The following is a 54,141-nucleotide window of genomic DNA, read 5'->3' as shown; positions in this document are numbered from 1 at the left end:
AGCCCGTGGCGGGCGGCGAGCTCCGCGAGGGGCTCCCGCAGGGCGGCGAACGCCGCCTCCGGGTCCTCGGCCCGCCGGGTGTGCACGGCCAGCGCGCGGCCCTTCTCCTCGATCCAGGTCCCGCGCCACGCGCCGATGGCGTCGAGGAAGCCCGGCAGCTCGGCCCGTACGGCGGCCACTCCGGGGTGTTCGGCGGGGGCGTGCACGATGCCGGTGACGGCGTCCCAGCGCTCGGCCCCGTAGTGGCCCAGGACGACGAGGTGTTCCAGACCGGGTACTCCGGCGAAGCCGCCGTAGCGGACGGCGACCCCGGCCGGGCGGCCGGTGACCACGGCGACGGCCTCGACCCGCGGGGCGAGCGCGGCGAGCGCCGGTACGGCGTCCGGGTGCGCGCGGGCCTGGTCCGGGTCGGGGACGATCTCGGCGAGGGTGCCGTCGAAGTCGAGGGCGACGACGGCGTTGCGCGGTGTGCGGAGGAGGGCTTCGAGTCCCTCGCGTCCGGCTGCGGTGGCGGGCACGGGCATCGGCAGGTCGTGCGGATGGCTCCCCATGCAGACGACCCTACCGGCGACGCCCGGACGCGCCCACCCCTTCGCGGACAGTCGCCTACCGCCGGGCCCGCTGGGCCTCGCGGATCCGCCGGAGCCGGTTGACGGTGCCCGGTGCGTGTTCGAGCGCCCGTGGATCGTCCATCAAGGCGTTGAGCAGCTGGTAGTAGCGGACGGGGGTCAGTCCGAGCCCCTCCCGTATCGCCCGCTCCTTGGCGCCGGGCCCGGGCCAGGTGCGGCCTTCGTACGCGAGCACGGCGGCCTCCGTGGCCGTCAGCCGCCCGTCGTCCGTCATACGGCCAGATTAACGCCGCCCGCCGACAGCGGCCCCGCGCGGCCCCGCGCGGGGGCACCGGTGGCGGGCGGCGCCGGCTCAGTGGTCGCCGTCCGCCTTGCGCGCGCTCGTCGCGATGTCCTCCAGGACCTTCTCGGGCTGTCCGCCCGGCTGGACGACCTGTCCGATCTTCTGCTTGATGTCCTCGCTGACCCCGGCCCAGGACTTCTTGCCGACCGGGTAGAGGCGGGACGTCGGCAGGGCGGCCAGGAAGGTCTTCAGCTGGGCCGCCGAGCCGCCCGTGCTCGCATCCATGGCCCGGTAGCCGCTGGTGGTGACGGGCAGCAGGTCGTACATGGACGTGAAGGCGGTCACGTTCTTCGCCGAGTACAGGTGGTCCAGGAACTTCCCCGCCTCCTTCTTGTGGCCGTTCCTGAAGGCCATCACCCAGTCCGCGACGCCCATCGCGGAATGGTCGGCGCCGTCGGTGGTCGGCATCGGCACCATGCCGAACTTCACGCCCTTGCCCGCGGCCTGCTTGAGCAGGGTGGGGTGGCCGTTGAGCATGCCCACCTCGCCGCGGGTGAAGGCGTCGAAGGCGGCCTGGCGGTCCAGCTTGCCCGGCTCGACCGGGCCGGTCAGGCCCTGCCCGACCATCTTGTCGCGCAGGAACTCGAAGGACTTCACGTTCTCCGGGGAGTCGATCGCGTACGCCTCCTCGTTGTCGGTGTAGCCGCCGCCGCCCGCGAGCATCCACATCATCGACTCGGCCTGCGCCTCCTCGCGGCCCAGCGGCAGCGCGAAGGGGGTGGGCACGCCCGCGCCCTTGAGCTTCTTGGCGGCCGCCTCCAGGTCCGCCCAGCTCTTGGGCTGCCAGGGGGTCGAGCCGTCCTTGGGTATCACTCCGGCGTCGCCGAGCAGCTTGGTGTTGTAGAAGAGCAGCCGGGTGCTGGCCACGAAGGGCATTCCGTACTGGACCCGCTTGACCTTGCCCGCGTCGGCGAGCGGTGCGAGGAAGTCGGCCTCGGTGTTGACGGAGAGCAGCTCGTCGGCGGTGTAGAGCTTGCCCGCCTCGGCGTAGTCGGCGTAGGCGCCGATCTGCGCGATGTCGGGGGCCTTGCCCGCCTTGACCATCGCGGCGACCTTGGCGTCGACCTCCGACCAGGAGTAGACGCTGACCTCGACGTGCACGCCGGGGTTGTCCTTCTCGAAGGAGGAGGCGAGGCCCTTCCAGTAGGTCGCGGAGGAGTTCTGCGGATTGTCGCCGTAATCGGCCGCCACGACCCGCAGGGTCACCTCGTTGTCCCCGCTGAGACCCGACACGGTTCCACAGCCCGTCAGCGTCGCCGTCAGGCACAGTGCGGCCCCGGTAGCGGCCAGGCTCAGGTAACGGCCCTTCACGGTTCTCGATCCACCCCTTTTTGTACGTACGATTCGACGTAAGGTCTACACCACTTTGACGGCTCCTCCACATCCGGAACGGCGTGGCGCCCGGACTGTGTCCGGACCGTATCCGGACCAAGGTCCCGAATTTGTATGGCGGCTCAACAATCCCCTCAATGGACTAGACCTTTCCCTCCCGAGCACGCGAGACTGTCTCCTGTGAAACCCGTGAAACACGTCATCGCCCTCGATGTGGGCGGCACCGGGATGAAGGCCGCCCTCATCGCCCGGGACGGCAACCTGCTGCACGAGGCGCGCCGCGCCACCGGCCGCGAGCGGGGCCCCGAAGCCGTCGTCGAGACGATCCTGGACTTCGCCGACGAGCTGCTGCGCCTGGGCCTCGAACGCTTCGGCACGACCGCCTCCGCCGCCGGAGTGGCCGTCCCCGGCATCGTCGACGCCGAACGGGGCATCGCCGTCTACGCGGCCAACCTCGGCTGGCGCGACGTCCCGCTGCGCGCGCTCCTCGGAGCCCACCTGGGCGGCGTCCCCGTCGCCCTCGGGCACGACGTCCGCACCGGCGGGCTCGCCGAGGGCCGCATCGGCGCGGGCCGGGGTACCGAACGCTTCCTGTTCGTCCCGCTCGGCACCGGCATCGCCGGTGCCATCGGCATCGCCGGCCGCATCGAGGCCGGCGCGCACGGCTACGCGGGCGAGATCGGTCACATCGTGGTCCGTCCCGGAGGTCCCGCCTGCGGCTGCGGCCAGCACGGCTGCCTGGAGACCCTGGCGTCCGCCTCCGCCGTCTCCCGCGCCTGGGCCGCCGCCTCCGGCGACCCGGCGGCCGACGCGGCCGACTGCGCCAAGGCCGTCGAATCCGGCGACGCGCGCGCCCGCGAGGTCTGGCTCACCGCGATCGGCGCCCTCGCCGACGGACTGGTCACCGCGATCACCCTGCTGGACCCGAGCACGCTGATCATCGGTGGCGGGCTGGCCGAGGCGGGGGAAACCTTGTTCACACCACTTCGGGCGGCCGTCGAGGAGCGCGTGACGTTCCAGCGGCTGCCCGAGATCGTTCCGGCTGCCCTCGGGGACACCGCCGGATGCCTGGGCGCAGGGCTGCTCGCCTGGGACCTACTCGCCACGGAGGTACCTGCCTGATGTCCGGAAGCGCACACAGCACCGTTCTCTCCGGCGCCAGGGTGGTGCTGCCCACCGGGACCGTCGCGGGAGGCCGGGTCATCGTCGAGCGCGACCGCATCGCGGGCAGCGCCCCCGAGGGCGCCGGGATCGTCGACCTGTCCGGGCACTGGATCGTCCCCGGCTTCGTGGACATGCACAACCACGGCGGCGGCGGGGCCTCCTTCACCTCCGGCACCCCCGAGGAGGTCCTGCGGGGCGTACGCACCCACCGCGAGCACGGCACCACCACCCTCGTCGCCTCCACCGTCACCGGCGACCTCGACGAACTGGCCCGGCGCGCCGCCCTGCTCGCCGAGCTCACCCAGCAGGGCGAGATCGCCGGCGTCCACTTCGAGGGCCCCTTCATCAACCCCTGCCGCAAGGGCGCGCACAAGGCGGACCTGCTCCGCGACCCCGACCCGGCCGAGGTCCGCAAGCTGGTCGACGCCGCGCACGGCACCGCCCGGATGTTCACCCTCGCCACCGAACTGCCGGGCGGACTGGACTCCGTACGGCTGCTGGCCGAGCACGGGGTCATCGCCGCGATCGGCCACACGGACTCCACGTACGACCAGACCCGCCAGGCCATCGACGCCGGCGCGACCGTCGCCACCCACCTCTACAACGCGATGCCCGGCCTGGAGCACCGCGCCCCCGGGCCGATCGCCGCCCTGCTGGAGGACGAACGGGTCACCGTCGAGCTGATCAACGACGGCACCCACCTGCACCCGGCGATGCTGGAGCTGGCCTTCCACCACGCCGGCGCCCACCGCGTGGCGCTGATCACCGACGCCATGGACGCGGCCGGCTTCGGCGACGGCACCTACCACCTCGGCCCGCTGGAGGTCGAGGTCAAGGACGGCGTCGCCCGCCTCGTGGAGGGCGGCTCCATCGCGGGCTCCACCCTGACCCTGGACACCGCCTTCAAGCGGTCGGTGACGGTCGACCGGCTGCCCGTCGAATCCGTGGTCCAGGCGATCTCGGCCAACCCGGCGAAGCTCCTCGGCCTCTACGGCGAGGTCGGCTCGCTGGAACCGGGCAAGTACGCCGACCTGGTCGTCCTCGACGCCGCGTTCGACCTCAAGGGCGTCATGCGGCGCGGCGAATGGATCGTCAACCCGCTGTCCTGAGCGGCCTTCCGGCGGTACGGAGCACGGCGGCGGGCCCTCGGGACTGGGCCCGCCGCCCGGTATTTGGCATGATCCCGGCATTCACCGAGACCGGGGCTGGCCATGATCCTCACCGTGACGCTCAACACCGCACTCGACGTCACCCACCGGGTGCCGCGACTGCTCCCGCACGCCTCCCACCGGGTCACCGGTGTCGCCGAACGCCCGGGCGGCAAGGGCCTGAACGTGGCCCGGGTGCTCGGCGCGCTCGGCCACCCGGTGACGGCGACGGGCTTCGCGGGCGGACCGGCCGGCACGCTCGTACGCGAACTGCTCGCCGGCTGCCCCGGGGTCACCGACGCCCTCGTCCCCTGCTCGGGCACCACCCGGCGCACCCTGGCCGTCGTCGACGAAACCACCGGCGACACCACGCAGTTCAACGAACCCGGCCCGCAGATCACCGCCGGGGAATGGTCCGCCTTCCTGGACCGCTACACCGAACTCGCCGCCCGAGCACGCGCGGTGGCCCTGTGCGGCAGCCTCCCCCCGGGCGTCCCGGTCGGCGCCTACGCGACCCTCGTACGGACGGCCCGCACCGCCGGCGTCCCGGTCCTCCTGGACACCAGCGGCGAGGCCCTGCGCCGCGGGGTCGCCGCCCGGCCGGAGATCATCAAGCCGAACTCCGCCGAACTGGCGGAGCTGACCGGCTCCCGCGAGCCGCTCCCCGCCACCCGCGACGCCCGCCGCCGGGGCGCCCACGCAGTGGTCACCTCCCTGGGCCCCGGAGGGCTCCTCGCCGCCACCCCCGACGGCACCTGGCAGGCGGCCCCGCCCCGCCCGCTGTCCGGCAACCCCACCGGCGCGGGCGACTCCGCGGTGGCGGGCCTGCTCTCCGCCCTCACGGAGGGCCTGGACTGGCCGGCCCGGCTCACCCGCGCGGTGGCCCTCTCGGCGGCCACCGTCCACGCCCCGGTGGCGGGAGAGTTCGACCCCCGCACCTACGAGGAGGTACGGGGGTCGGTGAAGGTCACGCCGCTCCAGTAGCGCGTCGCGAGGGGGCGGGCGCGAGGGGTGCGCCCCCGCGCCGTCGCCGCGCATCAGCCCTTGGTGTGCCCCTGGCCCAGCCTCAGCTGGTCGAAGATCACGTCGCACTGGTTGCCGGCCTCGCACGAGATCTTCATCGCGTTCGAGCCCTTCTTCAGGGTTATGAACGCGAACGTGCGGGTCCACCCCTTGTCCCACGCCCCGGCCTCGGCCTTCGCGAAGTTCGCCAGGTTCAGGGACTGGTTCGGGCTCTGCCCGTTGACCGTGAGGGTCGTCTTCGCGTCCTTGCCGGGCACCGCGTAGTTCACGAACAGCGTGTAGTCACCGGCTTCGGGGACCTCGACCGTCCAGGTCAGCGCGGCACCCGGCGTGTTGAAGTTGCCGACGTACTGGCCGCCCGAACTCTTCGACCCCTGCACCGCGCTCTGCAGCACCGCACCACCGGTGAGCGCCATCCCCGCGCCGGCGGCCTCGCCCTTCGGCAGCGGGCTCTGGGAGGGCTCCGGTGAACCGCTGGGTTCGGTGCCGCCGGTGTTCTGCTGGGGCGCCGACGGCTTCGGGGACTGGGACGACGCCTGGTTGCCGCCCTTCTTGTCGTCGCCCTTCTTGCCGAAGACCAGCGCCGCGCTGATGCCGATCGCCACCGCGGCGACCACCGCCACCGCGGCGATCAGCAGGCCCTTGCGGCTGGAGCCGCCGCCCCCGCCGTGGCCGCCACGGCCGCCGGGGAGGGGGGACTGCTGGGTGTGCTGCTGCTGCGCCGGAACGCCGTAGCCGCCCGCCTGGAGCGCCTCGGGAGCCTGGTACTGGGCCTGGTAGGCCGGGGCCTGCTGCTGCGGCGGGACCGCGCCGCGCTGGCCGCCGTACGTCCGCTCACCGACCGTGCGCACCTGGTTGTACGAGGTACGGGGGACGCCGGGCTGCGCGCCGGACGGGCCACCGACCGCGGGGCCGGGGTAGCCGTATCCGCCGCCCTGACCGGGCGGGGTGGCTCCGGCGGCCTGGCCGTCCGCGTAGAGGTAGCCGAACGGGTCGTCGTCCTCGGGCTGGTTCGCCCCACCGTGCGGGCCGTTGTGCGCGGGCGTCGTCATCGCAGGTCACTCCTTTCGACCCACGGGAGCCTACCCCGAACACGTGCGCCCACGAGCGGCCGATCAGGTTACCCGGCCCGCCGGTGTGCCTTGGAACGGGACCTTTTCTCGATGTACATCCGCTGGTCGGCGGAGCGCAGCACCTCGTCCGCCGACATCCCGCAGCTGGCCCAGCCGATCCCGAAACTCGCCCCCACGCGAACCGCCCGGCCGTCCACCCGGATCGGCGGGATGATCGCGTTGCGCAGCCGTACGGCGAGGTCGGCGGCGTCGGCGGCGCCCAGTCCATCGGCGAGGACGACGAACTCGTCACCACCGAGCCGCGCGACGGTGTCACCGTCCCTGACGCACGTCGTCAGCCGCCGGGCGACCTCGATCAGGACCGCGTCGCCCGTGTGGTGACCGAACCGGTCGTTGATCGACTTGAAGCCGTCGAGGTCGCAGAAGAGGACGGCGAGCCCCTTCGTCCCGTCGTCGACGTCCGTGGCGGGCGCCACGATGTGGACGTGGTGGTCGTACGGGCCGTCCGCGTGGGACGTGAAGGCGCCGGAGAAGTCGAACGGGTCCGTCCCCGGCGCCGCCCCGGAGCCCGGAACGGCGCCCGCCCCGGCCGCCCCCGTACCGACGCCGGGGGCCGGGAAGCCGTAGTCGGAGCCGTCGTGCCCGTCGGGGCGAAACCCGTGCTCCCCCGCACCACCCGCCTCGGGGCGCGTCTCGAAGGCCGCGTCGAGCGCCTCCACGGCGGTGGCCCGCACCGACTGGGGCCGCCGGCACAGCCGGGCCCCGAGACGGGAGCGCAGCTCGGCGCTGTTGGGCAGGCCGGTGAGGGAGTCGTGGCTGGCGCGGTGCGCGAGCTGGAGCTCGTGCCGCTTGCGCTCCTCGATGTCCTCGACGTGGGTGAGCAGGAAACGGGGACCGTCGGCGGCGTCCGCGACGACGGAGTTGCGCAGCGAGACCCACACGTAGGTGCCGTCGCGCCGCCCGAGGCGCAGCTCGGCGCGGCCGCCCTCGGCGGAGGTGCGCAGCAGGGTGCCGATGTCCTCGGGGTGCACGAGGTCGGAGAAGGAGTAGCGGCGCAGGACGGAGGCGGGCCGGCCGAGCAGGCGGCACAGGGCGTCGTTGGTGCGCAGCAGCCGGCCGTGCTGGTCGCCCCCCATCTCGGCGATGGCCATGCCGCTGGGCGCGTACTCGAAGGCCTGGCGGAACGACTCTTCGCTGGCGCGCAGCGCCTGCTGCTCGCGTTCCAGCCGGACCAGGGCCCGCTGCATGTTCGCCCGCAGCCGTGCGTTGCTGATCGCAATCGCCGCTTGGAAGGCGTACATCTGGAGTGCTTCGCGCCCCCACGCGCCGGGGCGGCGCCCGTTGCGCGGTCTGTCCACCGAGATGACACCCAGAAGTTCCCCTCCGGTCGCATACATCGGGGCGTACAGCCGGTCCTCGGGATGCCACTCGTCCTCGAAGCGCGGATCGGGGCCGTCGGTGTGCCACTGGGGGACGTCGTCCTCGATCAGGACCCAGCCCTCGGTGTGCGGGATGAAGCGCAGCCCGTCCCAGTCCTCGCCCATCGCCAGACGGCGCTCCCAGGAGGGGCGGGAGCCGACGCGACCGGTGATCAGGGCCTCGGCGGCCGGGTCGCCGGCGAACGCGGCGACGACGAGATCCCCGTCAGGGCGTACGAGATTGACACAGGCGAGCTCGTAGCCGAGGCCGCGCACGATGCCGTCCACGACGGTCTGCAGAGTGTCCGCCAGGCTACGGGCCGTGTTGAGTTCGGCCACCACCTGGTGCAGCTGCCGCAGGGTCGCAAGACGGACGTACGGCTCCGACTCGGTCTCCATTGCTCGCTCTCCCCGAGACCTCGACAGCAACTCCAGGTTTGTCATCGGCGTTTCGTTGCGGTGTCCCGTCCACTGAATCACAGTGAGCTGTGCGGCAGGTACACAGGGTCAACAAATCTTGCCCTCTGTGACTCAAGTCACATGAGATGAATAACCGCGCACTCTGGGCACGTTGGGGAGTGGGAGCGCTCCCGCTCCTTTTCGTGAGCAAACGATACGCCCAGGCCTAGGCCGGGGGGCGGGGACGCGGCTCGGACCACCGCCCGATGTGCGCCGCACGGCGGCGGGACTAGCGTTCGGGTCGTGCCGAAGACGACCCTTGTGACCGCCCCGACCACCCCGACCACCCCGACCGCCCCGACCCGGGTCGGACCCGAACCGTCCGCCACCCCTCATCCTGAGGGGGTGAGCAACGACGAGTTCCGGGCGGCCATGTCCCGGCTGGCGGCGGGCGTGTGCCTGATCACCGCACACGAGCCCCCCTCGACCGCCGACGGGCCGCGCGGCGAGGACGTCGGCATGACCGCCACCGCGTTCATGTCGGTCTCCCTGGACCCGCCGCTGGTGCTGGTGAGCCTGCGCGAGGGGTCCCGGATGGACGACCTGCTGACGGAGCAGCCGCTGTGGGCGGTGTCCGTCCTCGCGGACGGGCAGCTCCAGGTGGCGGGGCGCTTCGCCATGAAGAACCGGATCAGCGACCGGCTGCTGTTCGAGGGCCTGCCCGCGGTACGGGGGGCGCTCAGCGGGGCGCCGCTGCTGTCGGGGGCGCTGGCCACGCTGGAGTGCCGCACGGAGTCCCGCGTCGAGGCGGGCGACCACACCCTGGTCATCGGGCGCGTCCTCAGCGCCGCCCTGCCGAACCCGGACGCACCGCCGCTGACGTACTTCCGGGGGCGCTACCGGCACTTGGCGCCGTAGCCCCTGCCCTGGCCGGGCGGTTTTCGGGCGGGCCGGGGTCGGGGCGGGGCGGGGTGCCCTTCAGCCCCGGCCGGCCAGAATCCAGCCCCGCCGGCGATTGAGGCGCGGGAGTCCGGGGCGGGGCCCGGTTACCAGTCCCGGCCCGTGCGGCCGCGCTTCGTCTCGCCGCGGGCCTTCTTCTCCCGCAGACGCCGCTCGTTGATCCCCCGGGGGATCTTCGTGGCGCGGCGCGCCTTCGGCGGTGGGGCCGTGGCCTCCGCCAGGAGCGAGGCCAGCCGGACCAGGGCCATCTCCCGGTTGCGGAACTGCGATCGGTGCTCGGAGGCCCGTACCGTCACCACCCCGTCCACCAGCCGGGACGCGAGCCGCTCCAGCGCCCGTTCCTTCCACACGTCCGGCAGCGCCTTGGTCGCCGCCACGTCGAAGAGCAGCTCCACCCGCGAGTCCGAGGTGTTGACGTGCTGGCCGCCCGGCCCGGAGGAACGCGAGAAGCGCCAGGCGAGCTCCGCCTCGGGGAGCACGACCGAACCGCGGATGACATAGGGACCAGGCATGCCCCTATGATCGGCCCCCGCCGCGGCCTCCGTCACCCCGATTTCGGGGCGCCCCGGGCGGTTCGGAACCTACCGGACCCCTCCCTGCGTTATGAAGGACAGCAGTAACGTGACCACGACCACTGAGCGCGGTCATGTGACGAGGAAGGGACACCAGTCAAAATGGCAGTAAGCCTGTCCAAGGGCGGCAACGTTTCGCTCACGAAGGAGGCCCCCGGCCTCAGCGCCGTCACGGTCGGCCTCGGCTGGGACGTCCGTACGACGACCGGTGTCGACTTCGACCTGGACGCCTCGGCCATCGCGGTCAACGCGACCGGCAAGGTCGTCTCCGACGGTCACTTCGTGTTCTTCAACAACAAGTCCACCCCGGACCAGACCATCGTGCACACCGGTGACAACCGCACCGGTGAGGGCTCGGGCGACGACGAGGCCATCAACGTCAACCTCGCCGGCCTGCCCGCCGACGTGGACAAGATCGTCTTCCCGGTCTCGATCTACGACGCCGAGTCCCGCAGCCAGAACTTCGGCCAGGTCCGCAACGCCTACATCCGCGTCGTGAACCAGGCCGGCGGCGCCGAGATCGCCCGCTACGACCTCTCCGAGGACGCCGCCACCGAGACCGCCATGGTCTTCGGCGAGCTCTACCGCAACGGTGCCGAGTGGAAGTTCCGCGCGGTCGGCCAGGGCTACGCCTCCGGCCTCACCGGCATCGCCCAGGACTTCGGCGTCAACGTCTGATCCGCGTCCGGCCCGGTGAAACCCCCTTCCCCGAGCCCGGGGCAGGGGGTTTCGCTACCGTTCGACGGGTGATCCTGCAACCGCTCGTGCCCGTGGACGGCGCCCTGCCCGGCCCGGTCCTCACCGAGATCGCCGCGCTCTACGCGACGAACCGCGCGTTCTTCGAACTGAGCGGCGACTTCCCCGACCCGGCCCGCATCACCGTCGAGCAGGTCGCCGCCGCACTCGCCGACGAACTCGCCACCGACAGCGCCGAGGTGTTCCTGGCCCGCTCCGCGGGCCGGATCGTCGGCCTCGTCGTCACCCTCGCCCACCACCCCGACCCGGCCTCCGGGGACCCGGACCCGTGGATCGGCCTGCTCCTCATCGACTCCACCGCGCACCGCGAGGGCCACGGCCGCACGGTGGCCGGCCTGGTCGAGGACCGCTTCCGCACCGCCGGGCGCGCGGGCGTACGGCTCGCCGTACTGGAGGACAACGCGGCCGGCCTCGCCTTCTGGCAGGCCCAGGGCTACACCGTCCTGCGCCGCGCCAAGGACCGTGAACGGGGTCGCCCGTGCCGGGTGATGCGCAAGGAACTCTGAGGGCCTCAGGGCGCGGTGGGACGGTCCTCGCCGTGGAGCCAGACGTCCCACACGGCCTTCAGGTCGTGGCCCGTGCGCCGCTGCGCGTACGCCGTGAAGTCGGCCGTGCTCGCGTTCCCGTGCCGGTGGTCGGCGGCCCAGCCGCGCAGCAGGTCGAAGAACGCCGGGTCACCGACCTCCTGGCGGATCCGGTGGAGCACCATCGCACCCCGGTAGTACACCGGATCGTCGGAGATGTGCTCCGGTCCGGGCGGGGAGGCCGGCGGGAAGGCCGCCCAGTCGCCGTCCGCGTGCGGATCGACCGAGGTGTCGCCGGCCAGGAAGGCGTCGAAGCGCCGCTGCGCGCTCACCCCGCCGTGTTCCTCCGACCACAGCCACTCCGCGTACGTCGCGAAGCCCTCGTTGAGCCACATGTCCTTCCAGGACTTCGGTGACACCGAGTTCCCGAACCACTGGTGCGCCAGCTCGTGCAGGACCGTTTCCTCGTCGGGAGCGCCCGAGTAGACCGGCTTCGTCTGCGTCTCCAGCGCGTACGTGAGGGTCTGCGCCGGCATCACGATCGAGCCGACGCTTCCGAAGGGGTAGGGACCGAACTTCGCGGTCCCCCAGTCCACGATCTGCGGCAGCCGGGCCAGCGCGGCCTCGCTGCCCGCCGCCTCGCCGGGCGCGACCGCGTCGTAGACCGGGACGCCCGAGGGGGTCCGGCCCGTCGTCACCTTGAACCGTCCGATGGCGACGGTCGCGAGGTAGCTCGCCATCGGCTCGGGGCTGTGCCACGCGAACTCGGTCTGCCCGTCCGCCACTTCCCTGCGGGAGCGCAGCTCGCCGTTGGACACGGCCTCGTAGCCGTGCGGGACGGTGACGGTGATGTCGTACGTGGCCTTGTCACCGGGGTGGTGGTTGCCGGGGAACCAGCCCATCGACCCCACGGGCTCGCCGACCGCCACGGCGCCGTCCCCGCCCGCGATCCAGCCCTCCTTGGAGCCGTCCGGGTCGACGACGGGCTTGGGGCGGCCGCCGTAGTCGATCTCCGTACGGAAGACCTCGCCCTTCTTCAGGTCCTTGGCCGGGCGCACCGTCAGCTCGTTGCCGGTCCGGTTGTAACGGGCGCCGGTGCCCTGGACGTCCACGCTCTCGACCTTGAGGCCGCTCAGGTCCAGGTTGAAGGAGCTGAGGCCCTGTTCGGCACGGGCGGTGATGACGGCGGTGGCGTGCAGCAGACCGTCGGCGGGGTCGTAGGTGAGGTCGAGGGCGTAGTGCTCGACCTGGTAGCCGCCGTTGCCGGCGCGGGGGAAGTACGGGTCGCGCAGCCCGGACGCGCCGGGCCGCCCCTGCACGGTGGCGCCCGTACATCCCGTGGCCAGGGCGGCGAGGGAGAGGAGGGCGGCGAGTGCGGGGGCGGCGAGGCGGGTGAGGCCGGTGCGGCCGGGGAGCGCGGGGTGTTCCACGGGTTCGATCCTAAGCGGGTGCCCCGGACGGGGGGCGGGGCCGCGGTCGGGTGCCGACGGAGCCACCCGGCCGCTGATCCCTACTTCTCGCCGAGGGCGTCGGCGCCGGCCTTGGCGAACTTCTCGTCCAGGTCGCCGCTCGGGGCGCCGGCCACGCCGATGCCGGCGACCGGGGCGCCCTTGGCCTGCACCGGGGTGCCACCGGCGAGGAAGAGGGTGCCCGGGATGTCCTTCAGGTTCGGGGTCTGCGCGAGGCGGCCCGCGAGCACCGAGGTCGGGGCGTTCCAGGACACGGCGGTGAAGGCCTTGCGCTCCGCCGACTCGTACGACTGCGGGCCCGCGCCGTCGCCGCGCAGGGTGACGAGGGTGTTGCCGTTGCGGTCCACCACCGCGACCGTCACCTTCTGGTTCTCCTTCTCCGCCGCGTGGAGCGCGGCCTGGGCGGCGCGGGTGGCGGCGTCGACGGTGAGGTGGGTGGAGGTGGTGAAGTTCCGGTCGTCGTCCTTCTTGGCCGCGGCCTGGGCGGGGGCGGGGGTGGCGCTCGCGCTGACGGCGCCGAAGGTCCCGGCGCCGAGGGCGACGGCGAGGGCGGTACCGGTGAGGACGCGGGTGCGGGTGTTCATGGCTGCTGCTCCTGGTGGTCATCGGCTCGACTGGCTGCTCCAAGCCTCCGCCGGAACCACCCCCGCTCCCGTCCCCGTACCGGCTCGCGGCGACGAGCGCACCGGTTGACGCGGGGGTCATCCGATCGGTCGATGCGGTGGCCCCGGCCGGGCGGTTCTCCTGGGGGCGGGGCTCGGCCCGGCCGGTCCCTTGCCCTGGCAGGGCGCGGCGGGACCGGGCACCGCCGGGTGTCTTCCGGCCCCGCCGGCAGATCCGGCCCGCCGGTGATCGGGGCGCGGGGAGCCGGGGGCCGGCCCCCGTCGAGCGGACCCGCACCCGCACGGCTACGTCGCCACCCGTCCGGCCCCGGCCGGCAGGTCCCGCCCCGCCGGCGATCGGGGCACGGGATCCGGGGGCGACCCGCCCTCGCCCGGCCGACGGCCCGGCCGGGGCGACGTCACAATGGATACCGCCCTTCCAGCACCAGGAGCCCCACCGTGCGCAACCCCCCGCGGCCGCACCCCACCGCCTCCGACGACACCCGCGGCCTGGCCACCGTCATGCACGTGGCGTTCTTCCTGCTCCTCGGCGCCTCGGTGGCCCGCTTCCTGCTCCGGCACCCCGGCGAACCCCGTACCCCCTGGGTCATCGCCCTCAGCATCGCGCTGGCCCTGCTCTACGTCCTCGGGCCCGCCGTCGGCGCCACCCGTACGCTGCCCGCCACCGCGCCCCCGACCCCCCTGCGCCGCCGGCTGTGGCTCGGGCTGGTGGTGGCCACCTGGGTCGTGCTCGTCGTACTCGCGCCGAGCTTCGCCTGGTGCGCCGTCCCCCTCTTCTTCACCGCCCTGCGCACCCTGCCCCCGCGCGCCGCCGTGGTCCTCGTGGCCCTGCTCACCGTCTTCGTCGTCGCGGCCCAGCTGAGGCTCTCCACCGCCTTCGACCCGAACCTCCTGGTCGCCCCGCCCGCCGTCGCCGCCCTCGCCACGGCCGTCTTCGTCCACATGGAACGCCAGGCGCAGGAGCAGCGCGCGCTGATCGACGACCTGATCCGGACCCGCCGGGAGCTCGCCGCCACCGAGCGCCGCGAAGGCACCCTGGCCGAGCGGCAGCGCCTGTCGATGGAGATCCACGACACCCTGGCCCAGCACCTGTCCAGCCAGCAGATGCTGCTCCAGGCGGCGGACCGCACCTGGGAGAGCGACCCGGGCACCGCCCGCGCGCACGTCCGTACCGCCACCGACATCACCGCGCGCGGCCTGGCCGAGGCGCGCAGGCTCGTCCACGACCTGGCTCCTCCCGAGCTGGACAACGGCACCGGCCTGGCCGAGGCCCTGCGCGCGCTGGACGCGGGTCCGGGCATCGAGGTCCGCTTCCACCTGGAGGGCGCCCCGGTGCCGCTCCCGGACCGCGCCGAATCGGCCCTCCTGCGCATCGCCCAGGGGGCCCTGGCCAACGTCCGCGAGCACTCGGGCGCCCGTACGGCCGCCCTGACCCTGAGCTTCCTCGGCGACCAGGTCGTCCTGGACATCGCGGACGACGGCGCCGGCTTCGCCGAAGCCCGTCCGGCCTCCTCCGGCCGCGGGCACGGCCTCCCGGCGATGCGCGCCCGGGTGCGCCAGCTGGGCGGAAGCCTGACGATCGAATCCACCCCGGGCGAGGGCACCGTCCTCTCGGCCGTGATCCCCCTGGAGCCCGCCCGATGACGACGATCCTCCTCTGCGACGACCACGTGGTGGTCCGGGCCGGCCTGCTCGCCCTGCTGGGCAGCGAGCCGGACATCGAGGTGCTGGGTGAGGCCGGCAGCGGTGAGGAGGCGGTCGCGCTGGCCGCCAAGCTCCGCCCGGACGTGGTCCTGATGGACCTCCAGCTGGGCGAGGGCATCGACGGCATCGAGGCCACCCGCCGCATCACCGCCCTGCCGGAACCGCCGCACGTGCTGGTCCTGACCACGTACGACACGGACGCGGACATCACGCGGGCCATCGGCGCGGGCGCGACGGGCTACCTCCTCAAGGCGGAACGCCCCGAGGAGCTGTTCGCCGCCATCCACTCGGCGGCGGCGGGCCGCACCACCCTGTCCGCGCCCGTCGCGAGCCGGGTCATGGCCCACATGCGGGGCACCCGCCCGACGCTCACGGACCGCGAACTGGACATCCTGGGCCAGCTGGCCCGCGGCCTCGGCAACCGGGACATCGCCCGCGCCCTGTTCATCAGCGAGGCGACGGTCAAGACCCACCTGGGCCGCATCTACGACAAGCTCGGCGTCGACACCCGCGCGGGCGCGGTCTCGGTGGCCAAGGAGCAGCGTCTCCTCCCCTCCTGACGGGCTCCCCGTCAGCGACCGTGACCGTGACCGTGGCCGTCGGGGTGGCCGCCGCCGGGTTGGCCGTCGTCGTGGTGGCCGTCGTCGTGGTGCCGTCGTCGTGGTGGCCGTCGGGGCCGACGATCGTCCACGGCCGCATCAGGTCGTCGTCCTCGTGTTCGAGGATGTGGCAGTGGTGGACGTACGTGGCCGGCAGCTCGGCGCCACTGCCCGGAATCCCCGCGATCGTCTCCGTCGGCGGGGTGAACTCCCGGATGACGATCCGGGTCACCGTCTCCGGATACGACTTGACCGTGTCCTTGTCGGACCGCGCCTCGTCCGGATCCGGCGGGATGGGCGGGCCGGTCAGATGGTTCGCCAGCACCGGCCGGTCCTCCGGCTTGCGGCCGCCGTCAATCCACTTCTCGTAGTCGTCCTGGTAGGCCGCCGCATCGATCGGCTGCCTGTTCAGCACCTGGAAGTTGACGAGGTGGACGTGCATCGGGTGGGCGTCGTGATTGGGATTGATGTACTCCCAGATCTCGGTCGAGCCCGCCTCGATGAAGTCCTGGGACGGCTCCATGAAGGGCACCGCGTTGAACGTCATGGTGCTGAAGAGTTTGTGCTGGTAGAGGACCCATTCCCGCCTACGGGTGTGGGGTTCAACCTCGATCCTTTCGACCTCCGGCAGCGCGAGTTCCCTGGGCGGCGTCGTCCTGTCCGCACCTCCGGACGGCGGTTTGACGACATGGAATTCCATGACGTCCGTGATGTCCGGGCCGTCGCCGCCGGGGAAGTGCACCGGGGCGTTGTAGTTCATCAGTTTGACCTTCGTGCCCACCGGCATCCGGCTGAAGTCGACGATCAGGTCGTACCTCTCGGCGGGCGAGATCAGGAAGTTCAGCATCTGCAGCGGAGCGCGGAAACCGCCGTCGGTGCCGATCAGCCAGAACGGCAGCGTCGGCTGCGGCAGCACGTCCCTGGGCACGCTGAACATGAGCCGCCAGAAACGCTCGTTCGAGGCGTTGAGCACGCGCAGCCGGTAGCGCCGCTGCTCGACGGCCAGGAAGGGGTACGCCTTCCCGTTGACGACCGGGGTGTCCTCGCCCTGCTGCGCGGTCATGGTGTAGGCGAGCGAGCCGTCCGCCTTGAAGGTCCGGTCCTGGAGGACGATGGGGACCTCGTATTCGCCCCGCGGCAGCCCGAGCCGGTCGTCGGCGGGGTCGCGGACGACATAGAGGCCGGCCAGACCCGCGTAGACGTTGACGCTGGTCATCCCCATGCCGTGATCGTGGTACCAGAGCAGGCACGAACGGTCGTGGTTGGTGTAGGCGCAGATCGCCTCGTTGGGCTTGACGCGGCTCGGGTCCAGGGTGGTGTAGGACTCGGCGTGGAAACCGTCCGGGCTGTACGACTGCAGCGGCATCCCGTCGGACTGCGGTGCCGTGAAACCGCCGTGCTGGTGCACGACGTTCCACACGTTGAGGTTCCGGGGGAAGGGCGCTCGGCTCTCGTAGGGGGGCGGAGCGATCGGGGCGAGCTGGGGGTCCCCGTTGTGGATCTTGTCGATCACGTCCTGGAACAGGTGCGTGGTCGGCAGGTGGTTGCGGTACTTGACGACCGTCGGGCGGTCCCTCGTCACGTCGAGGGTCGGCCCGAGGTAGCCCATGCCGATCGGCTTGCGGGGGTCGTGCGGGTTCGTGGCCCAGTAGCCCCACACGGTCGCCGGCCCGAGATCCCGGTGGAAGCGCCAGGAGCCCTGCCGCATCGTGATCTCGTAGTAGTCGGCGCCCGGATAGGCGGACGGATCCGGGACGGCCGTCAGCGGCCTGGGCAGCGGGTCGACGAACTTCGCCAGCGGAGGGGTGTGCGGCACCGCGGTGTCCGCGGCCGCCGCCCCGTGACCGTCCGACGCGTACGCCTGCGCTCCCAGAACACTCCGCGGAAGCGCGACCGCGCTGCCCAGGGCACCGGCCATGAGGAATTTCCTTCGCCCGAACATTTCTCCCGCTTTCCCTCGCCACGCGCAAGCCCCCAGGGATACAGGGACGGTTCGGCGCGCCGCCACAAAATTCCGCCTTGGTCCGGGAAAGCCACTCATTCGAGCCGGTCCGGGCGATAATTCTACGGGCTCCGAATTCGGGTCGAACGATTACCGCACATCCGAATACACATAAACCCATCACGCCCGGTGCGGCCCTTTATGAATACCGGCGGGCCCGGCGGCCCGGCACCCCGGCGGCTCCGCGCGGCGGGAGCGTCCCCGGCGGGGCCGCCAGGCCCTGTCCCCGGCGGGGCCGCCAGGCCCTGTCCCCGGCGACCGCCCGCACGCGGAATTGACGGGATCCGGACACCCGGGCCCGGTCTTCGGACAACCCGGCCCGGTTTTCTGTCGCAGGCCTGCCGGACCGGCTCCCCCCGATGGCACGCTCACTCGCGCCACCCCCACCCGCGAAGGAGTTCCCGTGCCCCACCCCACGCCCTCCCGCCGCGCCCGCCTCGCAGCCGCCGCCCTCCTCGGCGCCGCCCTCGCCCTCACCGCCGGCACGGCGACGGCGAACACCACGCCCACGGCACCCACCGCCACCGGTACGGGCACCGGCACCGGCACCGGCACCGGCACCGGCCAGTACTCCGGCACCGTCCCCCTCGGCACCACCCCCGCCGGCGCCACCTACCAGCTCCGCGACCCCTCCCGCGGCGACCAGCGCACCCTCGACGCCCTCAACCAGACCTCCGGCCCCGGCGTCCTGTTCACCGACGCCGACAACGTCTGGGGCACCGGCCTGCCCTCCAACCGCCAGACCGCCGCCGTCGACGTCCACTACGCCACCGCCGTGACCTGGGACTTCTACCGCGCCGCCTTCAACAGAAGCGGCGTACGCGGCGACGGGGCCGCCACCACCTCCCGGGTCCACTACGGGACCAACTACGGCGGCGCCTTCTGGGACGCGAGCTGCGCCTGCGTCTCGTACGGCGACGGCACCACCCCCGGCCGCCCGCCGACCTCGCTCGACATCGTCGGCCACGAGCTCGCCCACGGCCTGATCGGCTCCACCGCCAACTTCACCGCCGCCGGAGAGCCCGGCGCCCTCGGCGAGGGCACCGCCGACATCCTCGCCACCGCCGGCGAGTTCTTCGCCGAGAACAAGGCCGACGTCGGCGACTACCTCCTCGGCGAGCGCGTCTACGACGGCCCGCCCCGCCGCATGGACCGCCCCAGCGCCGACGGCGTCTCCCGTGACTACTGGTCCGCGGACATCGGCAGCCTCGACCCGCACGCCGCCTCCGGCCCCGCCCGCCACTTCTACTACCTCCTCGCCGAGGGCAGCGGCCCCAAGGAGATCAACGGGGTCGCCTACGACTCCCCCACCCACGACGGCTCCAAGCTCCTCGGCATCGGCCGCGACCGGGCCACCCGGATCTGGTACCGGGCCCTGACCCTGCACATGCGGTCCTCCACCAACTACGCCGCCGCCCGCACCGCCACCATCCAGTCGGCCATCGAGCTCTACGGCGCCGCCGCCCCCGAGGTCGCCCGCGTCGCCGCCGCCTGGAAGGCCGTCAACGTCGGCTGACCCGGCCCACGGCGCCGGGAGGGGCCCACCCGTGACACCATCGGGGACGTGCTCGACATCGGCTACTCCCTCTCCCGGCGCTTCCCGGACCCCCCGCAGACCGACTACCGCTCGGCGGACGTCCGGACCCTGCGGCACGACCTGTTCTGCGGCGACGTCTACCTCGCGGACACCGTCAAGGACACGGAGGTGTCCACAGCCTGGGGATGGGTGCCGGTCCTCGACTTCGCCTGGGCCCTGTGCGACATCGTCGAGAAGCTCGACGAGGACCCCCGCGGCAGCCGCTCCGCCAACCGCCAGTACGCCGAACTCGACTTCACCGAATCCGCGGACCGGATGCTCTTCGAGCGCCGCTTCGGCTGGGTCGACATCGAGGCCGACTGGATGGACCCGGAGGAGCCCCCGCTGACCTTCAGCCACCGCCTGCTGCGCCGCGAGGCCCGCGACTTCCTCCACGACCTGATCGCGGACCTCATCGACATGCACGACGGCCTGGCCGACAACCCGGTCATCTGGACGCTCCAGTCCCGCTTCCCCCGCGTCCCGGCGTAACCCCGACCGAGCAGGCCGACGGGGACCCCCGGGACGCCCGGCGCCCCCGGACCCCGGCACCCCCGACGCCCGGGACGCCGGCACCCCCGGCGCCCGGGAGGCGGCGCAGTCGCGCCCCGTCTACCCCTCCACCCGGAGCCCCAGCTGCGCCGCCAGGGCCGGGGCCAGGTCGAACAGCTGCGCCGGGCTGATCACCGCCCCGGACAGGGCCTCCACCCCGCGCGCGATCCCCAGCTCCGACGCCGCCCGCAGGTCCACGTCCGCCATCCGCGCCCCCGTGAAGTCCGCTCCCCGCACCACGCAGCCCCGGAACTCCACCCGCTCCAGCACCGCACCCCCGAAGTCCGGCTCCACCAGCACGCACCCGTCGAAGACCACGTCCTTCAACCGCGCCGTCCGCAGGTTGAGGTAGTCGATCTTCCCGCCCCGTACGAGCACCCGCTCCAGCACCGCCCCGTGCAACTGCGCCCCGCCGAGCCGCGCCTCCACCAGCTCCACGTCCCGCAGCGACGCCCCCGCCAGATCCGTCCCGACTCCCCGGACCCCCTCCAGCACCGAGTCCAGGATCCGCGCCTTCGCCAGCCCCGCCCCGTCCAGCGCGCACCGGCGCAGCGCGCAGTCCATGAACCGCGCCCCGACGCCCTCCTGCCCCGCCAGATCGAGGTCCGCGAACTCCAGTCCGTCGTAGTCCCCGTCCGGCTCCAGTCCACCGCCCTCCCACGCCACCAGCTCCGGCAGCCGGACCTCCGCCCGCCTCGCCGCCCTGACCGCTCCGGCCGCCTGCCCGCGCACCCGCTCGTTCCGCACCATCCCCCCATCGTGACCCACGGGACCGACAACGGAACGCCCTTGACCTCAACCACGCTTCAGGTCACAGGCTGGCCGCATGGACACCATGCGCGCCATCCGACTCCACGCCTTCGGCCCCGCCGAGAACCTCTCCTACGAGACCGTCCCCCGCCCCGTCCCCGGCCCCGGCCAGGTCCGCATCGCCGTCGCCTCCGCCGGCGTCCACCTCCTCGACGTCAACCTCCGCAAGGGCATCGAGGGGCCCCCGGCACCCCTGCCCGCACTCCCCACCACCCCCGGTCGCGAAGTCGCCGGCACCGTCGACGCCCTCGGCCCCGGCACCGATCCCGCCTGGCTCGGCCGGACCGTCGTCGCCCACCTCGGCTTCGCCCCGGGCGGCTACGCCGAGTACGCCGTCACCGACGCCGGCCGCCTCCACCCCGTCCCCGAGGGCCTCGACACCGCCCAGGCCGTCACCATGATCGGCACCGGCCGCACCACCCTCGGCATCCTCCAGTTCGCCGACCTCGGCCCCGGCTCAGTCGCCCTGATCACCGCCGCGGCCGGCGGCATCGGCACCCTGCTCGTCCAGTACGCCAAGAACGCCGGCGCCACCGTCGTCGCCCTCGCCGGAGGCCCCGCCAAGACCGCCCTGGCCACCGCCAACGGCGCCGACCTCGCCGTCGACTACACCACCGACGACTGGGCCGACACCGTCCGCGCCCACCACCCCGACGGCGCCACCGTCCTCTTCGACTCCGTCGGCGGCGCCACCGCCCGGACCGCCCTCGGCCTCCTCGCCCCCGGCGCCCGCCACCTCGTCCACGGCCGCTCCTCCGGCCCCCTCACCCTCACCGGAGCCGAACAGGACGACCTCACCGCCCGCGGCATCACCACCCGGGGCGTCCTCGGCCCCGCCATGCTCGAAGCCGTCGGAGCCCCCGACCCGATGCGCGTCCTGGAAACCCGAGCCCTCGAAGAAGCCGCCACCGGCCGGCTGCGCCCCGCCGTCCAGCGCTACCCCCTGGCCGAAGCCGCAGCCGCCCACCACGCCCTCGAAACCCGCGCCACCACCGGCAAGGTCGTCCTGGAGCCCTGACCCGCCTGCACACCGTCCCCCGCCGGATCCCGCCCGATCCCGCCCGGCCCGCCGGGATCCGCGGGGAGCGCTCACCCCTCCCCGCCCAGCTCCGCCAGCTCCCCGCCCGTCAGCCGGTACACCGACCACTCCTCCTGCGGCCGCGCGCCCAGGGCCTCGTAGAAGGCGATCGACGGCGCGTTCCACTTCAGCACCGACCACTCCAGCCGCCCGTACCCCCGCTCCCCGCAGATCCGCGCCAACTCCCGCAACAGCGCCTTCCCGTACCCGCCCCCGCGCGCACCCGGCCGTACGTACAGGTCCTCCAGGTAGATCCCGTGCGCCCCGAGCCACGTCGAGAAACTCAGGAACCACACCGCGAAGCCGACGACCTCACCCTCGGCCGTCTCCGCGACGTGCGCGAACGCCGCCGGGCGCTCCCCGAACAGCGCCTCCTCCAGCTGCGCCTCCGTCGCCCGCGCCTCGTGCGGCACCCGCTCGTACGCGGCGAGTTCGCCGATCATGGCGCGGATGACGGGCACGTCGGCGACTTCGGCCTCTCGAATCAACATGCCCGCAGCCTAGGCACGCCCCGTCGGCGCCCCCCACGACCCGCACCCCCACCGGCCGCCGCCCATCCCGATCGCCACACACGACCCGCTCACCCTGCGCGACCCACTCACCCCGCGCACCCGATGCGCCCCGCACGCCCCAACAGCACCTCCGCCACCGCCACTTCCCGCTCCGGCAGCGCCACCTCCCCGTCCTCCACCTCCCACAGACCGTTCTGCAGCACCCGCCCGAGCGTCCACGCCCGCGCCCGCTCCCGGTCCAGCCCCACCACCTCCGTCAACAGGTCGAACCGCCACCCGACCTCCTCCACCCGGAACCCGTTCACCAACGCCGGCAGCAACTCGAACCCCGGGTCCCCCGCCAGCGGCTTCGGATCGATCGCCAGCCACGGCTCCCGCTCCGCCGCCAGCACGTTGTCGAAGTGCAGGTCCCAGTGCAGCAACCGGTCCCCCGGCTCCGCCGCCACCTCCGCCAACGCCGCCGCGCAGTCCCGCAGCAGCCGCCGCTCCCCCGCGTCGGCCAGCCGCCCGGCCGCCTCCGGCACCCCCGCCAGCAGCCCCTCCGCGACCTCGCCCAGCCCCCGCAGCCCCTGCGGCGCCCGCACCGACGTCAGCCGCGCCAGCAACTGCGCCACCACCGTCACCGCCGCCCGCGGCTCCCGCTCCACCAGCCCCGACAGGTGCCGCCCCGCGTCCAGCCGCTCCAGCAGCAACGTCCCCGTCGGCCCGTCCCACTCCAGCAGCCGTACACAGCCCCGCCCGTCCCACGCGCGCAGCGCGACCGGCTCCCCCGCGCTCTCCTCGTCCGGGACCAGCAGCTTCAACGCCGCCTCCGTACCGTCCGCCCGCACCACCGGCAGCACCAGGGCCGTCATCCCGTGCATCGCGGGCCCCGTCACCCGCAAGCCCCACCGCTCCAGGAACTCCGCCACACGCCCCGGCAGCCCCTCGACGAACTCCCGTCCCGCCGCGCCGCCGTACCGCAGCTGCACCTCGACCAGCCCCGCCGGAATCTCGACCCCGGCCCCGTCCCTACGCGGCAACGCCCGCCTCCTGGAGGGTCCGCGCGAACCCGGCCGCGTCGAACATCGACCCGTCCTTCGCCCCCACCGGCTTCCCGTCCACCAGCACCGCCGGCGTCCCCCGCATCCCCGTCGTCTCGAAGGCCTCCTCCGCCCCGGCGACCCACCCCGTGTGGGTCCCCTCGGCCACGGCCCGGTCGAAGGCCTCCCCGCGCAGCCCCGGCACCCGGTCGGCGATCCGCAGCAGCAGCTCGTCGGTGAACCTCCCCTGCGGCTGGCTCGCGAAGACCGCCGCGTGGTACTCGGCGAACTTCCCCGCGTCCACCGACGCCCGCAACGCGTTCACCGCCTTCACGGAACCGCTCGCCCCGCCCTGGTCGAGGAAGGAGGCCAGCAGGTACTCGATCCTCACCTTGCCCTCGTCCGCCAGCTTCAGCAGCGTCTCCCCGCCCTCCGACTCGAACTTCGCGCAGGCCCCGCACCGCGGGTCCACCAGCACCTGAACGGTGCGCGGCGCCCCGGGCCGCCCCACGACGACCTTCGCCCCGTCCACGGCGGCGGGCAGCCCCGCGAGCCGGTCCGCCATCGGGCTGGTCCGCACGGCCGACAGGTCCGACGCCGCCGTGTCCGAGGCCGCGCCGCCCCCCGCTCCGCAGCCCGCCACCGCGCCGCCCAGCAGCGCCGCCGCCGCGACCGCCGCCAGGACCCGTCCCGCGCGCCCTGTCCTCCGTACACCCAGCTTCACCCGACGACACCCTCTCCATAAAGAACTCATAAACCGTAAAACCGACAAACCCCCCTCGACACCCTACGCAACGCCCCGCACCCCCCACATCGGCCATCCGGCCTGCCAACGCCCTCCGAAACACGACACCCCGCCCCTGGACACCCCTCGAACAGCCCGTGTACCAACTCCCCCATGACGATCAACGGCGGTATCTCCTTCTGGTACGCGACCGACACCACCGCCCCCCAGCCACCCCGCGCCCCCCTCACCGCCGACGCCACGGCAGACGTCGTCATCGTCGGCGGCGGCTACACCGGCCTGTGGACGGCCTACTACCTCAAGCGCGCCGCCCCCGACCTCCGCATCACCCTCCTGGAGCAGAAGTTCTGCGGCTACGGGGCCTCCGGGCGCAACGGCGGCTGGCTCTACAACGGCATCGCCGGACGCGACCGCTACGCCGCCCTCCACGGCCACCGGGCCGCCCTCCGCCTCCAGCACGCCATGAACGACACCGTCACCGAGGTCATCGACACCGCCGCCAAGGAGGGCATCGACGCCGACGTCCACCGCGGCGGAGTCCTCGAAGTCGCCCGCACCCCCGCCCAGCTCACCCGCCTCAAGGCCTTCCACGCCGCCGAACTCGGCTTCGGCGAGAGCGACCGGGTCCTCTACGACGCCACCGACACCCGCGCCCACATCGACATCGCCGACGCCGTCGGCTCCAGCTGGACCCCGCACGGAGCCCGCATCCACCCGCTGAAGCTGGTCCGCGGCCTGGCCGCCGCCTGCGAACGCCTCGGCGTGGTCATCCACGAGTCCACCCCCGTCACGGAACTCGCCCCCCGCCGGGCCGTCACCCCGTACGGCACCGTCCGCGCCCCGTACGTCCTGCGCTGCACCGAGGGGTTCACCGCCGCCCTCAAGGGCCAGAAGCGCACCTGGCTCCCCATGAACTCCTCGATGATCGTCACGGCGCCCCTCCCGCGGTCCGCCTGGGACTCCCTGGGCTGGTCGGACCGGGCCGTCCTCGGAGACATGGCCCACGCCTACATGTACGCCCAGCGCACCGCCGACGACCGCATCGCGATCGGCGGCCGCGGCATCCCGTACCGCTTCGGCTCGCGCACCGACAACGACGGCCGCACCCAGCCGGCCACCATCGCCTCCCTGTCCTCCCTCCTCTTCTCCTTCTTCCCGCAGCTCACCGGTACGGAGATCACCCACGCCTGGTCGGGCGTCCTCGGCGTCCCCCGCGACTGGTGCGCCACCGTCACCCTGGACGCCACCACGGGCCTGGGCTGGGCGGGCGGCTACGTCGGCTCCGGCGTGGCCACCGCCAACCTCGCCGCCCGCACCCTGCGCGACCTGGTCCTCGGCGAGACCACCGACCTGACCGCCCTCCCCTGGGTCCACCACCGCGTCCGCCGCTGGGAGCCCGAACCCTTCCGCTGGCTCGGCGTCCACGCCCTCTACGCCGCCTACCGCGAGGCGGACCGCCACGAATCGACCACCCACCGCCCCACGACAACCCCCCTGGCCCGCCTGGCGGACCGCATCTCGGGGCGCGGCTGAGGCACGCGAAAGGCCCCGGACCAAAGCGGTCCGGGGCCTTCGGAAGCAGAGCCCCCTGTCGGATTCGAACCGACGACCTACGCTTTACAAGAGCGTTGCTCTGGCCAGCTGAGCTAAGGAGGCAGGGCCGCCATCACTCTACACAGCGCCCTCTCCCCCAGGCCATCGTGTTGATCCCGCCGATACCCGCCACCCCGCCCGCGATCCGGCCCGTCAGATTGCTGACAGGAGGCGTCCGGGCGGGTAGCGTCGGGCGGAGTCCAGTCAGCTGGACTAGACCTTCCACTCGGATCGTCCGGCACGTTCCTGCCGGTAGAAGGGATTCACCACCATGGCTTCTGTGACTTTCGACCGCGCGACCCGGCTCTACCCGGGCGGCGACAAGCCCGCCGTCGACCAGCTGGAGCTGGAGATCGAGGACGGCGAGTTCCTCGTCCTCGTCGGCCCCTCCGGCTGCGGCAAGTCCACCTCCCTGCGCATGCTCGCGGGTCTGGAGGACGTCAACGGCGGCGCCATCCGCATCGGCGACCGCGACGTCACGCACCTGCCGCCCAAGGACCGGGACATCGCGATGGTGTTCCAGAACTACGCGCTGTACCCGCACATGACCGTCGCCGACAACATGGGCTTCGCGCTCAAGATCGCCGGCGAGGACAAGGCCACCATCCGCCGCAAGGTGGAGGACGCGGCGAAGATGCTGGATCTCACCCAGTACCTCGACCGCAAGCCCAAGGCGCTCTCCGGCGGTCAGCGCCAGCGCGTCGCGATGGGCCGCGCCATCGTCCGCAAGCCGCAGGTCTTCCTCATGGACGAGCCGCTGTCGAACCTCGACGCCAAGCTCCGCGTGTCCACCCGCACCCAGATCGCCGCGCTCCAGCGCGACCTCGGGATCACCACCGTCTACGTCACCCACGACCAGGTCGAGGCCATGACGATGGGCGACCGCGTGGCGGTCCTCAAGGACGGTCTGCTGCAGCAGGTCGACACCCCTCGCAACATGTACGACCGGCCGGCGAACCTGTTCGTGGCCGGGTTCATCGGCTCCCCCGCCATGAACCTCGTCGAGGTCCCGATCACCGACGGCGGCGTGAAGTTCGGCGCGAGCGTCGTCCCGGTCTCCCGCGCGGCGCTGTCGGCGGCCGCGGACGCCGGCGACCGCACGGTCACCGTGGGCGTGCGCCCCGAGCACTTCGACGTCGGTGACGCGGGCGGTCTGACGATCACCGTCAACGTGGTCGAGGAGCTGGGCGCCGACGGCTACGTCTACGGCAGCGCCCTGCTCGGCACCGACAAGACCCCGCAGGACATCGTGGTCCGCGTGGGCGGCCGCCAGGTCCCGGAGAAGGGCTCGACGATGCACCTGGTGCCGCGCGCCGACGAGATCCACGTGTTCTCCACGTCCACCGGTGCCCGCCTGTCCGACTGACGCGCGCGCACTCACGCACGCACGCGCAGGAGGGGCGTCCCGCCAAGGGGCGCCCCTTCGGCGTCAGTTGTGGACCGCGGTGCGGGCCGGCGGCGCGGAGCCCGGCACCGGCAGCCGCACGGACGGGGGCACGAACCGCGGCAGACCGGGCCATTCGGCCGCACCCGTCAACCCTTGATTCGAAAAGCCGCGTCGAACCATCCCCCGACCGGGTGACTAAATGTCGCCAAATCCTCACCGAGCGCTACTCTCGCCCTCGTGACCCACACTGCCCGCCGAATCGGCCGTTCCCTCGCCCTGGTCCTGCCCGTCGTCCTGGTCCTGTCCGGGACCCTCGCGGTCACGATGGTCCCCTGGGCGGACAACTCCCCTTCCCAGATCCTGACCGCCTCCGCCGAGGACGTCTCCGTCCCCGCGAAGCCGCGCGCCGCGCAGGACGTGCTGCGCGACCGGCTGCTCGGTGAAATCCGGCAGGGCGAGGAGCCGGGTGACGTCCTGACCCACCTCCAGCAGGAGGTGGACAGGCGTCCTTCGCTCGCCGACCACTGCGTGGGCATCGCGCGGGCCCTGGGCCGGGCCGCCGTGGACGCGTACGGGCCCACGAAGGCCCAGTCGTTCGCGCGCCCGGTGTGCGACACCTCGTACGCCTCGGGTGTCGCCTCGATGGGCTGACGCCCGCCGCGCCTGCCTCCGCCGGGGCAGGGGCCGTCCCTACGCTGGCGGCCATGAGCGATGTTCCCCCCGCACCTCCCGTTTCATCCCAACCCATCGACCGCGCGGCCGCGTTCCCGGCCTCGCCCACCCAGGCGGTCATCCTGGCGGGCGGCCAGGGATCGCGGCTGCGGCCGTATACGGACGACCGTCCGAAGCCGATGGTCGAGATCCCCGGGACGGGACTGCCGATCATCGGGCACCAGCTGGCCTGGCTGGCGGCGGAGGGGGTCACCGACGTCGTCGTCTCGTGCGGGCACCTCGCGGACGTGCTCCAGGAGTGGCTGGCCCGCGCCCCGTTGCCGCTGCGCGTGACGACGGTGGTCGAGGAGGAGCCGCTGGGGCGCGGTGGCGGCCTCAAGTACGCGGCCCGGCACCTGCCGTGCGGTGACCGGCCGTGGTACGCGACCAACGGGGACGTGTGGACGCGGTTCCCGCTGCGCGAGATGGCGGCCTTCCACGAGGAGCGGGGGGCGACGGCGACGCTGGCGCTGGCCCGGCCGCGGATCCCGTGGGGGGTGGTGGAGACGAACGAGTTCGGGCAGGTGCTGGACTTCATCGAGGCGCCGCCGTCGCCGTACCTGGTCAATGCCGGCGTGTACGTCTTCGCCCCCGAATTCACGGCGCTGCTGCCCGATTTGGGGGACCATGAGCGGACGACGTTCCCGCATCTGGCGCGCGAGCGGCGGCTGGCGGGCTTTCCGCTGCCGCAGGGGGCCTACTGGCGGGCGATCGACACGGCGAAGGACCTGACCGAGGCGGCACGGGAGTTGGCGGCGCAGAACGCCGCCTGAGCCTCCTGAGCGCCATGACCCGCCCGCACCGTCCGCGCGCCCTCGCAGCCCGGCCCCCGCGTCCTGCCCCGACCGCGCGTCCCCGTACGCGGCCCTCGCACCCGGCCCTCGTACGCGGCTCCCGTACGGCGCTCCGCTGCCCGGCCCCCGACGCGGAAGGGCCCGGCGCGCTCGCGCCGGGCCCTTCGGGGCGGGTGGGGTCAGCCGAGGAGGCCGCCGACGAGGCCGGGCTTCTTGGCCGGGGTGTCCCCGCCGCCGCCCCGGCTCCCGGAGGAGGAGACCGGCGGCTGCTGCGGGCTGGACTGCTTCGGGGTGCTGCTGCGCGGGGTCTGGCCGCTGCCGCCGCTCCTGGTGGCGCTGGGGGCCCCGGAGCCGGTGCCGGTGCCGGCGGTCTCCCGGGTGGTGGAGCCGGTTCCGGTGCGGCCCGGCTTGGCGGAGGGTGTGGGGGCGGACGCGGAGGGGGTGGCGGCCTGCTTCGAGGGCTGCTGCTGCCTGACCGCGGGCCCGGACGGCTGGGCGGGGGCCTGGGGCAGCGGGCTGCCGGGGAGGTAGTTGCTGGGGGCCTGGCCGGGGCCGGGGACGGTGACGACGGTGCTGGAACGGACGGCGCCGCCGAGGACGGAGCCGATGAGGAGGGTGAGCCCGCAGACGACGGTGGCCATCACCGCGCCGCGGCGCAGGACGCGCCGGCGCAGCCGCCAGAGTTCGGCGCGGGGGCCGAGGGTGCGCCAGGCCTCTCCGGAGAGCCGGCCGTCGAGGGAGTAGACGGGCGCGCCGGCGATGATCAGCGGGCTCCAGGCGGCCAGGTAGATGATGTCGGGGGCGTCGTAGGCGGGGACGGTCTTCCAGCTGACCGTCATCAGCAGGGCGGCGGAGAGCAGGGCCCCGATGCAGGCGGCGAACCGCTGCCAGAGGCCGAAGACGGTCAGGACGCCGACGATGACCTGGAAGAAGGCGACGCTGAGGCCGGCTCCCACGGGGTGGGCCAGCGCGAAGTCGCGCAGCGGTTCGGCCAGGGCCCAGGGGTGCAGGGTGTGGAGCCAGCTGACCATGGAGCCGCGTTCGCCGCCGTCGAAGTAGACGGGGTCGCACAGCTTGCCCATGCCGGCGTAGATGGAGATGAAGCCGAGGAAGACGCGCAGCGGGAGCAGCACGACGCCGAGGTTCATCCGGCGGCCGGGGTAGTAGGAGGCCTGGGCGCGGGGGTCGGCGGGACCGCGCCGGGAGTCGGTGTCGGGGTACTGCTGGGGGTACTGCGGGGGGTACTGCGGGGGGTGGTGCGGGTCGTGCGGCCGGTGGGGCAGGTCCCGTACGGCGGACAGCGGGCGGGTCTCGTCCCCGTAGGTCCGCTGGCCGATGACGGTGGGGGTGGCGAGGGTGTCGTCGGCGAGGTCGTGGGCGAGGTCGACCCGGGGGATGGTCTGGGTGGCGCCGCCGTCGTATTCGTCGTGTCCGCGGCCGGCCTCCCGCACGGCCTGGAGGAGCCCGCCCGTGGCCGCGGCGTCGCCGGGGGCGGACTTGCCGCTCCAGACGACCGGGGCGCGGCGGCGGGTGGCTCCGGCGGCGGCGACCACGGCGGCGCCGAGTACGGGCGCGCGGCCGGGGGCATTCGCGGGCTTGGAACGCGCGCTCGGGCTCGGTGCGAGCCGCACGCGGAAGCTGGCGTGGTTGACGATGACCTGTGCGGGGTCGCACGGCACCTTGACCATGCTCAGCGCGGGCTGGTCGTCGAACCCTGACGTTCTGGTGTCCACACTCATCTAACCGAGTGATCAGTGTTTAGGACACTGCCTTGACGGCAGGGATCTGTCCGAGGCCCGTCAAGATCAAGTCACCCCGCCCGGAACGGGCGGGGTGACACGCTCACGGGTGACTCCCCGTGAGGCAAGTGGATCAAGCGGCGGGGCGGGCGGGCCCTGCCCCGGGGCCGCGGGAAGTGCCCGGCCCCGGTCCTGGCGCCGTCAGACGCGGCTGGCCTCGGCGCGGCGGCGGGCGGCCTCGTAGAGGACGACGCCCGCGGCGACACCGGCGTTGAGCGACTCGGCGCCGCCCGGCATCGGGATGCGGACGAGGTAGTCGCAGTTCTCGCCGACGAGACGGCCGAGGCCCTTGCCCTCGGAGCCGACGACGATGACGACGGGACCGGAGAGCGCTTCGAGGTCGGCGACGGAGTGCTCGCCCTCGGCGGCCAGGCCGACGATGGCCAGACCGGCCTTCTTGTAGTCCTGGAGGGCCCGGGTCAGGTTGGTGACGCGGGAGACCGGGGTGCGGGCGGCGGTGCCGGCGGAGGTCTTCCAGGCTCCGGCGGTCATGCCGGCGGCGCGGCGCTCGGGGATGACCACGCCGTGGCCGCCGAAGGCGGAGACGGAGCGGACGATCGCGCCGAGGTTGCGGGGGTCGGTGACGCCGTCGAGGGCCACGATCAGCGGGTCGTCGCCGTTGTCGTAGGCGTCGGCGGTGAGGTCCTCGGGGTGCGCGTACTCGTACGGCGGGACCTGGAGGACCAGGCCCTGGTGGTTGAGCCCGTTGGTCATGCGGTCGAGCTCGGGGCGCGGGGCTTCCATCAGGTTGATGTTGCCGCGCTCGCCGGCGAGCTGGATGGCCTCGCGGACGCGCTCGTCGTTGTCGATGAACTGCTGGACGTAGAGGGTCGTGGCGGGGACGCCGTCGCGCAGCGCCTCGAAGACCGGGTTGCGGCCGACGACCATCTCGCTGGTGCCCTTGGGGCCACCGCGGCGCGGGGCCGGGCGGCGCTTGGCGGCCTGGCGGGCCATGGCGCCCGCGATGCGGTTGGCCTTGTGCTTCTTGCGGTCCTCGGCCTTGGGCGTGGGGCCCTTGCCTTCCAGGCCCTTGCGCCGCTGGCCACCGCTGCCGACCGTGGCGCCCTTCTTGTTGGACGTGCGGCGGTTCCTGCGCTGGCTGTTCCCGGCCATGACCTCTACCTGTTTTCGTTGGTGCTGCGATATGTACGTATGAAGAGTGTGCCGCCCGGAAGGCCGGGCGGCACAGTCGGACTGCTCCGGAGGGCCCTGTCGGTGCTGCGCGCCTAGCGCGGGCCGAGGGTCCAGCGGGGTCCGGTGGGGCTGTCCTCGATGACCAGGCCGGACTGCTGGAGCTGGTCGCGGATGGCGTCGGCGGTGGCCCAGTCCTTGCGGGAGCGGGCGGACTCGCGCTGCTCCAGGACGAGGCGCACGAGGGTGTCGACGGCGCCGTGCAGGTCCTCGCCCCGGTCGGCCGCCTCACCGGCCCAGTGCGGGTCGAGCGGGTCCAGGCCGAGGACGCCCAGCATGGCGCGCACCTCCGAGAGGCGGGCGATGGCCGCGTCCTTGTCGTCGGCGGCGAGGGCGCTGTTGCCCTGGCGGACCGTGGTGTGGACGATGGCGAGCGCCTGCGGGACGCCCAGGTCGTCGTCCATGGCCTCGGCGAAGCCCGGCGGGACCTCGGCGGCGGCCTCGACGGGCCCGCCCGCCTTCTCGATGACGCGCTGGTAGAAGCCCTCGATGCGGGCGAAGGCGGATTCCGCCTCGCGCAGGGCCTCCTCGCTGTACTCGATCATCGAGCGGTAGTGCGGGGTGCCGAGGTAGTAGCGGAGCACGATCGGGCGCCACTGCTTGACCATCTCGGAGACGAGGACCGAGTTGCCGAGGGACTTGGACATCTTCTCGCCGGACATGGTGACCCAGGCGTTGTGCACCCAGTACCGGGCGAACTCGTCGCCGAAGGCCTGGGCCTGGGCGATCTCGTTCTCGTGGTGCGGGAAGATCAGGTCCAGGCCGCCGCCGTGGATGTCGAAGGCCTCGCCGAGGTACTTGTGCGCCATGGCGGAGCATTCGAGGTGCCAGCCGGGACGGCCGCGGCCCCAGGGGGTCTCCCAGGAGGGCTCGCCGGGCTTGGCGGACTTCCACATGGCGAAGTCGCGCGGGTCGCGCTTGCCGGTCTCGCCGGTGGACTCCGGCTGGCGGATGTTGTCGAGCTCCTGGCGGGAGAGCGAGAGGTAGCCGGGGAAGGACTTCACGTCGAAGTAGACGTTGCCCTCGGACTCGTACGCGTGGCCGCGCTCGATGAGCCCGCGCATCATCTCGATCATCTCGGGGACGTGACCGGTGGCGCGGGGCTCGTAGGTCGGCCGCAGGCAGCCCAGGGCGTCGTAACCGTTGTTGAAGGCCAGCTCGTTGTCGTAGCCGATGGACCACCACGGGCGGCCCTGCTCGGCGGACTTCGCGATGATCTTGTCGTCGATGTCGGTGACGTTGCGGATGAAGGTGACGTCGTAGCCGCGGTACGCGAACCAGCGGCGCATCACGTCGAAGTTCAGGTAGGACCTGATGTGCCCGATGTGCGGGGCGGCCTGCACGGTCGCGCCACAGAGGTAGATCGAGACGCAGCCCGGAACGAGCGGGGTGAAGTCGCGGATCTGCCGGGCGCTGGTGTCGTACAGGCGAAGAGTCACGGCATCCAGGGTAGTGGGCCTCTAGCAGTGCCCCGCGACCCTTTCGGCACCCGGGGGCGGGTTTGTTGCCGAAGAGGCGCGGACGCGGGCCCCGCGGGGTCCCGTACGGGCGGTTTACCCGCCTTGCCCGGCGCCTTCCGGCGACGTGCGGCGCCCCGGGCCGCCCCGGGCCGCCGCGCGGCCTCGACCGGGCCACGAGGCCCCGGCCCGGCGGGCCGGGGGTGCCCGGGACGGTCGGACGCGGTAGGGACGGTCAGACGCGGTAGACGAGTGCCGTGGCGATGGCGGCGAGCCCCTCGGCACGGCCCGTGAGGCCGAGGCCGTCGGTGGTGGTGCCGGAGACGGCGACGGGGGCGCCCGCCGCCGCCGCGAGCGCCTTCTGCGCTTCTTCGCGCCGCTTTCCGATCTTCGGGCGTACGCCGATCACCTGGACCGCGATGTTGCCGATCTCGAACCCCTCGGCGCGCACGATCCGGGCGGCTTCCGCCAGCAGGGTCACGCCCGCGGCACCGGACCACTCGGGCCGGTCGGTGCCGAAGTGGGCGCCGAGGTCGCCGACCCCGGCGGCCGAGAAGAGGGCGTCACAGGCGGCGTGGGCCGCTACGTCCCCGTCGGAGTGACCGGCGAGACCGTCCTCGCCCTCCCACAGCAGCCCGGCGCACCACAGCTCGCGCCCGGCCTCGAAGGCGTGGACGTCGGTCCCGATCCCGACGAGCGGGATCAGCGGGGCGGAGCCGGCAGCGGCCCGCGCGGCCCGCTCTTCGGAATCAGTACGCATCGTTGGCCCTCCTGCGGGCGAGTACGGCCTCGGCGAGGACCAGGTCGAGCGGACGGGTGACCTTGAAGGCCTCTTCGTGGCCGGGGACGACCACGACGGTGACCCCGGTGCGTTCCACCATGCCGGCGTCGTCCGTGGCGCCCTCGCCGCTGACGGCGATGGCCTCGTGGGCGCGCAGCAGGGTGGCGAGGTCGAAGCCCTGCGGGGTCTGTACGGCGCGCAGCCGGGCCCGCTCGGGCGTGGCGACGACGGGCTCGGGCCGGCCGGGCGCGGCGGGCTCGACCTCCTTGACGGTGTCGGCCAGCGGCAGGGCGGGGACCACGGCGGGGGCGCCGTCGCGGACGGCCTCGACGACGGAGTCGACGGTGTCCACGGGGACCAGCGGGCGGGCCGCGTCGTGGATCAGTACGGAGGTGATGTCCGCCGGGAGCGCGTCCAGGCCGGCCCGCACGGACTCCTGGCGGGTGTCCCCGCCGGGGACGACCAGGATCTCGGTGCGCTCGGGCAGCGCGTGCTCGTCCAGGAGGTTGCGCACCTCGGCGGTCCCGTCGGACGGCGCGACGACCACGACGAGGGACACCGCGCGGGAGCGGGCCATGGCGCGGACGGCGTGGATCAGCATCGGCGTCCCGCCGAGGGCCCGCAGGGCCTTGGGCGCGCCGGGGCCGAGGCGTACCCCGCGTCCGGCGGCCGGGATCACCGCGGCGGTGCGGTGGGGGCGCGTTTGGTCAGACATCAGTAGTAGCTCCGGGCCAGGTTTGTGACTTCGGCCGACATGGGTATGGCCTGAAGGGTGCCGGGTGCGACGCCCTCGCCCCTTCCGTGACGACCGGTCGAGCCGGCTGGCCGGGCCCGGCACGCCAGAAGCAGGCCTACGGGTCCGTGGATGCGGATGCAGACATGCCGCAGCGCCCGGCAACGACCCCCTCGTCGAGGGGGTCCGTCATCGGGCACCGCGGCACACTGTGGTTCGGTTCGAGCGTCAGGACGCGAGAACCTCGTCGAGGAGGGCCTCGGCCTTGTCCTCGTTGGTGTTTTCGGCGAGCGCGAGCTCGCTCACCAGAATCTGACGCGCCTTCGCGAGCATGCGCTTCTCACCCGCGGAAAGCCCGCGCTCACGCTCACGACGCCACAGGTCACGCACCACTTCGGCGACCTTGATGACATCGCCAGAAGCGAGCTTCTCCAGATTTGCCTTGTAGCGCCGGGACCAGTTCGTCGGCTCTTCTGCGTACGGTGCGCGGAGCACCTCGAAGACCCGGTCCAGCCCGTCCTGGCCGACTACGTCGCGAACGCCGACGAACTCCGCATTGTCCGCAGGCACACGAACCGTCAGGTCGCCCTGGGCGACCTTGAGCACCAAGTAGGTCTTGTCCACGCCTTTGATCTGGCGAGTTTCGATGGCCTCGATCAGCGCGGCCCCGTGATGGGGATAGACCACGGTGTCGCCAACCTTGAACGTCATGTGACAGGTACCCCTTCCGTGGCTATCCAGGGTAACACGAGAACTGACTGTTATGAATGGCGTTTTCGCAGGTCAGGGCACATCTCGGGGCTTGACAACAGCGACACGAACGTGCTGCGAAGGGCTTCCGGAAGGGGGTATTCGCAGGTCGGAGGCGCTGTACGGACCGGCCGAATCGACCACGTTACACCTGGCGAAGGAGCCCACGAGTGTGACGTACGTCCCGTTTTGCCGGGTTCTGAGACCGGAAACGGAAGTACTCCGTTCGACTGGCGGGCATGCGTACGGAGCGGGTTCCGGCCCAATCCCGAATTGATCACGGATCCGCGTTCGGGGGAATCCGGAAATTGATCACCGCGCGGCGTCCGGGGGTTATGGGAATGCAAGATCGCGGGGCGGGGGCGGCACGGGGCGCGCGGAGCGGAGGGTCGGGTGCGGGGGCGGGGCGGCGGCTCGGTAACCTAAGCGCGCTGACACACCCTTAGGGCGGCTTTACCTCGGCCGTCCCGAGAGCCCACCCTCCCGTCCGTACGTCCTAGGAGTTGCCGCAGCCGTGAGCCGCAGCCTTCGACGCGGCGCCCTCGCCGCTACCGCCATCGTGTTCTCGATCGCCTCGCTCGCCGCGTGCGGTGCCGGCAACGACGCGCAGACTCTCCAGATCAAGCCGGACAACGCCGCCGCCACCAAGGGCGACATCAAGGTCCAGAACGTACTGGTGATCAGCCAGGGCGAGAAGGGCAAGAAGGGGCCGGCCTCCGTCTCGGCGACCGTCTTCAACACCGGTGAGAAGCCGCAGGTCCTCAGCGGCATCACCCTGCCGGCCACCAAGTCCAAGGTGGTCCTGAAGGGCGCCGGCGGCGCCGACAAGATCATCGTGCCCCCGAACGGCTCCGTGGTCCTGGGCGGCAAGGGCAACGCCTCCGCCTCCATCGAGGGCGGTGTCGCCTCCGCGGTGGAAGCGGGCAACGTCGAGGAAGTCGTCTTCCAGCTGAGCAGCACCGGTGACGTGCCCGTGGGCGCGCAGGTCGTGCCCGCCGCCGGCATGTACGCCGGCTTCGGCCCGACCGAGGCCCCGGCCGCCGCTCCCGCGGCCCCGGCGGGCTCCCCGTCCGGTTCCCCCTCGGGCTCCCCGTCGGGCTCCCCCTCCGGTTCCCCGTCGGGCGCCGCGGGCGCCTCGGCCTCCGGTACCCCGTCGCCGTCGGGCAGCGCCTCGCACGCCGCCGGCCACTGACGCCGGGAGACACGAAGGGAGGGCCCCGGCCGCTGATGCGGCCGGGGCCCTCCTTCGTTCGTACGCCCGCCGGTCTACGGCTCGAACTTGTAGCCGAGGCCGCGGACGGTCACCAGGTAGCGCGGAGCGCCCGGGTCGGGTTCGATCTTGGCCCGGAGGCGCTTGACGTGGACGTCCAGGGTCTTGGTGTCGCCGACGTAGTCCGCGCCCCAGACCCGGTCGATCAGCTGCATGCGGGTGAGCACGCGGCCGGCGTTGCGCAGGAGCATCTCCAGCAGGTCGAACTCCTTCAGCGGGAGGTCCACCTTGGCGCCGGCGACGGTGACCACGTGCCGGTCCACGTCCATCCGTACCGGACCCGCCTCCAGGGCCGCCGGGGTGACCTCCTCCGGCTCGCCGCGGCGGCGCAGCACCGCGCGGATGCGGGCGACGAGCTCGCGGGAGGAGAAGGGCTTCGTGACGTAGTCGTCCGCTCCTATCTCCAGCCCGACGACCTTGTCGATCTCGCTGTCCTTGGCGGTCACCATGATCACGGGGACGTTGGAGCGGCCACGCAGCTGCCGGCAGACCTCGGTGCCCGGCAGACCGGGCAGCATCAGGTCGAGGAGGACGAGGTCGGCGCCGTTGCGCTCGAACTCGTCGAGCCCGTCGGGACCCGTCGCGGCGATCGCGACCTCGAAGCCTTCCTTGCGGAGCATGTAGGACAGGGCGTCGCTGAAGGATTCCTCATCCTCGACGACGAGCACTCGGGTCACGGAAGGACCTCCGGGGCAGGGATGGGTGTTTCGGGTTCGGGCTGGGGCTGGGGCTGGGGTCGGGCGGGTGCGGGGGCGTCCGCCGGGATCTGCACGGCCGCCTCGGGCAGGCGCAGGGTGAACGTGGAGCCCTGGCCCTCGGAGCTCCACACCGACACCTCCCCGCCGTGCGAGGCCGCCACGTGCTTCACGATCGCGAGGCCCAGTCCGGTTCCTCCCGTGGCGCGGGAGCGGGCCGGGTCCACGCGGTAGAAGCGCTCGAAGACGCGCTCGCGGTCCTTCTCCGGGATGCCGATGCCCTGGTCGGTCACGGCTATCTCGATCAAGTCTCCACCCGGCGCGGTCACCCGGCGCGCAGCGATGCCGACGCGGGTGCGGGCGGGGCTGTAGTTGACGGCGTTCTCGACCAGGTTGCCGAGGGCGGCGGCCAGCTGCCCCCGGTGACCCCATACCCGCAGGTCGGCGGTGCCGCCGGCGGCCATGGTGATCTGCTTGGACGTCGCCGTGTGGCGGCACCGGTCGATGGCCTCGGCCACCAGGGTGTCCACCCGCACGGGCTCGGCGTCCTCCAGTGCCTCGTCGTTCTGCACCCGGGAGAGGTCGATCAGCTCCTGCACGAGGTTGATCAGACGGGTGGACTCGATCTGCATGCGGCCCGCGAAGCGGCTGACCGCCTCGGGGTCGTCGGCGGCGTCCATGACCGCCTCCGAGAGCAGGGAGATCGCCCCGACCGGGGTCTTCAGCTCGTGCGACACGTTCGCGACGAAGTCGCGGCGGACCGCCTCGATGCGGCGGGCCTCGGTGAGGTCCTCGACGAGCAGGAGCACCAGGCGGGAGCCGAGCGGCGCGACGCGGGCGGAGACCGCGAGGGCCTCGCCGCGGCCGGTGCCGCGCCGGGGCAGGTCGAGCTCGATCTGTCGTATCTCCCCGTCCCGGCGGGTGTCGCGGGCCATGTGGAGCATGGGCTCCACGGCCAGCTTGCCGCCGCGGACCAGGCCCAGGGCGTACGCCGCCGAGCTGGCCTTCACCACCGCGTCTCCCTCGTCGAGGACGACGGCGGAGGAACGGAGCACGGAGAGGACGGTGTCCACACCGGGCGGGAGCACCGCGTTGATGTCGGGGCGCATGGAGCTCCGGGTGGGGCGGGCCTGGTCGCGCTCGCTCCAGCGGAACGCCAGCATCGCGATCACACCGGTGCACAGACCGGCGATCGCTGCAGCTGCGGCGACCGCCGCGTTCACGTCCATGGATCCAGGTTAAGCAGGCAGAACGACACTTCCACAGCCGTTCGGGTGGCAGCTCGAACACTCGTCGCCCAGAGTTCACCCTGGCGACGGGGTTGATTCACTTGTGATGCCGGAGTCGGACGCGTTGGCACCCGAACGTGTAGAACGTGGGGCCAGGAGCCACGCAGCAGACGAGCAGGCACTAAGAGCGGCAGGAGAGGGACACCACCATGCGCGACGCGTACCACGAGGAACTGGACTCGATCGGAGAAAGCCTGGTCGAGATGGCCCGGCTCGTCGGTTCCGCGATCGGGCGGGCGACGACCGCGATGCTGGACGCCGACCTGAAGCTGGCCGAGAGCGTGATCGCCGCCGACCAGAAGGTCGACGACCTGCAGCACGACCTCGAAGCCCGTGCCATCGCGCTGCTGGCCCGCCAGCAGCCCGTCGCGACCGACCTGCGCATCGTGGTGACCTCGCTGCGCATGAGCGCCGACCTGGAGCGCTCCGGCGACCTGGCGCAGCACGTGGCGAAGCTGGCGCGCCTGCGCTTCCCGGACCGTGCCGTCCCGCGCGACCTGCACGCGACCATCCTGGAGATGGGGCAGCTGGCGCAGCGGCTGATGGCGAAGGCGGCCGAGGTCATCATCACGAAGGACGTCGACCTCGCGCTCCAGCTGGAGCAGGACGACGACGAGATGGACCAGCTGCACCGCACCCTCTTCCAGCACCTGATGGACGACCGCTGGAAGCACGGCATCGAGACGGCCGTCGACGTGACCCTGCTGGGCCGCTACTACGAGCGCTTCGCGGACCACGCGGTGTCGGTGGCGAAGCGCGTGGTCTACCTGGTGACGGGTGAGCACGCGGACGAGCTCCAGCAGCCGACGCAGGTCGACGGGGTCTGACCGTCCGCTCCCGAGCCCCAATGCGCCGTTGACGCGCCGGTGTGGCTGGGCATGAATGAGGCGAAGGCGCTCCGTCACCGGGACGCCACGCCTGTGCGCCCACGAGGAGGATCCATGCCCGATTCCCCCGTCCCGATCACCCCGGAGCAGGACCAGCAGCCGTCGTCCCGTCCGGAGCCCCTGCGCCTCCCCCTGCTCGCGGCCTGCGGCTGCGGGTCGGGCTGCGGCTGCGGCTGCCAGTCCGGAGCACCCTGCCAGTGCGGGGGCTGACACCAGCCCGTCGAGCATGCCCGAAGGGCCCCGCCGGACCGCGTCCGGTCCGGCGGGGCCCTTCGCCGTGCCGCAGCGGTCAGTCGCCGGTGTTGGTGGCCCAGACGGGCTGGTTGGCGCTGTTGTAGACGACGGCGTTGCCGTCGTCCTGGACGGACAGGTAGTGGCCCTTGTGCCAGGTGCCGGCGGCCCAGACGGGGTTGCCGTTGCTGTCGTAGACGACGAAGTTGCCGTCTTCCTGGAAGACGGCGCTGTTGGCCTTCGGCCAGACGCCGGGCGCCTGCCAGGCGGCCTTGCCGTCCTTGTAGAGGACGAAGTTGCCGTCGCTCTGGACGCGCAGGACGGTCCGGCCGTTGCCGGAGGTCCACGCCTGGTTCTTGTGGAGGGTGGAGCCGCCGTAGAAGTGGGCGTCGCTGCGGGCGGCGGAGGCGGCGGCCCGCGGCGCGGACGAGGCGTCGGCGGCCGGGCCGGAGGCGAGTACGGGCAGGAGGGCGAGGGCGAGCGCGGGGAGACCGCGCCTCACGAGGTTCTTGATCATGACCAGGAGTTGTAGCCGGGCGGCGCTCGGGCCCGACAGCGCAGAAACGACGCACTCACCCGTCCGGCCCACCACCTTCAGCGCCGAAACGCCACTTCACACCCGCTCCGCACCCTCCTTTCCCATCTCAAACCAACGAAAAAGCCCCACCCCGGCGCGAAACCACCGCCCTGCTCCCCCACCCCGCGAAAAAGCCCCCACCCACGGAGAAACCGCTGGTGGGAAGGGTGGGACGCTGGGCCGCAGGTGGGCGCCCTCGCGGGACCCCCGGGCCACCCGCCGCCGGCGAAACCCGGCGGCGCCCGTCGCGGAGTTGTGCGATCTTGCTGCCATGAGCGACCCCTCCACACCCTCCACGACGGTGGCCGACGCCGACATCCTCGCCCGCCGCCCCATACCCGCCATCAAGGCCTTGCGGGCACACCTCGGCTGCTCCCTCCAGGACGCGGTGACCGCCTACGAGGACCGCTACGAAGCCCTGCGCCTCGAACACCCGGACGTCCTCCCGAAGCTCGTCGACGACCCCGACGAGGACTCCTGACCCACACACGGCCCGGGACGACGAAAAGGCCCCCCACCCACTGGAAACCAGCGGGCGGGGGGCCCTTCACGTGATGGGGGTTACTTCTTGCCCTGGTTCTTGACGGCCTCGATGGCGGCGGCCGCGGCGGCCGGGTCGAGGTAGGTGCCGCCCGGGTTGAGGGGCTTGAAGGAGGCGTCCAGTTCGTAGGCGAGCGGGATGCCGGTGGGGATGTTGAGGCCCGCGATGTCGGCGTCGGAGATGCCGTCCAGGTGCTTGACCAGCGCGCGCAGGGAGTTGCCGTGCGCGGCGACCAGGACGGTGCGGCCCGCGAGGAGGTCCGGGACGATGGCGTCGTACCAGTACGGGAGCATGCGGACGACGACGTCCTTGAGGCACTCCGTCCGCGGGCGCAGCTCCGGCGGGATGCTCGCGTAACGCGGGTCCTCGGACTGGGAGAACTCCGTGCCGTCCGCGAGGGCCGGCGGCGGGGTGTCGTAGGAGCGGCGCCACAGCATGAACTGCTCCTCGCCGAACTCGGCGAGGGTCTGGGCCTTGTCCTTGCCCTGGAGGGCGCCGTAGTGGCGCTCGTTCAGGCGCCAGGAGCGGTGGACCGGGATCCAGTGGCGGTCGGCGGCCTCCAGCGCGAGCTGGGAGGTGCGGATCGCGCGCTTCTGGAGGGACGTGTGGACCACGTCGGGGAGGAGGTCGGCGTCCTTCAGGAGTTCGCCACCGCGGACCGCCTCCTTCTCGCCCTTCTCGTTGAGGTTGACGTCCACCCAGCCGGTGAACAGGTTCTTCGCGTTCCACTCGCTCTCGCCGTGACGGAGGAGGATCAGCTTGTACGGTGCGTCGGCCATGCGTACGAGCCTAATGGACGGGCCGGTGCGCCCGCGCGCGGCACCGGAGGGCCGCGGAGGGGCCCTCGATTGACGCGCGGCGTCAATCGAGTGGCGGCCCCGAGGGGCGTCCTCGTAATGTGCCGAGAGCCGGAGCGGCGCTTACATCACCGGGGGGAATCCTTATGTCCGTTGGCAGGTTGAGACAGGCCGCGCGGGAGAGCGTGGCGGGTCTGCCGAGTGCCTTCTGGTGGCTGTGGGCGAGCACGCTGGTGAACCGGCTCGGGGCCTTCGTCGCCACTTTCATGACCTTGTACCTGACTCTGGACCGGGGCTACTCGGCCTCCTTCGCGGGACTCGTCGTGGCCCTGCACGGGCTGGGCGGGGTGGTCTCCTCGCTGGTGGCCGGGGTGATGACCGACCGGCTCGGGCGGCGGCCGACGATGCTGGCGGCGAACGTGTCGACGGCGTTCTCGGTGGCCCTGCTGGGATTCATGGAGCATCCGGCGGCGATCGCGGCGGTGGCCCTGCTGGTCGGGATGACCTCGAACGCCTCGCGCCCGGCGGTGTCCGCGATGATGGCGGACATCGTCCGGCCGGAGGACCGCGTACGGGCCTTCGCGTTGAACTACTGGGCCATCAACCTCGGCTTCGCGATCAGTTCGGCGGTGGCGGGGCTGGTGGCGGAGTACAGCTACCTGGCCGGTTTCCTGGGCGAGGCGGCGCTGACGCTGGTGTGCGCGGTGCTGGTGTTCGCGAAGCTGCCGGAGTCGCGGCCGGTGCGGGACGCGGCCCAGGAGGAGGCGGCCGGGCCGGAGACCAGGCTGGGGGACGTGCTGCGGGACGGGCGGTTCATGGGCGTCGTCGGGCTGTCGTTCCTGATCTCGCTGATCTTCACGCAGGGTTCGGTGGGGCTGCCGGTGGCGATGGGCGCGGCGGGCTTCTCGCCCGGTGACTACGGGCTGGTCGTCGCGGTGAACGGCGTGCTGATCGTGGCGCTCCAGATCCCCGTGACGCGGTTCATCGAGCACCGGGACCCGCAGAAGCTGCTGGTGGTCTCGGCGCTGCTGGCGGGGTACGGGTTCGCGATGACGGCCTTCGCGGGGCCGCTGTGGGCGTACGCGCTGACGGTGACGGTGTGGACGCTGGCGGAGATCGTGAATTCGCCGACGCAGATGGGACTGGTGGCCCGGCTGTCGCCGGTGCACGGGCGCGGGCGCTACCAGGGGATGTACACGATGTCGTGGGCGGTGGCCGCGCTGGTGGCGCCGCTGATGGCCGGGTTCGTGATCGACCACCTGGGCGCGGCGTGGCTGTGGGGGGCCACGGGGGTCCTGGGGACGGTGGCGGCGCTGGGGTACTGGCTGCTGATGCGGAGCCTCCCGGAGGGTGGACCGGGGGCGCCGGGGGCGCCGGTGGCGGGCAGCAGGGCCGGCTCGGGAGGTTCGGCCGGATCGGATGCCGGATCGGGTGCCGGGTCGGATGCCGGATCGGATGGCTCCGCTGCCGGATCGGGCGGATCGAGTGGCTCCGCCACCGCGGCCGGGCCGGTCCCTGCCGGGGCGCGGCCGGTGGCCGCCGCCGAGGCGTAACGCCCCGGTGGGGCCGCGCCCGGCGCCGCGGGGCAAGGGGCGCGGGCCCGTAGGCCGGCCTCGGGCCGAGGCCCCGGCCGCCTCAGGCCGAGGGGCGCGTCAGGCCGAGGGGCGCGTCAGGTGCTTGAAGGCGTCCAGGTTGCGGGTGGACTCGCCGCGCGAGACGCGCCACTCGTACTCGCGCCGGATCGCGCTCGCGAAGCCGAGCTCCAGGAGGGTGTTGAAGGCGCCGTCCGCCGCCTCCAGGACGGTCCCGAGGAGACGGTCCAGGTCCTCCGGGGTGATGACGGACAGCGGGAGCCGGGCCGTGAGGTAGACATCGCCGAGGGGGTCGACGGCGTAGGCCATGCCGTACAGCTTGAGGTTGCGCTCCAGCAGCCAGCGGTGGACGCCCGCTTCGTTCTCGTCGGGGTGGCGGATGACGAAGGCGTTCACCGAGAGGGAGTGCCGGCCGATCCGCAGCGAACAGGTGGTGCTCAGCTTGCGGGTGCCGGGGAGCTGGACGACGTAGCTGCCGGGCTCGGGGCTCTCCCAGCCCAGCTCGGCGCCGGCCAGCGTGGACTCGATGATCGCGGCGGTGTCAGCCATGGTGGGAGCGTACGCGACGGCGGTGGTCGTGCATGGCCGCGGTGTACACGTCCGCCGTTCCGCTGGCGGCGGTGTCCCAGCCGAAGAACTGCGCGTGCCGGGCGGCCTCGGCGCCCATCCGGTCCGTGAGACCGGGTTCGTCCACGAAGCGGCGCAGTTCGCGCGCGTAGTCGACGGGGTCGTGGCCGGGTACGAGGATGCCCGTCACCCCGTCGTTGACGGCGACGGGCAGCCCGCCGACCGAGGCCGCGAGGACGGGCGTGCCGGTGGCCTGGGCCTCGATGGCGACGAGCCCGAAGGACTCGCTGTACGAGGGCATGACCAGGACGGAGGCGGCCCGGAACCAGTCGGCGAGCTGGTCCTGGCGCACGGGCGGGTGGAAGTGCACGAGGTCGGCGATGCCGAGCGTGGCGGCGAGCTTCTGGAGCTCCTCGGGCTTGGCGAGGCCGCTGCCGCTGGGGCCGCCGACGACGGGGACGAAGAGGCGGGTGCGCAGCGAGGGGTCGCGGTCGACGAGCTCGGCGATGGCGCGGAGCAGGATGTCGGGGGCCTTGAGGGGCTGGATGCGGCCGGCGAAGAGCGGAATCACGGCGTCCTGCGGCAGCCCGAGGCGGGCGCGGGCGGCGGCGCGGCCGTCGCCGGTGGTGAAGCGGTCGAGGTTGACTCCGGGGTGCACGACGGCGACCTTGCCCGGGTCGGCCTCGTAGTGGCGGACGAGCTCGTCCGCCTCCTCGGCGGTGTTGGCGATGAGGCGGTCGGCGGCGGCCACGATCTGGGTCTCGCCGATGACGCGGGCGGCCGGTTCGGGGGCGTCGCCCGCGGCGAGGGCGGCGTTCTTGACCTTGGCCATGGTGTGCATGGCGTGGACGAGCGGGACGCCCCAGCGTTCGGCGGCGAGCCAGCCGACGTGGCCGGAGAGCCAGTAGTGGGAGTGCACGAGGTCGTAGTAGCCGGGGCGGTGACCGGCCCAGGCCTGCATGACGCCGTGGGTGAAGGCGCACAGCTGGGCCGGGAGCTCCTCCTTGGCGAGGCCCTCGTACGGGCCCGCGTCCACGTGCCGGACGAGGACGCCGGGGGCGAGCTCGACGACGGGCGGCAGGCCGCCGGTGGTCGCGCGGGTGAAGACCTCGACCTCGATGTTGATCGCGGCGAGGCGCTTGGCGAGCTCGACGATGTACACGTTCATGCCGCCGGCGTCGCCGGTGCCGGGCTGGTGCAGCGGTGAGGTGTGCACGCTGAGCATGGCCACGCGGCGCGGCTTGCGGTGGTGGCCGACGGCCGGGAGGCGCAGGCGGGGCGGGTCGTGGCGGGTGCCGCGTGCGGCGGCGATGCGGCCGCTGATGCTGCCGCCGAGACGGGACACGTACTGGCTCAAGGGAGCAGTTCCTCTCGCTCGGATCGCTCGGACGACGGGCGGGCAGCGCATGCGGGGCGGCATGGCTGCGGGAGCGCGGTCGGCGCCCTGCAAGGAGTGCAACCCGGATGGCGGTCCCCCGCATTCCGGGAGGCCCGGACTTCCTGCTCGGTTTGCCGGTTTTTTATCTTGCCGGGCCGCTCGGCATACGCTCGGCGCATGGTCTCCCGCAGCACTCCGCCGCCCCCGAAGCGCCCTGTCGGCACCGTGACGCGCGGGACCACGAACCCGAACCGGCTGCGGCGCATGGACCGCTGGATCGCGGCCTCGCACGGGGCGGCGCTGCGCCGCGCCGACGCTCCGGTGGCGGTCGACCTCGGGTACGGGGCCGCGCCCTGGACGGCGGTGGAGCTGCTGGCGCGGCTGCGGGAGGCGGCGCCGCGGGTGCGGGTGGTCGGCATCGAGATCGAGCCGGCCCGGGTGACGGGGGCGAAGCCGTACGAGCGGGAGGGGCTGAGCTTCCGGCACGGCGGCTTCGAGGTGCCGCTGGAGGGCGGGGAGCGCCCGGCCCTGATCCGCGCGGCGAACGTATTGCGCCAGTACGACGAGGAGCAGGTCGCGGAGGTCTGGCAGCGGCTCTGCGCACGGCTGGCCCCGGGCGGGCTGCTGGTGGAGGGGACCTGCGACGAGATCGGGCGGCGGCACGTGTGGGTCGCGCTGGGGCCCGAGGGGCCGCGCACGGTGACGTTCGCGACCCGGCTGGGTTCCCTGGAGCGCCCCTCGGACCTGGCGGAGCGGCTGCCGAAGGCGCTGATCCACCGGAACGTGCCGGGTGAGCCGGTGCACGCCTTCCTGCGGGACTTCGACCGGGCGTGGGCGGCGGCGGCCCCGTACGCCTCGTACGGGGCGCGGCAGCGGTGGATCCGTACGGCGCGGGCGCTGGCGGCGGACTGGCCGCTGGCGGACGGTCCGGGGCGGTGGCGGCAGGGGGAACTGACCGTGCGCTGGGAGGCGTTGCGCCCGGCGGGGTGAATGTCGGCGCGCGGGGAACGGGTGGCGGAAGCCGTCCGTTGAGTCGTCCGGGGTGGGCGAGACGTGGGCGGTCATGATCGGAACGGCATCCGGAGGGTGTTGGAATTCACCGAGTCGTGGCACCATCCCGGTGACAGTGCCAAGTTACTGATGAATAGTCAGATCTGATGTCGGGTGATGTCCGGTCTGGCGCGGGGCGGCTGGGGGAGTCATGGGGACCGCGAAGCGAGCTTCGTCGCGCGTGCAGGGAGTGTCCGCTCTCGCACTGCTGTGCGCGATGGCGATACTGACGGCCCCGGGGCTGGCGGTCGGCAGCGCGTACGCCGCGCCGGCGGCTCCCGCGGCGCCGGCGGCGCCGGCTCCCGAGCCGGAGGGCAAGTCCCTGGACCAGGTCCGCAAGGAGATCGAGGACCTCTACCGGCAGGCCGGGACCGCCACGGACGCGTACAACCTCGCGGTGGGCGAGACGAAGGCGCAGTCCGAGCGGATCGTCGAGATCGCCAAGCTGGTGGTGGCGGGCCAGGACCGGATCACCGGCCTCAAGGACCGCGCGGGCGCCGCCGCCCGCGCCCAGTACCGCTCGGGCGGGCTGCCGCCGGGCGCGGCGCTGGCGCTGAGCGACAGCCCGTCGGCGTACCTGGACGGCGCGGGCCGGCTGCGGCAGGGCGAGAAGGCCACGACGGACCTGCTGTCCGAACTGAACCGGACCCAGACCGACTTGGAGCGGTACGCCAAGGACGCGGGCGCGCTCTGGCAGAAGATGGAGGAGAACCGGGTCAAGCAGGAAGCCGCCAAGAAGGAGATCGAGGACAAGATCAAGGCGGCGGAGGCCCTGGAGAGCCGGCTGGCGGCCGAGGAGAAGGCCCGGCTGATCCAGCTGGAGCAGGAGGCTCAGTACAAGGCGCAGACGGCGTGGCTGTCGTCGGGCGCGATGAAGGACGTCAAGGGCGCGGCGACGGACGCCGGGAAGCGGGCGGTGCAGTTCGCCACGGCGCAGATGGGCAAGCCGTACGAGTGGGGCGCGGCCGGACCGGGCTCGTTCGACTGCTCCGGGCTGACCTCGCAGGCCTGGCTGGCGGCCGGGCGGCCCATCCCGCGGACCTCGCAGGAGCAGTTGCGGCTGTTGCCGAAGGTGGCGCTGAAGGACATGCGGCCCGGCGATCTGATCATCTACTTCGACGACGCGACCCACGTCGGCATGTACGTCGGTGACGGCGCGATGGTCCACGCCCCGCGCCCCGGGCGCACCATCACGATGGCGGGCGCGGGCTCGATGCCGATCAAGGCCGTGGTCCGCCCCGACGCGTAAGCCCTGGCCGGGCGGTCCCGGATCCGGGGGCACACCCCCGGACCGGTCCGCGAGGCCCCGGGCCGGTGTCACGCCCCCGGGCCGGTCCGCGACCCCGGGGCGGGGCCGGCGGCCCCGGGCTCCGGCCCCGCCTGCGCTGCGGTCCGGTCCCGGACGGGCCCCGTCCCAGGGGTAGGCCCTGCCAGGGTGGCGGGGTGCCGGTGGCCGTAGGGGCCGGTTCCGGGATCGGTGGTGGGGGTCCCGGCGGGCGGACGGGGGTGGTGACGTTGGTCATCCCGGGAACCCGGCATCCCCCGCGATAAGGGCATATGACGGAGGCCCTCCCCCACCCCCGCCCCGATCGCCATTCCGCTCGCCGCCACCCGCCCGCTAGGGTCTGCGCATGAGCGCACCCTCGGGGGGAGGGAAGGAACCGGAAACGATGGCCGTACCCGTACCGCGGCAAAGGGAGATCCCGGTCGCGGAGAGCGGTGCGGCGGCCGCGCCGCCGGTCACCGCCACCGCACCCCCGGCGTCACTCACCCTGCTGGTGATAGAAGACGACCCGGCGGGCGGACTCACCGTCCCCGAGATCCTCGACGCCGACGGCCACCGCATCCGGCTGCGCAGCGCCCGCAACCTCACCGAGGCCGCGCGGCTGCTGACGCCCGACGTGCACTGCGTCCTGCTGGACCTGGGCCTCGCCCCGTCCGGCACGGGTTCCGGCACGGGTTCCGCCGCCGGTTCCGCTACGGGCTCCGCCGCCGACGCCGAGGACGACGGCCTCAGCGTCGTGCGCCAGGTCCTGCGCCTCGCCCCGCGGCACGCGGTCCTCGTCCTGACGGCCGAGGCGGACGCCGACCGCGCCGCCGAGGCGGTCCGCGTCGGTGCCCAGGACTTCCTCTTCCGCGACGAGCTCGACGGCCGGCTCCTGAGCCGGGCCATCCGCTACGCCGTGGAGAGAAAACGGGCGGACATCGCCCAGTACAAGCTCGCAGAATCGAAACTGCGCGCCCAGGAGAACGCCCGTCTCGAACGCGGCCTGCTCCCCACTCCCCTGCTGGAGGGCTCCGACCTCCGCTTCGCCGCCCGCTACCGGCCCGGCCGCAGCCGGGCCCTGCTGGGCGGGGACTTCTACGACGCCGTCCGCACCCCCGACGGCACCGTCCACGCGATGATCGGCGACGTCTGCGGCCACGGCCCCGACGAGGCCGCCCTCGGCGTCGAGCTGCGCATCGCCTGGCGCGCGCTGACCCTGGCCGGGCTGTGCGGCGACGACCTGCTGGCCACCCTCCAGGAGGTCCTGGAGGTGGAGCGGCCCTGCGAGGAGATCTTCGCGACGCTGTGCACCGTGGACATCTCCCCCGACGGCCGCCGCGCGGGTCTGTGCCTGGCCGGCCATCCGGCCCCGCTCATATCGAGGCCGGGCCGCCGCGCGGAGCTCCTCCCGTACGAGAACAGCGGCCCGGCGCTGGGACTGCTGCCCCGGGCCCGCTGGCCCCGCCGCCAGGTCGACCTGGGCGGCACCTGGAGCCTGATGCTCTACACCGACGGCCTCATCGAGGGCCGTATCGGGGAGGGCCGCGAACGGCTGGGCCAGGACGGGATGGTCGAGATGATCAACCGCCACCTGGAGCGCGGCCTGAGCGGCGAGGGCCTCCTGGAGGCCTCCGTCACCGAGGCCCGCCGCCTCAACGGCGGGGAGCTCACCGACGACGTGGCGGTGGTCCTGCTCTCCCGCGCGGCGGGCTGATCCGCCCGGTCGTCAGGGAGCGGACGGATCAGCGGCCGCCGTTGTACGGGCCGTACGGTCCGTCGCTGCTGCTGCCGCCCCGGCGACGGCCGCCACCGGACACCTGCTTGAGGGCGGGGCGCACGTCGACCATGAACACGATGCTCGCCACCAGGCCCGCGATCTGCAGGAACAGCATCCCGAGGAAGAAGTCCACCAGGAGCGTGACGCCCAGGATGACGCACCAGAACGTCTTGGTCTGCTTCTCGGCGGCCCGGTAGGCGTCCTCGCGCGCCATCACCGCGAAGACGAAGGCCACCACGGCGATCGCCAGCATGGCGTAGCCGAGCAACGGCAGCACCCCGTTGTTGAACCCCTGCATCAGCATCGTCCGGACCGCCTTCTCACCTCGGGCACACCTGACTCCACGCTACCGCCGGAGTCCCTTTCCCAAACGACAACGAACCGGGCACCGCTCGGGTGCCCGGTCCGCGGTGCGTCGATCAGCTTTCGTCGCCGGACGTGGCGGCGGCCTTCTTGGCCGTGCCGGACGTGCCGCGGCGCGCGGTGGTCTTCCTCGCGGCGGGCTTCTCCTCGGCCCCGGTGGACGCCTCGGCGGACGCCCCGGTGGACGCCTCGGTGGCCGGCTCGCCCTCCGTCGCGGCCTGCGGCTCGGACGCCTCGGGCTCCACGGCCGCGGCGATGTCCACGATCTCCTCGGCGACCTCGCCGCGCCAGGACCGTACGGCCTGCTCACCGTGCTCGGCGACCTTGTCGTAGGTCTCCTTGGCCCGTACGGCGTACTCGGCGGCCACGCCGACGCCGCGCAGCGCCAGGTCCTGGGCGGTCTCGCCCAGCTTCTTCGGGTCGATCGCGCCGAGGACCTCGGTGAACTTCGCGGTGACCGCCTCCTGGGCGACCTTGGCCTTCTCCTGCACGGCCTTGGTGTCCGCGTTCTTCACGGCCTCGATGCGCGCGGGGGCCTCGGCGCGCAGCTGCTCGATGAGGCCGGGCACCTTCTTCGCCTGCTGGACGGCGAGGTCGGCGGTACCGGCGGCGAAGTAGAGGGGGGTGGGGTCGGTGAGGGTCTTCTTCAGGTCATCGGCGATGGCCATGTGCTGGTCCTCCCGGATCACAGTCAGTTCGTAGGGGGCACCGCGGTGGTGTCGGAGTCGGCGCCGGGTCCGGATTCCGTGCCCGGAGCGGGAGCGGAAGCCGGAGCGGAACCCGCGGCGGCGGCGGAGCCGTCCGTCCCGGTCCCGTCCTCCTCCAGGGCGTTCTCCCTGCGGAACGCGTCGTAGATCTGGAGCAGCACCTGCTTCTGCCGCTCGTTGATCGACGGGTCGGAGAGGATGACGGCGCGCGTCTCCACCTCGTCCCGGTCCCGCTCGTCGAGGATCCCGGCCTGCACGTACAGCGTCTCCGCGGAGATCCTCAGCGCCTTGGCCAGCTGCTGGAGGATGTCCGCGCTCGGCTTGCGCAGCCCGCGCTCGATCTGGCTCAGGTACGGATTCGACACCCCGGCGGCGTCGGCGAGCTGCCGCAGCGAGAGCTGGGCCTGCCGCCGCTGCTCGCGGAGGTATTCGCCGAGGTTTCCGACGTTGAGCGATGCCATGCCACGATCCTGCCGCACCTTGCTAACTATTGCAAGCGGATGCTTGCAATAGCTCCCAGTGTCCCCGGCACCCACTTTTTTGTGGGTACTTGGCCGCGCCCGCCGTCCGGGCGAGGCTTGTCACGAGCGGCCGGCCCGGACGCGGAAAGGAGAGGGAGCCGGGCCGGGATCCAACGGGCCGGGGGTCCAACCGGGCCCAGGAGGCCGAGCGGCCCTACGAGGCCGAGCGGTCCTCGGGGGCCTCGGTGAGCCGCTCCAGGCGGCGGTGGCCCCAGTCGGAGACCGGGCCCAGCGCCTCGGAGAGTTCGCGGCCGAACCCCGTCAGGGAGTACTCGGTCTTCAGCGGCAGCACGTCGTGCACCTCCCGGTGCACCAGGCCGTCGGTCTCCATCTCGCGCAGCGCCTGGGTCAGCACCTTCTCGGTCAGCCCCGGCAGCAGCCGGCGCAGCTCGCCGGGCCGCCGCGGACCGGATTCCAGCAGCCACAGCAGCGCGGTCTTCCACTTGCCGTCGATCACGGCGATCGCCGCCGTCACCCCGCAGACGTTCGGGTCCGAGGCCCGGCTGCGCGTCATCTTCGCCCCTTTTCCTGTCTGTTCCCGTTGCTCCAGAGGGAGTTCCACCATGCAGTCTGCCGTCACCGTCCTCGGCCTGGGCCCGATGGGCCGGTCCCTGGCCCGCGCCTTCCTGGACGCCGGCCTGTCCGTCACCGTCTGGAACCGGACCCCCGGCCGCGACCAGGAGCTGGTCGAACGCGGGGCCGTGGGCGCCTCCTCGGCAGAGGAGGCCGTCGCCGCCGGCGCGCTGAGCGTCATCTGCGTGGTGAACTACGACGCGGCCGACGCCGTCCTGCGGGCCGAACCGGTCACCCGCGCCCTCAAGGGGCGCACCCTCGTGAACCTCTGCGCCGACACCCCCGACCGGGCCCGGGAGACGGGCGCCTGGGCGGACCGCCACGGCATCCGCTACCTGGACGGCGCGATCATGACCCCGACCACCACCATCGGCACCGCCGCCTCGGTGTACATCCACAGCGGCCCGCGGGACCTCTACCTGGAACACCGCCCCCTGCTGGAGGCGCTGGGCGGCACCCACACCCACCTCGGCGAGGACATCGGCCGGGCCGCCGCCTACGACATCGCACTGCTGGACGTCTTCTGGACGGCGATGGCGGGCTACGCGCACGCCGTGGCGCTCGCGCGGGCCGAGGGCGTCACCGCGCGGGAACTCGCCCCCTTCGCCCAGGGCATCGGCGCGATCCTGCCGCCGCTGTTCGCGGAGACCGCGGCGGACTTCGACGACGGCGGCTTCTCCGGGAACGGCAACCCGCTCACCTCGGCGGTGTCGAGCATGGCCCACATCGTCCACGCCTCGGAGGCGCACGGCATCGACGCGGGCGTGATGCGCGCCGCCGAGGGAACGGCCCGGCGGGCCATCGGGCTGGGCCACGGGGCGGACGGGTTCATCCGGGTCGCCGAGGTCCTCGGCCGCCACCGCTGACCGGGCCGGCGGGTGCCCAGGAAGACCCTCCGGCGCACCCGCCGGGGCACCCGCCGGGGCACCCGCCGAAAGTTTTTCCGGGAAGCTGTCACATCCGTACTTCGGCGCGGGTCAAAGGGATGTCGAACGAACGAGACACCGCCCCGAAGGAGCCCCCGATGTCCACCACCGCCACCGTCGTCACCCTGATCGCCGCCTTCATGGCCGGATTCTCCGGGGCCTCGGTCTTCTTCCGCGCCAAGTTCGTGGTCGAGCCCCTCGCCGAGTACGGCGTCCCGCGCAGCATCTGGAACCTGCTCGGCGCCGCCAAGGCCGCCGGGGCCGTCGGCCTCCTCGTCGGCTTCGCCGTCCCGGCCATCGGGATCGCCGCCGCCATCGGCCTGGTCCTCTACTTCACCGGCGCCGTCATCACCGTCCTGCGGGCCCGCGCCTACGCCCACGCCGTCTTCCCGATGATCTACGCGGCCCCCGCCGTCGCCGTCCTCGCCCTGGTCGCCTGAGACCCGGGCGGGGACGGCGGGCGGCCCGTCCTCAGCCCTGCGGGTCCAGGGCCGTCAGGTCCAGCAGGTCCAGCCGCTCCGGGTCGGACAGCACGTCGATCGCGACGATCTTCCCGCCGACGACGGTGAAGGCCATCACCGACACGGCCCGGTCCTTGCGCACCACCACGACACCCGCGGCGCCGTTGATCAGCGCCGGGCGGACGAACGGGACGAGCGAGGCGTACGTGACCGCCTGGCCCGCGACCGTCCGCGCACCCGTGAGCACGACGGTGAGGGCACCGCCCGCACCACCGTCGGAACGCAGCACCACGTCCGGGTCGAGTACGGACACCAGCGCCTCGAACCGCCCGTCCCGCGCTGCGGCGAAGAACGCGTCCACCGCCTCCCGCTGGCGCGCGAGGTCCGGATCGGGAGCCGGAGCCTGCCCCTGCACCTTGCGCCGGGCACGGGTGGCCAGCTGCCGGGTCGCCGCCGAGGTCTTCTCGATCAGCGGGGCGATCTCGTCGAACGGGACCGCGAACATGTCGTGCAGGACGAACGCCAGCCGCTCGGCGGGCGACAGCGACTCCATCACCACCATCAGCGCCAGCCCGACCGAATCGGCCAGCAGCACCTCCTGCTCCGGGTCGATCCGCCGCTCGGAACCGATCAGCGGGTCCGGGATCCGGGTCTCCGCCCGCTCCATCGGGTCCTCACGACGCTGCTCGCGCGAACGCAGCAGGTTCAGGCACAGCCGCGAGACCACCGTCGTCAGCCACCCGCCGAGGTTCTCGATCTCGGTCGCGCCGGTACGGTCCAGCCGCAGCCACGCCTCCTGGACCGCGTCGTCGGCCTCGCTCAGCGAGCCGAGCATCCGGTAGGACACCGCTCTCAGATGACTGCGGTGCTCCTCGAAACGCTCGGCCAACGAGGCCGCCACCGGGGGCATCACCGGGGGCGTCGGCGAAGAACTTCCGTCCACGTGTCACATTCCTTCCTCACTGCGGGTCAGTGCAGTAGACCCCACTCACCCGGACGGGGTTGTAGCCGGGAGGCCAACTCCCGGTCCACCGATCGGAGATGAACCGGATGACCGAGACGAACGCACCCCACGGCCCGCTGCTGGTCACCGGCGGCACCGGCACCCTCGGCAGCCTCGTCGTCCCGCTGCTGCGCGCGGCCGGACACCCCGTGCGCGTGCTGACCCGTACCGCCCGCGAGGCCGCGGACGGGGTCGCGTACACGAGCGGGGACCTGGTCGCGGACCGGGGCGTCGACGCCGCCATGGAGGGCGTGGAGACCGTCCTGCACCTCGCGGGCGGGGCCAAGGGCGACGACATCGCCGCCCGCAACCTGGTGCGCGCCGCGAAGGCGGCCCGCGTGCGCCACCTCGTCCTGATCTCGGTGATCGGCGCGGACACCGTTCCCCTGGGCTGGTTCCGGGCCAAGCTGGAGGCCGAACGGGCCGTCTCCGGCTCCGGGTTGCCGTGGACGATCCTGCGCGCCGCCCAGTTCCACGAGCTGGCCTTCACCGTGGCCGGG

The 54,141-nt window shown here is 72.9% G+C and carries 56 protein-coding genes and 1 tRNA gene (2 of these 57 cut by a window edge); 26 read left to right on the top strand and 31 right to left on the bottom strand.

The window, feature by feature from the left end:
- From otsB to ACZ5D2_RS18985, 3 genes are all read right to left on the bottom strand, one after another.
- On the bottom strand, positions 1-551 hold the 5' portion of the coding sequence (gene otsB, locus ACZ5D2_RS18995) for a trehalose-phosphatase (RefSeq protein WP_371677392.1). It extends 307 nt beyond the left edge of the window; 551 of the gene's 858 nt are visible here — the first part of the coding sequence; the start codon lies at positions 549-551; its stop codon lies beyond the left edge, outside the window.
- Positions 552-606: 55 nt separating this feature from the next.
- Entirely contained in the window at positions 607-843 is a 237-nt protein-coding gene (locus tag ACZ5D2_RS18990; RefSeq protein WP_030232458.1) for a DUF3263 domain-containing protein, read from the bottom strand.
- A 78-nt stretch (positions 844-921) separates the two neighbouring features.
- Complete coding sequence (locus ACZ5D2_RS18985) at positions 922-2,223, bottom strand: extracellular solute-binding protein (protein ID WP_468930578.1); 1,302 nt, start codon at positions 2,221-2,223, stop codon at positions 922-924.
- Positions 2,224-2,433: 210 nt separating this feature from the next.
- Here ACZ5D2_RS18985 and ACZ5D2_RS18980 point away from each other — a divergent pair, with 210 nt between their 5' ends.
- The 3 genes from ACZ5D2_RS18980 to ACZ5D2_RS18970 all read left to right on the top strand — a co-directional run bounded on the left by ACZ5D2_RS18980 (position 2,434) and on the right by ACZ5D2_RS18970 (position 5,540).
- Positions 2,434-3,366 carry an ROK family protein gene (locus tag ACZ5D2_RS18980; RefSeq protein ID WP_468930681.1) on the top strand — a complete coding sequence of 311 codons (933 nt, stop codon included), beginning with the start codon at positions 2,434-2,436 and terminating at the stop codon, positions 3,364-3,366.
- On the top strand, positions 3,366-4,517 hold the full coding sequence (gene nagA / locus ACZ5D2_RS18975; protein WP_468930575.1) for an N-acetylglucosamine-6-phosphate deacetylase: 1,152 nt from the start codon (positions 3,366-3,368) through the stop codon (positions 4,515-4,517). The genes ACZ5D2_RS18980 and nagA overlap by 1 nt, the downstream gene beginning before the upstream one ends.
- Positions 4,518-4,619: 102 nt before the next feature.
- A complete protein-coding gene (locus tag ACZ5D2_RS18970; protein ID WP_371677395.1) occupies positions 4,620-5,540 on the top strand; it encodes a 1-phosphofructokinase family hexose kinase in 921 nt (306 codons plus the stop codon).
- Positions 5,541-5,593: 53 nt separating this feature from the next.
- Here ACZ5D2_RS18970 and ACZ5D2_RS18965 read toward each other — a convergent pair whose 3' ends face one another.
- Positions 5,594-6,631 carry a CBM35 domain-containing protein gene (locus tag ACZ5D2_RS18965; RefSeq protein ID WP_371677396.1) on the bottom strand — a complete coding sequence of 346 codons (1,038 nt, stop codon included), beginning with the start codon at positions 6,629-6,631 and terminating at the stop codon, positions 5,594-5,596.
- Between the two features lie 68 nt (positions 6,632-6,699).
- Positions 6,700-8,469, bottom strand: coding sequence for a diguanylate cyclase CdgB (gene cdgB, locus ACZ5D2_RS18960; RefSeq protein WP_468930570.1), 1,770 nt, complete (start codon positions 8,467-8,469; stop codon positions 6,700-6,702).
- Between the two features lie 432 nt (positions 8,470-8,901).
- Between cdgB and ACZ5D2_RS18955 the strand changes: the two genes are divergently transcribed.
- The gene (locus ACZ5D2_RS18955; RefSeq protein WP_468930678.1) at positions 8,902-9,387 is read left to right on the top strand and encodes a flavin reductase family protein; all 486 of its coding nucleotides are present in this window, start codon (positions 8,902-8,904) and stop codon (positions 9,385-9,387) included.
- Positions 9,388-9,515: 128 nt separating this feature from the next.
- Here the strand turns inward: ACZ5D2_RS18955 and arfB are convergent, their stop codons facing one another.
- On the bottom strand, positions 9,516-9,941 hold the full coding sequence (arfB, locus tag ACZ5D2_RS18950) for an alternative ribosome rescue aminoacyl-tRNA hydrolase ArfB (protein ID WP_356875980.1): 426 nt from the start codon (positions 9,939-9,941) through the stop codon (positions 9,516-9,518).
- 162 nt (positions 9,942-10,103) lie between these two features.
- Between arfB and ACZ5D2_RS18945 the strand changes: the two genes are divergently transcribed.
- A complete protein-coding gene (locus ACZ5D2_RS18945; protein WP_371677399.1) occupies positions 10,104-10,679 on the top strand; it encodes a TerD family protein in 576 nt (191 codons plus the stop codon).
- Positions 10,680-10,747: 68 nt separating this feature from the next.
- Positions 10,748-11,263 carry a GNAT family N-acetyltransferase gene (locus tag ACZ5D2_RS18940; protein WP_468930566.1) on the top strand — a complete coding sequence of 172 codons (516 nt, stop codon included), beginning with the start codon at positions 10,748-10,750 and terminating at the stop codon, positions 11,261-11,263.
- A 5-nt stretch (positions 11,264-11,268) separates the two neighbouring features.
- On the opposite strand, the gene ACZ5D2_RS18935 is transcribed toward ACZ5D2_RS18940, so the two are convergent.
- Positions 11,269-12,711 (bottom strand): M1 family metallopeptidase, encoded by a 1,443-nt coding sequence (locus ACZ5D2_RS18935; protein ID WP_468930563.1) that lies wholly within the window; start codon positions 12,709-12,711, stop codon positions 11,269-11,271.
- 80 nt (positions 12,712-12,791) lie between these two features.
- Complete coding sequence (locus tag ACZ5D2_RS18930; protein ID WP_468930560.1) at positions 12,792-13,334, bottom strand: GlcG/HbpS family heme-binding protein; 543 nt, start codon at positions 13,332-13,334, stop codon at positions 12,792-12,794.
- A gap of 540 nt (positions 13,335-13,874) precedes the next feature.
- Between ACZ5D2_RS18930 and ACZ5D2_RS18925 the strand changes: the two genes are divergently transcribed.
- Positions 13,875-15,017, top strand: a complete 1,143-nt coding sequence (locus ACZ5D2_RS18925; RefSeq protein WP_371681202.1) for a sensor histidine kinase — start codon at positions 13,875-13,877, stop codon at positions 15,015-15,017.
- Positions 15,014-15,637, top strand: a complete 624-nt coding sequence (locus tag ACZ5D2_RS18920) for a response regulator (protein WP_468930557.1) — start codon at positions 15,014-15,016, stop codon at positions 15,635-15,637. The genes ACZ5D2_RS18925 and ACZ5D2_RS18920 overlap by 4 nt, the downstream gene beginning before the upstream one ends.
- Here the strand turns inward: ACZ5D2_RS18920 and ACZ5D2_RS18915 are convergent.
- Positions 15,540-17,594: a multicopper oxidase family protein gene (locus ACZ5D2_RS18915; RefSeq protein WP_468930554.1), complete on the bottom strand. Its 2,055-nt coding sequence runs from the start codon at positions 17,592-17,594 to the stop codon at positions 15,540-15,542. The two genes, ACZ5D2_RS18920 and ACZ5D2_RS18915, sit on opposite strands and share 98 nt — an antisense overlap.
- Before the next feature lie 487 nt (positions 17,595-18,081).
- On the opposite strand from ACZ5D2_RS18915, the gene ACZ5D2_RS18910 reads away from it, so the two are divergent.
- Together ACZ5D2_RS18910 and ACZ5D2_RS18905 are read left to right on the top strand one after the other, a co-directional pair.
- On the top strand, positions 18,082-19,194 hold the full coding sequence (locus tag ACZ5D2_RS18910) for a M4 family metallopeptidase (protein ID WP_468930551.1): 1,113 nt from the start codon (positions 18,082-18,084) through the stop codon (positions 19,192-19,194).
- A gap of 48 nt (positions 19,195-19,242) precedes the next feature.
- A complete protein-coding gene (locus ACZ5D2_RS18905) occupies positions 19,243-19,746 on the top strand; it encodes a hypothetical protein (protein ID WP_371677405.1) in 504 nt (167 codons plus the stop codon).
- Positions 19,747-19,866: 120 nt separating this feature from the next.
- Here the strand turns inward: ACZ5D2_RS18905 and ACZ5D2_RS18900 are convergent, their stop codons facing one another.
- Complete coding sequence (locus ACZ5D2_RS18900) at positions 19,867-20,556, bottom strand: pentapeptide repeat-containing protein (RefSeq protein WP_371677406.1); 690 nt, start codon at positions 20,554-20,556, stop codon at positions 19,867-19,869.
- An 85-nt stretch (positions 20,557-20,641) separates the two neighbouring features.
- Between ACZ5D2_RS18900 and ACZ5D2_RS18895 the strand changes: the two genes are divergently transcribed.
- The gene (locus tag ACZ5D2_RS18895; RefSeq protein ID WP_371681203.1) at positions 20,642-21,634 is read left to right on the top strand and encodes a zinc-binding dehydrogenase; all 993 of its coding nucleotides are present in this window, start codon (positions 20,642-20,644) and stop codon (positions 21,632-21,634) included.
- A gap of 71 nt (positions 21,635-21,705) precedes the next feature.
- Here ACZ5D2_RS18895 and ACZ5D2_RS18890 read toward each other — a convergent pair whose 3' ends face one another.
- The 3 genes from ACZ5D2_RS18890 to ACZ5D2_RS18880 form a co-directional block, all read right to left on the bottom strand.
- Positions 21,706-22,182, bottom strand: a complete 477-nt coding sequence (locus ACZ5D2_RS18890) for a GNAT family N-acetyltransferase (protein ID WP_371681204.1) — start codon at positions 22,180-22,182, stop codon at positions 21,706-21,708.
- 110 nt (positions 22,183-22,292) lie between these two features.
- A complete protein-coding gene (locus ACZ5D2_RS18885) occupies positions 22,293-23,228 on the bottom strand; it encodes an aminoglycoside phosphotransferase family protein (protein ID WP_468930547.1) in 936 nt (311 codons plus the stop codon).
- Positions 23,218-23,952, bottom strand: coding sequence for a DsbA family protein (locus ACZ5D2_RS18880; RefSeq protein WP_371677408.1), 735 nt, complete (start codon positions 23,950-23,952; stop codon positions 23,218-23,220). Before ACZ5D2_RS18880 ends, ACZ5D2_RS18885 begins: the two co-directional genes overlap by 11 nt.
- Before the next feature lie 174 nt (positions 23,953-24,126).
- Here ACZ5D2_RS18880 and ACZ5D2_RS18875 point away from each other — a divergent pair, with 174 nt between their 5' ends.
- Entirely contained in the window at positions 24,127-25,506 is a 1,380-nt protein-coding gene (locus tag ACZ5D2_RS18875) for an NAD(P)/FAD-dependent oxidoreductase (protein WP_371677409.1), read from the top strand.
- Between the two features lie 49 nt (positions 25,507-25,555).
- Here the strand turns inward: ACZ5D2_RS18875 and ACZ5D2_RS18870 are convergent.
- Positions 25,556-25,629, bottom strand: a tRNA-Thr gene (locus tag ACZ5D2_RS18870).
- 208 nt (positions 25,630-25,837) lie between these two features.
- Between ACZ5D2_RS18870 and ACZ5D2_RS18865 the strand changes: the two genes are divergently transcribed.
- The 3 genes from ACZ5D2_RS18865 to ACZ5D2_RS18855 all read left to right on the top strand — a co-directional run bounded on the left by ACZ5D2_RS18865 (position 25,838) and on the right by ACZ5D2_RS18855 (position 28,437).
- On the top strand, positions 25,838-26,932 hold the full coding sequence (locus tag ACZ5D2_RS18865) for an ABC transporter ATP-binding protein (protein ID WP_266840693.1): 1,095 nt from the start codon (positions 25,838-25,840) through the stop codon (positions 26,930-26,932).
- Positions 26,933-27,190: 258 nt separating this feature from the next.
- Positions 27,191-27,604: a hypothetical protein gene (locus ACZ5D2_RS18860; RefSeq protein ID WP_371677410.1), complete on the top strand. Its 414-nt coding sequence runs from the start codon at positions 27,191-27,193 to the stop codon at positions 27,602-27,604.
- Positions 27,605-27,657: 53 nt separating this feature from the next.
- A complete protein-coding gene (locus ACZ5D2_RS18855) occupies positions 27,658-28,437 on the top strand; it encodes a nucleotidyltransferase family protein (protein WP_371677411.1) in 780 nt (259 codons plus the stop codon).
- A gap of 200 nt (positions 28,438-28,637) precedes the next feature.
- Here ACZ5D2_RS18855 and ACZ5D2_RS18850 read toward each other — a convergent pair whose 3' ends face one another.
- From ACZ5D2_RS18850 to ACZ5D2_RS18825, 6 genes are all read right to left on the bottom strand, one after another.
- Positions 28,638-30,197, bottom strand: a complete 1,560-nt coding sequence (locus ACZ5D2_RS18850; RefSeq protein ID WP_468930540.1) for a DoxX family protein — start codon at positions 30,195-30,197, stop codon at positions 28,638-28,640.
- Positions 30,198-30,398: 201 nt separating this feature from the next.
- On the bottom strand, positions 30,399-31,370 hold the full coding sequence (gene rlmB, locus ACZ5D2_RS18845; RefSeq protein ID WP_371677413.1) for a 23S rRNA (guanosine(2251)-2'-O)-methyltransferase RlmB: 972 nt from the start codon (positions 31,368-31,370) through the stop codon (positions 30,399-30,401).
- A gap of 113 nt (positions 31,371-31,483) precedes the next feature.
- Complete coding sequence (gene cysS / locus ACZ5D2_RS18840) at positions 31,484-32,887, bottom strand: cysteine--tRNA ligase (protein ID WP_371677414.1); 1,404 nt, start codon at positions 32,885-32,887, stop codon at positions 31,484-31,486.
- A 253-nt stretch (positions 32,888-33,140) separates the two neighbouring features.
- Positions 33,141-33,665: a 2-C-methyl-D-erythritol 2,4-cyclodiphosphate synthase gene (gene ispF, locus ACZ5D2_RS18835; RefSeq protein ID WP_371677415.1), complete on the bottom strand. Its 525-nt coding sequence runs from the start codon at positions 33,663-33,665 to the stop codon at positions 33,141-33,143.
- Entirely contained in the window at positions 33,655-34,401 is a 747-nt protein-coding gene (gene ispD / locus ACZ5D2_RS18830; protein WP_371677416.1) for a 2-C-methyl-D-erythritol 4-phosphate cytidylyltransferase, read from the bottom strand. The genes ispF and ispD overlap by 11 nt, the downstream gene beginning before the upstream one ends.
- A gap of 246 nt (positions 34,402-34,647) precedes the next feature.
- Entirely contained in the window at positions 34,648-35,130 is a 483-nt protein-coding gene (locus ACZ5D2_RS18825; protein ID WP_003953493.1) for a CarD family transcriptional regulator, read from the bottom strand.
- Positions 35,131-35,683: 553 nt separating this feature from the next.
- Here ACZ5D2_RS18825 and ACZ5D2_RS18820 point away from each other — a divergent pair.
- A complete protein-coding gene (locus ACZ5D2_RS18820; RefSeq protein ID WP_371677417.1) occupies positions 35,684-36,361 on the top strand; it encodes a DUF461 domain-containing protein in 678 nt (225 codons plus the stop codon).
- Between the two features lie 74 nt (positions 36,362-36,435).
- On the opposite strand, the gene phoP is transcribed toward ACZ5D2_RS18820, so the two are convergent.
- Together phoP and phoR are read right to left on the bottom strand one after the other, a co-directional pair.
- A complete protein-coding gene (gene phoP, locus ACZ5D2_RS18815; protein WP_466527820.1) occupies positions 36,436-37,107 on the bottom strand; it encodes a two-component system response regulator PhoP in 672 nt (223 codons plus the stop codon).
- 5 nt (positions 37,108-37,112) lie between these two features.
- Positions 37,113-38,363 (bottom strand): two-component system sensor histidine kinase PhoR, encoded by a 1,251-nt coding sequence (gene phoR / locus ACZ5D2_RS18810; protein WP_468930534.1) that lies wholly within the window; start codon positions 38,361-38,363, stop codon positions 37,113-37,115.
- A gap of 209 nt (positions 38,364-38,572) precedes the next feature.
- Here phoR and phoU point away from each other — a divergent pair, with 209 nt between their 5' ends.
- Together phoU and ACZ5D2_RS18800 are read left to right on the top strand one after the other, a co-directional pair.
- The gene (phoU, locus tag ACZ5D2_RS18805) at positions 38,573-39,250 is read left to right on the top strand and encodes a phosphate signaling complex protein PhoU (RefSeq protein WP_030232376.1); all 678 of its coding nucleotides are present in this window, start codon (positions 38,573-38,575) and stop codon (positions 39,248-39,250) included.
- 114 nt (positions 39,251-39,364) lie between these two features.
- Complete coding sequence (locus tag ACZ5D2_RS18800) at positions 39,365-39,520, top strand: hypothetical protein (protein WP_266840676.1); 156 nt, start codon at positions 39,365-39,367, stop codon at positions 39,518-39,520.
- 79 nt (positions 39,521-39,599) lie between these two features.
- On the opposite strand, the gene ACZ5D2_RS18795 is transcribed toward ACZ5D2_RS18800, so the two are convergent.
- Positions 39,600-40,058 (bottom strand): hypothetical protein, encoded by a 459-nt coding sequence (locus ACZ5D2_RS18795; protein WP_468930531.1) that lies wholly within the window; start codon positions 40,056-40,058, stop codon positions 39,600-39,602.
- Positions 40,059-40,389: 331 nt separating this feature from the next.
- Here ACZ5D2_RS18795 and ACZ5D2_RS18790 point away from each other — a divergent pair, with 331 nt between their 5' ends.
- Positions 40,390-40,599 (top strand): hypothetical protein, encoded by a 210-nt coding sequence (locus tag ACZ5D2_RS18790; protein WP_468930528.1) that lies wholly within the window; start codon positions 40,390-40,392, stop codon positions 40,597-40,599.
- 80 nt (positions 40,600-40,679) lie between these two features.
- Here the strand turns inward: ACZ5D2_RS18790 and ACZ5D2_RS18785 are convergent, their stop codons facing one another.
- Positions 40,680-41,438: a phosphoglyceromutase gene (locus tag ACZ5D2_RS18785; protein WP_266840671.1), complete on the bottom strand. Its 759-nt coding sequence runs from the start codon at positions 41,436-41,438 to the stop codon at positions 40,680-40,682.
- Between the two features lie 164 nt (positions 41,439-41,602).
- Between ACZ5D2_RS18785 and ACZ5D2_RS18780 the strand changes: the two genes are divergently transcribed.
- Positions 41,603-43,009, top strand: coding sequence for an MDR family MFS transporter (locus ACZ5D2_RS18780; protein ID WP_468930524.1), 1,407 nt, complete (start codon positions 41,603-41,605; stop codon positions 43,007-43,009).
- A gap of 99 nt (positions 43,010-43,108) precedes the next feature.
- Here the strand turns inward: ACZ5D2_RS18780 and ACZ5D2_RS18775 are convergent, their stop codons facing one another.
- Together ACZ5D2_RS18775 and mshA are read right to left on the bottom strand one after the other, a co-directional pair.
- Entirely contained in the window at positions 43,109-43,597 is a 489-nt protein-coding gene (locus ACZ5D2_RS18775) for a type III secretion system chaperone family protein (protein WP_371677422.1), read from the bottom strand.
- Positions 43,590-44,972: a D-inositol-3-phosphate glycosyltransferase gene (mshA, locus tag ACZ5D2_RS18770; RefSeq protein WP_371677423.1), complete on the bottom strand. Its 1,383-nt coding sequence runs from the start codon at positions 44,970-44,972 to the stop codon at positions 43,590-43,592. The genes ACZ5D2_RS18775 and mshA overlap by 8 nt, the downstream gene beginning before the upstream one ends.
- Positions 44,973-45,170: 198 nt before the next feature.
- On the opposite strand from mshA, the gene ACZ5D2_RS18765 reads away from it, so the two are divergent.
- The 3 genes from ACZ5D2_RS18765 to ACZ5D2_RS18755 all read left to right on the top strand — a co-directional run bounded on the left by ACZ5D2_RS18765 (position 45,171) and on the right by ACZ5D2_RS18755 (position 49,024).
- Positions 45,171-45,983, top strand: a complete 813-nt coding sequence (locus ACZ5D2_RS18765; protein ID WP_371677424.1) for a class I SAM-dependent methyltransferase — start codon at positions 45,171-45,173, stop codon at positions 45,981-45,983.
- A gap of 211 nt (positions 45,984-46,194) precedes the next feature.
- Positions 46,195-47,292: a C40 family peptidase gene (locus tag ACZ5D2_RS18760; protein ID WP_468930519.1), complete on the top strand. Its 1,098-nt coding sequence runs from the start codon at positions 46,195-46,197 to the stop codon at positions 47,290-47,292.
- A 382-nt stretch (positions 47,293-47,674) separates the two neighbouring features.
- Positions 47,675-49,024 carry a PP2C family protein-serine/threonine phosphatase gene (locus ACZ5D2_RS18755; RefSeq protein WP_371677426.1) on the top strand — a complete coding sequence of 450 codons (1,350 nt, stop codon included), beginning with the start codon at positions 47,675-47,677 and terminating at the stop codon, positions 49,022-49,024.
- A gap of 28 nt (positions 49,025-49,052) precedes the next feature.
- On the opposite strand, the gene ACZ5D2_RS18750 is transcribed toward ACZ5D2_RS18755, so the two are convergent.
- The 4 genes from ACZ5D2_RS18750 to ACZ5D2_RS18735 form a co-directional block, all read right to left on the bottom strand.
- Entirely contained in the window at positions 49,053-49,391 is a 339-nt protein-coding gene (locus ACZ5D2_RS18750) for a DUF2516 family protein (RefSeq protein WP_371677427.1), read from the bottom strand.
- A gap of 115 nt (positions 49,392-49,506) precedes the next feature.
- Positions 49,507-50,118 (bottom strand): hypothetical protein, encoded by a 612-nt coding sequence (locus ACZ5D2_RS18745; RefSeq protein ID WP_468930515.1) that lies wholly within the window; start codon positions 50,116-50,118, stop codon positions 49,507-49,509.
- Between the two features lie 23 nt (positions 50,119-50,141).
- The gene (locus ACZ5D2_RS18740; RefSeq protein WP_371677429.1) at positions 50,142-50,618 is read right to left on the bottom strand and encodes a helix-turn-helix domain-containing protein; all 477 of its coding nucleotides are present in this window, start codon (positions 50,616-50,618) and stop codon (positions 50,142-50,144) included.
- A 214-nt stretch (positions 50,619-50,832) separates the two neighbouring features.
- Positions 50,833-51,192, bottom strand: coding sequence for a winged helix-turn-helix transcriptional regulator (locus ACZ5D2_RS18735; protein WP_371677430.1), 360 nt, complete (start codon positions 51,190-51,192; stop codon positions 50,833-50,835).
- Between the two features lie 49 nt (positions 51,193-51,241).
- Here ACZ5D2_RS18735 and ACZ5D2_RS18730 point away from each other — a divergent pair, with 49 nt between their 5' ends.
- Both ACZ5D2_RS18730 and ACZ5D2_RS18725 read left to right on the top strand, forming a co-directional pair.
- Positions 51,242-52,117 (top strand): NAD(P)-dependent oxidoreductase, encoded by an 876-nt coding sequence (locus ACZ5D2_RS18730; protein ID WP_371677431.1) that lies wholly within the window; start codon positions 51,242-51,244, stop codon positions 52,115-52,117.
- A 158-nt stretch (positions 52,118-52,275) separates the two neighbouring features.
- Positions 52,276-52,617, top strand: a complete 342-nt coding sequence (locus ACZ5D2_RS18725; RefSeq protein ID WP_371677432.1) for a DoxX family protein — start codon at positions 52,276-52,278, stop codon at positions 52,615-52,617.
- A 31-nt stretch (positions 52,618-52,648) separates the two neighbouring features.
- Here the strand turns inward: ACZ5D2_RS18725 and ACZ5D2_RS18720 are convergent, their stop codons facing one another.
- Positions 52,649-53,548, bottom strand: a complete 900-nt coding sequence (locus ACZ5D2_RS18720; RefSeq protein WP_371681205.1) for a sigma-70 family RNA polymerase sigma factor — start codon at positions 53,546-53,548, stop codon at positions 52,649-52,651.
- Between the two features lie 140 nt (positions 53,549-53,688).
- Here ACZ5D2_RS18720 and ACZ5D2_RS18715 point away from each other — a divergent pair, with 140 nt between their 5' ends.
- A protein-coding gene (locus tag ACZ5D2_RS18715; RefSeq protein WP_371677433.1) for an SDR family oxidoreductase crosses the window boundary here: on the top strand, positions 53,689-54,141 show its 5' portion. Its footprint extends 327 nt past the window's final position; only the first 453 of its 780 coding nucleotides appear in the window; the start codon lies at positions 53,689-53,691; its stop codon lies beyond the right edge, outside the window.

Source organism: Streptomyces sp. NPDC031479, from assembly GCF_055581065.1.
Note: the sequence above shows the minus strand (reverse complement) of the source record. Positions and strands in the feature narration are given on the sequence as shown.

What these genes read in the sequence shown, in the direction of transcription:
- ACZ5D2_RS18965 (WP_371677396.1), bottom strand. Translation starts at nt 6,631, where the DNA reads ATGACGACGCCCGCGCACAACGGCCCGCACGGTGGGGCGAACCAGCCC.
- ACZ5D2_RS18785 (WP_266840671.1), bottom strand. Translation starts at nt 41,438, where the DNA reads ATGGCCGACGCACCGTACAAGCTGATCCTCCTCCGTCACGGCGAGAGC.
- ACZ5D2_RS18765 (WP_371677424.1), top strand. Translation starts at nt 45,171, where the DNA reads ATGGTCTCCCGCAGCACTCCGCCGCCCCCGAAGCGCCCTGTCGGCACC.
- ACZ5D2_RS18865 (WP_266840693.1), top strand. Translation starts at nt 25,838, where the DNA reads ATGGCTTCTGTGACTTTCGACCGCGCGACCCGGCTCTACCCGGGCGGC.
- ACZ5D2_RS18990 (WP_030232458.1), bottom strand. Translation starts at nt 843, where the DNA reads ATGACGGACGACGGGCGGCTGACGGCCACGGAGGCCGCCGTGCTCGCG.
- ACZ5D2_RS18790 (WP_468930528.1), top strand. Translation starts at nt 40,390, where the DNA reads ATGAGCGACCCCTCCACACCCTCCACGACGGTGGCCGACGCCGACATC.
- ACZ5D2_RS18970 (WP_371677395.1), top strand. Translation starts at nt 4,620, where the DNA reads ATGATCCTCACCGTGACGCTCAACACCGCACTCGACGTCACCCACCGG.
- ACZ5D2_RS18850 (WP_468930540.1), bottom strand. Translation starts at nt 30,197, where the DNA reads ATGAGTGTGGACACCAGAACGTCAGGGTTCGACGACCAGCCCGCGCTG.
- ACZ5D2_RS18930 (WP_468930560.1), bottom strand. Translation starts at nt 13,334, where the DNA reads ATGAACACCCGCACCCGCGTCCTCACCGGTACCGCCCTCGCCGTCGCC.
- ACZ5D2_RS18900 (WP_371677406.1), bottom strand. Translation starts at nt 20,556, where the DNA reads ATGGTGCGGAACGAGCGGGTGCGCGGGCAGGCGGCCGGAGCGGTCAGG.
- phoU (WP_030232376.1), top strand. Translation starts at nt 38,573, where the DNA reads ATGCGCGACGCGTACCACGAGGAACTGGACTCGATCGGAGAAAGCCTG.
- ACZ5D2_RS18750 (WP_371677427.1), bottom strand. Translation starts at nt 49,391, where the DNA reads ATGCTGATGCAGGGGTTCAACAACGGGGTGCTGCCGTTGCTCGGCTAC.
- arfB (WP_356875980.1), bottom strand. Translation starts at nt 9,941, where the DNA reads ATGCCTGGTCCCTATGTCATCCGCGGTTCGGTCGTGCTCCCCGAGGCG.
- ACZ5D2_RS18855 (WP_371677411.1), top strand. Translation starts at nt 27,658, where the DNA reads ATGAGCGATGTTCCCCCCGCACCTCCCGTTTCATCCCAACCCATCGAC.
- ACZ5D2_RS18925 (WP_371681202.1), top strand. Translation starts at nt 13,875, where the DNA reads ATGCACGTGGCGTTCTTCCTGCTCCTCGGCGCCTCGGTGGCCCGCTTC.
- ACZ5D2_RS18745 (WP_468930515.1), bottom strand. Translation starts at nt 50,118, where the DNA reads ATGGCCATCGCCGATGACCTGAAGAAGACCCTCACCGACCCCACCCCC.
- ACZ5D2_RS18795 (WP_468930531.1), bottom strand. Translation starts at nt 40,058, where the DNA reads ATGATCAAGAACCTCGTGAGGCGCGGTCTCCCCGCGCTCGCCCTCGCC.
- ACZ5D2_RS18915 (WP_468930554.1), bottom strand. Translation starts at nt 17,594, where the DNA reads ATGGCCGGTGCCCTGGGCAGCGCGGTCGCGCTTCCGCGGAGTGTTCTG.
- cdgB (WP_468930570.1), bottom strand. Translation starts at nt 8,469, where the DNA reads ATGGAGACCGAGTCGGAGCCGTACGTCCGTCTTGCGACCCTGCGGCAG.
- nagA (WP_468930575.1), top strand. Translation starts at nt 3,366, where the DNA reads ATGTCCGGAAGCGCACACAGCACCGTTCTCTCCGGCGCCAGGGTGGTG.
- ispF (WP_371677415.1), bottom strand. Translation starts at nt 33,665, where the DNA reads ATGCGTACTGATTCCGAAGAGCGGGCCGCGCGGGCCGCTGCCGGCTCC.
- ACZ5D2_RS18920 (WP_468930557.1), top strand. Translation starts at nt 15,014, where the DNA reads ATGACGACGATCCTCCTCTGCGACGACCACGTGGTGGTCCGGGCCGGC.
- ACZ5D2_RS18730 (WP_371677431.1), top strand. Translation starts at nt 51,242, where the DNA reads ATGCAGTCTGCCGTCACCGTCCTCGGCCTGGGCCCGATGGGCCGGTCC.
- ACZ5D2_RS18825 (WP_003953493.1), bottom strand. Translation starts at nt 35,130, where the DNA reads ATGACGTTCAAGGTTGGCGACACCGTGGTCTATCCCCATCACGGGGCC.
- ACZ5D2_RS18800 (WP_266840676.1), top strand. Translation starts at nt 39,365, where the DNA reads ATGCCCGATTCCCCCGTCCCGATCACCCCGGAGCAGGACCAGCAGCCG.
- ACZ5D2_RS18875 (WP_371677409.1), top strand. Translation starts at nt 24,127, where the DNA reads ATGACGATCAACGGCGGTATCTCCTTCTGGTACGCGACCGACACCACC.
- ACZ5D2_RS18775 (WP_371677422.1), bottom strand. Translation starts at nt 43,597, where the DNA reads ATGGCTGACACCGCCGCGATCATCGAGTCCACGCTGGCCGGCGCCGAG.
- ACZ5D2_RS18760 (WP_468930519.1), top strand. Translation starts at nt 46,195, where the DNA reads ATGGGGACCGCGAAGCGAGCTTCGTCGCGCGTGCAGGGAGTGTCCGCT.
- ACZ5D2_RS18895 (WP_371681203.1), top strand. Translation starts at nt 20,642, where the DNA reads ATGCGCGCCATCCGACTCCACGCCTTCGGCCCCGCCGAGAACCTCTCC.
- rlmB (WP_371677413.1), bottom strand. Translation starts at nt 31,370, where the DNA reads ATGGCCGGGAACAGCCAGCGCAGGAACCGCCGCACGTCCAACAAGAAG.
- ACZ5D2_RS18780 (WP_468930524.1), top strand. Translation starts at nt 41,603, where the DNA reads ATGTCCGTTGGCAGGTTGAGACAGGCCGCGCGGGAGAGCGTGGCGGGT.
- ACZ5D2_RS18755 (WP_371677426.1), top strand. Translation starts at nt 47,675, where the DNA reads ATGAGCGCACCCTCGGGGGGAGGGAAGGAACCGGAAACGATGGCCGTA.
- ACZ5D2_RS18955 (WP_468930678.1), top strand. Translation starts at nt 8,902, where the DNA reads ATGTCCCGGCTGGCGGCGGGCGTGTGCCTGATCACCGCACACGAGCCC.
- ispD (WP_371677416.1), bottom strand. Translation starts at nt 34,401, where the DNA reads ATGTCTGACCAAACGCGCCCCCACCGCACCGCCGCGGTGATCCCGGCC.
- ACZ5D2_RS18740 (WP_371677429.1), bottom strand. Translation starts at nt 50,618, where the DNA reads ATGGCATCGCTCAACGTCGGAAACCTCGGCGAATACCTCCGCGAGCAG.
- ACZ5D2_RS18725 (WP_371677432.1), top strand. Translation starts at nt 52,276, where the DNA reads ATGTCCACCACCGCCACCGTCGTCACCCTGATCGCCGCCTTCATGGCC.
- ACZ5D2_RS18945 (WP_371677399.1), top strand. Translation starts at nt 10,104, where the DNA reads ATGGCAGTAAGCCTGTCCAAGGGCGGCAACGTTTCGCTCACGAAGGAG.
- phoR (WP_468930534.1), bottom strand. Translation starts at nt 38,363, where the DNA reads ATGGACGTGAACGCGGCGGTCGCCGCAGCTGCAGCGATCGCCGGTCTG.
- ACZ5D2_RS18735 (WP_371677430.1), bottom strand. Translation starts at nt 51,192, where the DNA reads ATGACGCGCAGCCGGGCCTCGGACCCGAACGTCTGCGGGGTGACGGCG.
- ACZ5D2_RS18720 (WP_371681205.1), bottom strand. Translation starts at nt 53,548, where the DNA reads ATGCCCCCGGTGGCGGCCTCGTTGGCCGAGCGTTTCGAGGAGCACCGC.